The following is a 48,351-nucleotide window of genomic DNA, read 5'->3' as shown; positions in this document are numbered from 1 at the left end:
CGCTAGGAGCATAGTATGTCAGAATCGAATAACCTTTCTAACTTTAAAAACATAACAGTCGCAGGCAGTGGTGTTTTGGGCTATCAAATCGCCGTACAAGCGGCGTTTCATGGCTTTAAAGTCGTTGTGTATGATATCAATGACGAGGTGCTCAATAAAGCCAAAACCAAATTTGCCGATATCGCCAAACGTCATCAGGATGATTTGGGCGAGACAAGCGAACAAGCCAAACAGGCAGAGCAAAACTTGCGTTATAGCTCAGACTTAAGCGCCGCCTTAAAAGACGCAGACTTGTTGATTGAAGCGGTGCCCGAAGATGTCGCCATCAAAAAAGATTTTTATCAAAAAGCCTCAGCCGCCGCCCCCAAGAAAACCGTATTTGTCAGTAACTCATCTACCATGTTGCCCAGTGATTTGGTCAAATTTACCGACCGTCCTGCTAAGTTTTTGATGATGCATTTTGCCAATGAGATTTGGAAACGCAATCTTGCCGAAATTATGTCGCATGCTGATACTGACCCTAATGTATTTGATGCGGTGACCGCGTTTGCCAAACAAATCGGCATGGTGCCTATTATCGTCAACAAAGAAACCTCGGGCTATGTACTAAATTCACTACTCAATCCTTGGTTAAATGCAGGGATGCAGCTGTATATCCAAGGCATTGCTAACATTCAAACCATCGACAAAACTTGGATGCTTGGCACAGGCTCGCCGATGGGACCATTTGCTTTTTATGATATGCTTGGGCTGACTACCCCTTACAATATTTACAAACTTGCTGTGGCTAAGGGCAAACAACAAGACCAAGCGGTCGTTGATATGCTTAAAAAAGAGTATATCGAGCAACATAAACTGGGCGTACCAACGGGTGAAGGGTTTTATCAATACCCCAATCCCGCCTTTAAAAATCCTGATTTTTTAAAACCACCCAAAGCGGATTTATCCAAAGTACCCTATAAAAATATTACCGTGGCAGGCAGTGGCGTATTGGGCAACCAAATTGCGGTGCAATGTGCGTTTCATGGGTTTAACGTGACTATTTATGACATTAACGATGACGCGATTGCTAAGGCGAAAGCCCGCTTTACCGACCTTGCCAGTCAGCATCAGCATGACCTAGGTGAAACCGATACACAAGTGGCAGCAGCTAGCAAAAATTTAGCTTACACCACGGACTTGCATGAGGCGTTAAAAGATGCAGACCTATTGATTGAAGCGGTGCCAGAAAGCTTAGACATCAAAAAAGATTTTTATCAAAAAGCCTCAGCCGCCGCCCCTGCCAAAACCGTGTTTGCCAGTAACTCATCAACGCTATTGCCAAGCGTGTTATCGACCTTCACTAACCGTCCAGAAAAATTCTTGATGCTGCACTTTGCCAATCATATCCATATCCGTAATACGGTGGAGTTGATGGCGGCAGCAAGCTGTGACCCACAAGTCTATGCTGACGTCATCGAATTTGCCAAAGCCATTGCTATGTTACCGATAGCGGTGAAAAAAGAACAATCGGGCTATGTGCTTGATAGCTTATTGATTCCGTTATTGGTAGCGGGGTTAAAACTGTGGGCAAACGGGGTTGCCGATGCCGCAACCATTGATAAAACGTGGATGATAGCCACGGGTTCACCCTTTGGACCGATGGCGATTTTGGATAAAAATGGCATGAGAACCAACTACAACATCTTTAATGAACTGGCAAAAACGAACCCCTCCTTAAAGCAGCCCGCTGAAAAGCTCAAAGCAGAACTGGTCGATACCAACAAACTGGGTGAAGCCACGGGTGAGGGGTTCTATCAATATCCTAACCCAGCTTATTTAGCGAAAGATTTTTTAAGCTTATCTGACCAAACTGAGTTTGGTAGAGGAGAATAAACAAGGGTTAATTTGCTAACTTGATGTATCTACTGTTGCCACTACCGACATGCCTGGCATCAATTCATTCAGACGACTTTGGTTGCCATCGATGTCGATGCGTACAGAAATGCGCTGTACTACTTTGGTAAAATTCCCGGTGGCATTGTCGGTTTTAATGACACTAAATTCTGACCCTGTTGCGGGGGAGATGCTTTTGACTACCCCCGTAAATTTTTGTTTGCCTAGGGCATCCACAGTAAACCACGCTTTTTGCCCAATTTTCATTTTATCAATTTGGGTTTCTTTAAAATTGGCAATGACCCACATCGATTTTGGAATGAGGTAAACCAACTGCGTGCCTTGCGTCACCAGCTGACCGGTACGGATATTGATTTGCCCTAATTTACCCGAGATTGGGGCGGTGATTAAGCCATATTCTTGGTTGGTATTGGCTTGATTTAACTGTGCATTGGCGCTTTTAATCTGTGCCACCAAACCAATCTTTGCTACTTCTGCGGTCTTTTGACCTTCGCGGGCGACATCGACACTGGCTATTGCTTGGCTCATCAGTGCTTCATTGTTTTTAACCGCCGCTTTGGCAGTATCGACTTCATTTTGTGACACGGCGCCAACGCCGACCAAGGATTCTAGTCGTTTTAGCTGTTGGATAGACAATTCTAGCTGGGTTTTAACTTGTGCTACTTTTGCCTGCGCGGCTTTGACATCGGCTTTGCGCTGCTCGATGATTTGTTGCTGGTTGGCTAAATTAGTAGTCGCTTGTTCCAGTCCTGATTCGGCTTGTACCACTTGCTGTGAATAATTAGCACTGCTGACTTTAACTAACGGCTGACCTTGTTTGACGTCCTCAAAATCGGTAACGTAGACTTTTTCGATATAACCATTAATTTGTGCCGACAATAGGGTGATATTGCCTTTGACATAACTATTTTCAGTCTGTTGCAGTGGCGTATTAAACGGACCCAAATGCCATGCCCATAAAATCACCCCAACACCGAGCAAAAAAACCACCAACATGATAATTAAGGTAATCGGTCTAGGGTTGATAATCTTTTCAGGCGCCTGTGTGGGTTTATTATCGCTGTCATCAGCTGGCGCATCATTTTGGGTTTTTGCTTCACTACTCATAAGTTGGGTTTTCCGTAAGCATTTTATTGATGATTAAATTTTATTTATCATTAAACAGTTATCTAAAAACAGTTATCTAATTGGGTCGCCTTGTTATACCCATCTAGCGTATCCAGTCTATGTTTGCTTAATTGCTGCTTTTTGCCGATTTTCAATATATTTTTTGCGCGCAATATTAATCATACCCCAAGCAAATAAAAACGTGGCAATGTAACTGTTGACAGTAATGATATCGCCATACGCTTTAATCTGCGCTTCTCGCGTGACAATTTGGTTGAGGGATTGTTGGGCTTGTTGCTGCGACAAATTGCTGTCGGTGATGACGGGTTTAAACCCTGCTTGGTATTGTTGAAGCCGCTGGGTTACCGTGGCATCTGTCGATTGCATTTGCTGCAAAATACTTTGTTTATGATACTGGGTGCGCTGCTGTTGCAGGGTGCTATAAAAAGCCGAGCCTACCAGCCCGCCAAAGTTTTGGGTAGCCCCAAACAATATGATAAAGGTGATGACATGATTGACGCTTTGTCGTAGCGTCAGCCCAAATCCCATCAATACCAATGGACCCATAAACAGTGAGCCTGCAAACGCGACTGCAAATTGACTGAGATAAAAATTTTGGGGTCGTACTTCACTGGTGAGCATATTGGCATCATACACACTGGCAATCGCTACGAGCAAAGTCGCTACCACCATCGGCGGAATCAAATGATCACGTGAAAAGGTCAGTGCGCTGACTATCAAACCTGCCAACATACCAAAAAATATGACCGTATAAAAACCCACAAACTGGTCGGACATGAGACCTTGGGATTTTAAAAAATTCACCACCGCGTAGCTTTGCTCAGACATAATCAAACGCAGTAAAAAAGCGCCTATTACAAAACGCCATAACGCAAAACTCCCCAGCCAGCGGGTCATAATCAAAGGATTTTTGCGGTAATGCTCAAAGAAAAAGCCTGACATCAACAGCGCCAACGCGCCAATGAGCATATACGCCAATAAGGGTGAGTCCCACCATAAAATAGGCCCTTGTACCAACACCCCACACAGTAACCCAAAACCGGGCGCCAATAACAAAAAGGTGAGAATGTCTTTCTTTTCATACACTTCGATACGTAAACTTCGTGGCAACTTGACGGCGACCACCATCGCAAAACAACACAGCGCCAAACCAAACTCAAAGGTGTAAAGCCGAGTCCAGTCGTTCACATTGACCAAATAAGGCGACATTATCCAAGCCAACGGAATCGCCAGCGCACTGACCCCAAAACCAATATACAAACCTTGCAGGCGATACTGACTACTAAAGGCTTGCATCACATAATAAAGTCCAAGTGAGGATAACGGCGCGGCGACAAAGCCTCCTATCGCCCTGACCAATAAAGCCATCGGATAGTTTTGCACAAATATATGGATAAACATCACCAGCATGAACATCAGTAGGGATATTTCAGAAAACCAGCGTAATCCAAATTGTTGACGCGCTTTAAACAGCAGCAGGTTGGCGCTGACATTTGCCATCACATACACAGCAGGTATCCAAGCCACTTGTGAGGGTGTCAATGCATATTCGCCTTGGATTTGCGGTAGATTGGCGGTAATAATGCCGTTGCCCAAGCCACCACAAATTGCAATAAAAACGCCGATGACAAAGTACAATATGCTTTTTGATCGAGAGTGAGCAATACTCGGCGGGGAACCGGGTAACGCGGGTTTTTCATCCTCGGTCCAATTGGGTGGCGTTTCTAAGATTCTAGGTGATTTCAAAGGATAGCTCGATTTTGATACTGTTAAGACAAGAGATGTTGGCTATAGTGTAATCAAAAATAGGCTTAGCGTCAGCGACAAAATAGTTCTATAAATGTGAAATTATACATATTACATGGACTAGCGCTATGCTAGTCATCATTACCCAACCCGTCATTATCCAACCAAGCATTATCCCACAGGTCATTGAAGCCCATCAGGCAAGCTACGGTCAAATCCATCTAGTAAATACACTCAGTCGCTTAAGGTCTAACATTTTTAAACAAAAAAATTCGATTTTTTTGGCGCATAAGTGTTTTTTAGTTGCCAAAATGCGCTAGGCTATCCATTCATTCATCACTGATTTATCACTGCTATGAACCCGCTTTATCAAACCGATTTGCCAACATTGGGGCGCAATACTGACATTGACCACCATGCTGATTTACAAGTGTTGCAGCGTATCAAACGATTTTTATTGCCCCGTGATTTTGAGGTGTCAAAGGATTTATTGCAACAGATGCAGCAGGGGTATGGTGTCGCAGATCAGCCTGTCGATGCGCTGTTATCCAGCGGTATCAAATTTGCCAAACCCCTGCAGCAATTGATTTTGCATGAGCAAGGGATAGCGCAAACAAGTAATGTATCGGCAGCCAAAGCGTTATTGCAACAGCCAGCGTTTGAGACGCTGTATCAGCAGTTTTGCCAATATCCAAGTTGGTATGATGCCAAGCTTGCCGAGATTGGCGCAATTGCCTATCGGCGCTATCCGTTGATGCTGATTTGGTTACTGCGTAATGTCGCGCTAATGGCAGGGTATAGTATCCCTGCGCTGTCATTGCCACTTATCAAAACAGGGGCGTTAGTGCATGATGCATTGCCGAGGCTCATGCGAACCTATGCCTATATTTTGGCAGTGTCTGAGTACCCAGCGATTAGCCGCAACCAGCAACCCCCATTGGCAATTGGCACAGAAGGCTGGCGACAAAGTCTACAAGTGCGTCAGATACACGGTCTGGTACGACAACAATTATGCCGCCATGATTGGGACAGTGGCTACTGGGGGTTACCCATCAACCAAACTGACATGGTGGCTACCCACTTGCAGTTTTCGCTACTCATTATGCGCGGACTAAAATTACTGGGGGCAAGAATCAGCGCTGAAGAATCACAAGGCATCATGCACTTATGGCAACTGGCAAGTTGGTGGATGGGAATTGAGCTGGCACGCATTCCTGAAGATGAAACCGAGGCGTGGGCATGGCTTTATAGCTATTTGGCAACCCAGCAATTAGATTTTGAATTTGGTAAACCTCTCGCCAAAGCGCTGCATGATTTACCCTCGCAAATTATGGGTGAAGATAACAGACGTGGACAGCTGGTTGAGCGGGTCAATGCCAGTGTCACACGTACTTTAGTGGGTGATGATATTGGCGATGGCTTGGGACTGCCTAGCCCAAAATGGCGCTATGGCGTGCTTGTCAGTGTGCCGATTCTGTTTGGGCTTGATACCGCACGAGCGCACAATGCGGCTATTGCCAAAAGATTGGAGCAATTTCGCGCCAAACGCCAAGATAACATGAACTGGTGGCTCAAAAAGCACGACAACTATTACCAATGAGCTAGCACATACCAATCAACTAGCACATACCAATCAACTAGCACATACGACGTTACTAATTTACAAGAGCGACAGTAAAGGTTATCTAGGCAAGGTCGTCTATGCTGGGTTATCTAGGCAATGTTATCCATACAAGCTTCTCTAAGCATTGCAAACACTAGGCTTTTAATATCACCTTCATCATGTTCCAAAAGGTCTTGCCATACGGTGGTTGAAGCAAATGCGCGAAATTAAGGTGACTTTGTTTAAACACCGCTTTTGGATGAGAGAAGGTGTCAAAGCTATATTTGCCGTGGTAACGCCCCATCCCTGATGCCCCAACACCGCCAAACGGCAGATTTTGCTGAGCAATGTGAAAAATCGTTTCGTTAATACACGCGCCGCCACTCACTGTATGCGCGAGCACGTAGTCGGTGTCGGCTTTGTCCTCGCCAAACACATATAGCGCCAGTGGGCGGTCACGCTCATTCACATACGCCACTGCCTGCGTCAAGTCTTGGTAGGACACCAGTGGCAATACAGGGGCAAAAATCTCCTCTGTCAGCAGTTTAGCATCGCTGGGTAAATCGGTGACAATCATCGGCGGGAAAAATCCAGTCTCGATATTCACTTCATAATCGGTCAGTGGAATGAGGGTGGCACCGCGCTGTTTGGCTTCATCAAGATAACCTTGCACGCGGCTGGCTTGTTTAGGGTTGATGACAAAGCTATAGTCAGGGTTGTCTGCAAGATTGGGGTAGTGGGCGTCAAGCCATGCGGTTGATTGTTCAATAAAGGCGTTTTTCTTATCCGCCTGCATCAACACATAATCAGGCGCAATACAGGTTTGCCCTGCGTTCATGGTTTTGCCTGTCCATACGCGGTTGACAGTTTTTGCCACATCAGCGCTCGGTGTCATCACGACAGGGGATTTGCCGCCCAGCTCAAGGGTGACAGGGGTCAAATTCTGGGCAGCGGCTTTCATGATATGTTTGCCCACTGCGGTAGAGCCGGTAAAAAACAAATGGTCAAACGGTAATTGGCTAAAGGCTTGCGCGACTTCGACACCCCCTGTAATCAAAGTCACTTCGTCTGCGGCAAAATACTTGGGTAACGCATTAGCCAGCCACTGCTCAAAATTCGGTGACGCTTCTGAGACTTTGAGCATCGCACGATTGCCTGCCACCAATGCGGCAGCCAGTGGCGCAATTACCAAATACAACGGATAATTCCAAGGTGCGATAATGCCTACGAGCCCTAACGGCTGTGGCTGGATATAGCTACGAGCGGGCAAAAACCAAATCCCAGTTTTGACCGGCTGTTTGGCAGACCAAGCCTTGCCATGTTTTTGTGTATAACGAATGGCTTCAAGCGTTGGGAACAGTTCAAGCATAGTGGTTTCAGCCGCTGGGCGTTGTCCAAAGTCGGCATGAATAGCGGTGATAATCTCGCTTTGGTTATCCATCACCAGCTGTTCTAGCTTTTTTAGCCACGCACTACGAATTGACCAATCAACATATTGGTCTTGGCGGCTAGCTGTCCGCATGATGTCGAACTGCTGCTGCATGGTATTGATAGTTGCATCCGAATTAGTTGAATCTGAGTTGTCTTGAGGTGTCATGTGTATTATCCCAATCATTTAGTTAAATTTTAACTCAACATAGCAGTTAAGCCGGTATCTTGCTAGCATCTTTTTGCACGAGCGTCACGTTTTGCCTGGTGGTATCCGCAGCATGCAGTAACTGGGTTGCTTTGGGCGGAATATGGCTCATAGCATGCTCTGTCAACGCCGTTATGGTGAGGCTTGGGTTGACGCCCAAGTTGGTCGAGATATTGCCGCCATCGCAGACATAAAACCCTTGATAATTAAACAATCGGTGGTACTTATCGACCACGCCATCTGCTGCTGAGTTACCCAGCGAAATCCCACCCATACAATGCGCGGTGGTTGGGATGTTCAAAAATACTTCCGACAACACGCCATAACCAATTCCTCCCATTTGGGTTGCCGTCTGCTCGGCAAACGCGCTCGCTTCTGGGATAAAGGCAGGGATGGCAGGCCCATAGGTTTGCATCTGGTAGCGACTACCCAACCAAGCCCGCCACCACGGGCTTTTTTGATAGCGCATTTCAAGCGCATACGGCGTGCTTTGCATACATAGCAAGATAAGGCTTTGTTTTGCCATATTATGCGGTCGAAATGCACGCCACGCCTGACGGGGCTTGACGATAAACTGCACTATAAAACACCATAACCAAGCCAATAGCGAGATTTTTTTGCCGTTTTTATAATTACTTAACGTCGCCAAAAAGGAGGCAATATTAAAACCTTCAGGATAACGTGTCGCCTCAATGTGTGTGCCATCGCCCAAATAAATCCCAGAGCCAATAGCCACGCCATCGCTCATGGCGCCATGTTGGTCATCCAAAAATCGCACGCCTAGCAAAGATTCAGCATTGGTATAGATACGCTTGCCAAGATAAGGGGAAATATGGGGCATATTGCCTTTATGGCGCTGCTCAAACAGCAGTTTCTGGCTACCGAGGCTGGAGGCTGACAGCACAATTTGTTGGGTAGTAATTTGATACTTGCCTTTATCCGCTGATTGCAGCGTCACCCGATAGCCTTGTGAACCGTTTTGATAGGCAGGGTCGCTTGGCGATTTGCTAGCATCGGCTATCGGTACTATATCCGTGACTTTGGTTTCAGCGAGCAGGGTAGCGCCATTTTTTTGGGCAAAATACAGGTAGTTTTTATCTAGGGTGTTTTTGGCGCCATAACGGCAGCCTACCATACAGCCACCACAGCCTATACAAGGACTGCGCTTAGGACCTGCGCCGCCAAAATACGGGTCACCATTGACAGAGGGGTGAGCATACTTGTCATGTTCACTAAAGTAGGCGCCCACATCGGTGAGATAAAAACTATCGCCCACGCCACTCAGGTTTGCCATTTTTTGTAGCATCAAATCTGCATTGCCGATTTTTTTGTTTTGGCTCACGCCTAGCATCCGTTTGGCGGTCTCATAATGTTGTGGCATCACCGCTTGCCAGTCGTGAAGTCCTGCCCAGCTACCTTGTTGCCAGATTTTGTCTTCTGGTTGTAATAAGGTGTTGGCATAAGTGATTGAGCCACCGCCCACCGCATTACCGTGCAACACCATAACATGCTTAAATAGCTGAAGCGAAAAAAAACCTTTGTACTTGAGCGCAGGCAACCACAAAAATTGCTTGATATCGCGCACGGTTTTGGGCATGGTTTCAGGAGAAATATGCTTGCCTTGCTCCGCGATAATCACGCGATAGCCTTTTTCGGTCAGTCGCATCGCTGAGACGCTACCGCCAAAGCCTGAGCCGATGATCAAAAAATCCGTATCAAATGATTGACCTTCCATGTATCGCTTTCCCCTTATTTTCCTTAATAGTTGTCCTTAATAGTTATCTTGAATAGTTGTCCTTATAGCTGACCTGCCGCGGGCTACTTTGCAGTGACTTTTTGGCTGTATCTGTCTTTGTATAACAGCGGTTTACCGCTAAACTGTTCAACCCGCTACCTGATTAGGGTATACTAATTTTTCAGCAGGTTGCTGCAACTGTGACATTTGGGTTTGTTTTGTTTTGATAAATTAAGTAAAGGATTGAGTTGAAAGGATTAACGCGTGCCAAAGCCAACCTTCACACCGCTTCCATCGCCCACGGGTACGAGTATTGAGTCGAGTTTGAGTGATTTTGGACAGCAGGCGCATATCATGGGCAATGCCAACACCGTGGTCAGACGTTCGCTCGCCATAGCGCTGCTCAAATTCATGGAATCCACCCCATTTGCTGATATCAGCGTCACCGAGCTGACCCAAAAGGCGGGCGTGAGTCGCATGGGCTATTACCGCAATTACGATAGCAAACTTGCGCTACTCAAAGACTATTTGGCGCAGATTGAGCATGATTTTCCTTTTATCGACTTGACGGCGGCAAGCGAGTCCGAGTTTTATGCATTTTTGGTACGCGTGTTTGACTATCTGAGCAAGTTTGAGTTATCAACCAAGATTTTGCTCAATCAAGGCTTTGAAGGGCTGATTTTAGACACCCTCCTTAATAGCAAAATTTTTGTCGAATACCGCAAAAAGCAGGCATTGACTTGCCAAGCTATGACAGCGCCACAGGATAAAAGCGGGGAGTACAATCTGGTATTTGCCTCAGGAATGCTGTATCACACCTATATTCATTGGGTGCGGCAAGGGCAAACAGAAACGCCACAGCAACTAGCAAGCTGGCTCATGGCGGGTGGGTTTTATCGGTTATTTCACCCTACTGATGACTGAACTGATGACTAAGCAGATTGGGTTTTATCAAACGCTATCACCATCCCCATACCCACTAGCATGGCGACAAAAAACACCACCCCTTGCCAGATGCCCATGCCCATGAGCACCACCGCAGGGGCAGGGCAGATACCAGCGATGCCCCAACCGACACCAAATATCATCGACCCAATCGCCAAGCGCTTATCAATACCGCGGCGAATCGGTGGGAATGGCGCACCCGATAGACTGGTCTTTTTTAAGCGACTTAAGTTAAAACCGATGGTCGCGACAATGAGCGCGCCAACCATCACAAACATCAATGCAGGATTCCAATCGCCTGCAAGATCAAGAAAGCTTTGCACGGTTTTTGGGTTTGCCATATCACTGACAATCAAGCCTGTACCAAAAACCAACCCACAGATAGCACTGATCAATAACACAATTTCTTTTCGCATGATAGATGTCCCTAACGTCTCAATTAAATCAATGACAACAAATGACGACCGATAAACACCGTCACAAACCCTGCGGACATAAAGACAATGGTTGCCACCAATGAGCGGGGTGAAAAGCGCGCATTGCCACAGATACCATGACCACTGGTACACCCTGAGCCCATCCGCGTACCCACACCGACCAATAACCCTGCGATGACATAAAGCCAAGGCGATGATGACACCGTGATGGTTGGCAAACCAAATAACCGACCAACAACCCAAGGCGATACCAGCAAGCCCACAAAAAACGCCAATTGCCAAGCAAAATCGGGTGAGTTTGGCTGCCAAAGACTGGCGACAATGCCACTGATGCCAGCAATCTTGGCAATACTCCACCAAAGCATAACCGCAGAGAGCCCAATCAACATGCCACCCACCAATGGATGACTATAATCTGCAATAGAAAATAACAACATACGCCACCTGAATAAGACACTTGAGATTTTCGTAATAATATACATTATAAAATATTATATAATGTATAGCTAGTTTAAGGGATAATTTTTTTGGTAAGCGGATTTAACGATAGGGGGACAAAACGGATTACTAAATGGCTTTTTGCAAAAAAAATATGCTAGATTAAGGCAAGTACCTAATAATGACAGGGATGAAAAAACCAATCATGTATAAACTCACCACATACATACCGACCGATTATCTAGAGGCTGTAAAGCAAGCCTTGTTTGACGCAGGGGCAGGGCAGATTGGCAATTATCAGTATTGCTGTTGGCAGGTGTTGGGTACAGGACAGTTTATGCCATTGGCAGGCAATCAAGCCTTTATTGGTACCACCAATCAATTACAAACAATCGAAGAATGGCGAGTCGAGATGGTGGTTGCAGATGAGCGCATCAAAGCGGTGGTGCAAGCCTTAAAACAGGCACACCCGTATGAAACCCCCGCTTATGATGTGCTAAAGCTTGAAGATATTTAGTCATCCAGTTTATCCTCACCCGATGACTAATTCCCTTATATACCTAATGCTATTAAACGCCTTTTTTGACTCGACTACAAGTGAAAAGTATGACCAGAATATAGGGCAAAAAGCGATTGTGGCTTGGTTTTAAATGGTCTATAGTCAATAGTAAATAATTTGTTACACTTTACTTCAACCCATCAGCCGACCATTGAATTTAAGGAGTGAGACATGGCAAATCCCCCCCAATAGCACAGCGACAAATAGCGCCAAAACTGACAATGCCAAAACGGATAAAGCGAAGCCCCAAAAGTCGCAGCCTGCCAAGACCCTAGCTGTAAAGACCCCAGCGCGCCGCAGCACTAAAACACCAGCGACCGAGCGTATTGACCAACCTTATGAGACCGACCCCACAGTGTTGCTTGAGCAGTCGCAGCAAGCAGGGGTGAGTGAAAAAGCCAATGCCAAAAAACGCGCCATCGAAAGCATCATGAATAAAGACCTAACCACAGGCAATGTCGAGAAAATGGCAGAGCACTTGCAAGCGCTGATCAATGGTATGTCCAATGATGAAATCAACGAAGTCAAAAAACTATTTGGCAGCCAAACCACCACCGTGCAAAGCAAAATCAACAAAGACGATGAATTGGCGGACAACTGGCGTGAAGGCGGTTATCCCTACAAAAACCGTATGTCACGCAAAAACTATGAAGCCCAAAAATATGAGTTACAAGTTGAACTATTAAAACTGCAAAAATGGGTCAAAGATAGCGGGCAGAAAATTGTCATTATCTTTGAAGGTCGTGATGCCGCAGGTAAGGGCGGTACCATCAAACGCTTTATGGAACACTTAAACCCGCGCGGTGCCAAAGTCGTCGCCCTTGAAAAACCCACCGAGCAAGAAGCGGGTCAATGGTACTTTCAGCGTTATGTCCAGCATCTACCGACCAAGGGCGAAATCGTGCTATTTGACCGTTCATGGTATAACCGTGCTGGCGTCGAGCGTGTCATGGGTTTTTGTACCGAAGAACAATACAATGACTTTATGCGCCAAGTCCCAGAATTTGAAAAACATCTGATTAGCTCAGGTATTCATTTAATCAAATTCTGGTTCTCAGTCAGTCGTGAAGAGCAGCGCCGCCGTTTTGCCGAGCGTGAAGCGCATCCGCTCAAGCAATGGAAACTGTCACCCATTGATAAAGCGTCACTCGACAAATGGGATGATTACACCCTTGCCAAAGAAACCATGTTCTTTAACACGGACAGTGCAGAATCGCCTTGGATTGTCATCAAGTCCACCGATAAAAAACGCGCGCGTTTGAATGCCATGCGCTATGTATTAAGCAAACTACCTTACGACAATAAAGACCCTAAAGTCGTGGGAACAGTTGACCCATTGATTGTGGGTCGTGCCGGGGCTTTATATGAAAAAGGTGAATATAACGAATTGGCAGTACCCAATATCTCATTCAATCACCACAAATAATTGCTCAGCAAACTGATGCGATAAACAACACAACAACCCCAGTGTATGGCATTGGGGTTTTTTAGCGTTAAAGATAGCAGCAAGTAGTTCGCTACCATTGCTGCCAAACCATTACTGCCAAAAGGTAGGAACATATCAAAAAAGCCAAAACCACATTTTTTTATCAACGAGCCCTTATTTTTCGCCAACCAAAGTCAAGCCAGCCAAATTCAAGATAGACGGCAAGCGTATTCAATACCCCCGAATTTTGTTAAAATAGGCAAAAATTTATCTAGCTGAGAGCCCCATGAATTCAAATAACTCACATAACACGACAACCAACCAATTACTGTTTAAACAAGCCAAAGCCCATATCCCTGGTGGCGTGAATTCACCTGTGCGGGCATTTGCAGGCGTGGGGGGTACGCCTGTCTTTATCAGCCGCGCCCGTGGCAGTAAAATGTATGATACCGAAGGCAAACCCTACATAGATTATGTAGGCTCATGGGGACCGATGATTTTGGGTCATGCGCACCCCCATATTATTGAAGCGGTCAAAAATGCGGCAGATGATGGGTTAAGCTTTGGTGCGCCCACCACGTTTGAGACCACGGTGGCGGACAAAATCTGCGAATTGATTCCCAGTGTTGAATTAATCCGTATGACCAGCTCAGGCACTGAAGCCACCATGTCCGCCATTCGTCTAGCACGTGGCTATACAGGGCGCGACAAAATTGTCAAATTTGAAGGCTGTTATCACGGTCATAGCGACAGTCTACTGGTCAAAGCGGGTTCGGGCATGCTAGATATCGGTGAACCAAGCTCAAAAGGCGTCCCTGCCGATTTTGCCAAACATACCATCACCATTCGTTACAACGACCCACAAGCCATCAAGGACTGCTTTGCGCAATTTGGCAATGACATTGCTTGTGTGATTGTCGAGCCTATCGCCGGCAACATGAACATGATTGTACCCACGCAAGAATTTCACGATACCTTGCGTGCTGAGTGTACCGCGCATGGCGCTGTGCTAATTTTTGATGAAGTGATGACTGGGTTTAGGGTTGGCTTACAGTCAGCGCAAGCCCATTTTGGTATCACACCAGACTTGACCACGTTTGGTAAAATCATCGGTGCAGGTCTGCCAGTCGGGGCGTTTGGTGGTAAACGTGAGATTATGGAATGTATCGCGCCGTTAGGCGGCGTGTATCAAGCAGGCACCTTATCAGGCAATCCACTAGCGATGCGTGCCGGTATTGCCATGTTTGATTTGCTCACGGCTGAGGGTTTTTATGACGCATTAAGCGAAAAAGTCGTTTATTTGACGGATAATCTTGAACAGTTGGCGAAGGATGCGGGTATTGGCTTTAAAACCACGCGCTGTGGCGGTATGTTTGGGATGTTCTTTACTGATAGCGGTACATTGCCACAAAACTTTGAAGAGGTGTGTCAATGCGATGCGCAAAAATTTGCGACCTTCTTTCACGGTATGCTCGATCGCGGTGTGTATCTTGCGCCATCCGCCTTTGAGGCAGCCTTTATAAGTAGTGAGCATTCACAAGAAGACTTGGACGCGACCTTGCAAGCGGCAAAAGAAGTCTTTGCGATAATGGCGAAAGCGTAACAGTTGTACATAAAAAATCTGCCAAAGGATTTTCAATTGCGTTTGGACAGTTGCCTTTGGCAAAGTTTGCCAAAGGTCAAAGCGCAAATAGTGATTTAAATACTATCAATTTTCGATCAAATAGATTTTAGAGAATAAAAACCACCCATGCGACAACTCCCCCAAGCGTTAACCCCAGAATCCATTGCACAGCGTAATCTTGAAGAAAGTCAGCAGCCGCAGTCATTCTTTGACGACTTTGCCAAATCAGTTACCTTGTATCGTGATGACGATATTTGGGTCATCGACAAACCGCACGGGCTGTTATCGGTGGATGGTAAAGAACTCAAAGTAAGCTTGCAATCGCGTTTGCTCAAAGCCGACCCCAACGTCAAACTTATTCACAGACTTGATATGGACACCTCAGGCATTATTATTTTTGCGCGCCATAGCGAGGCACAAACCCATATCAGCAAACAATTTATCGAGCGTATTCCGAGCAAAGAATACCAAGCGCTGGTCTGGGGAACGCCGCCGCAGCAAGGCGAGATCGATGTGCCGGTGCGTTACGATCCATCACAAAAACCCAAGCATATCGTCGATATGAATTGGGATAAACGCGCTTATACGAAATATGAAACCTTGCACCACGAACTGCGTGAGAGTAAGGCGGTTAGCCGTGTCGCCTTGTATCCTGTAACAGGGCGCAGTCATCAACTACGCGTGCATATGCTGCATATCGGACATGTGATGCTTGGCGACCCCATCTACGCGCAAGATGTATTAGACGGTCAAGCGTTTGATTTATCGCCTAGGCTTTGCTTACATGCACGCAAATTACGTTTAAAACATCCCAACACGGGTATGTGGATGGAATGGGAAAGCCCCGTGCCGTTTTAACTGCGTGGGTTATTAGCAATCTATCTTTTAAAATTATAGGGTTTAGAGTAATGTTTTCATCCTACTGTTAGCAGCAAAAAAGGGGCATAATCACCATGCCCTTTGTTTAATTACCCATGTTGGTGCAACCAATCAAGGGTTTGCTGCCAGAGCAGTTGGTTTTGTCGGCTAAAAAACTTCATGTGCCCGATATGCTGTAAGCCATAATCTTTGGGTTTTAGCGTTTTGGTGGTGGCTTGCATGTTGGGAAACACCCGAATCATATCGGCGACATTCTTATCATTGGCGATATCATCATCGGGCGCATTGAGCCACAGTGCCGGTAATTTGACGTCATCATAGTAGTGTTTTTTTACGGTTTTACCGAAGGCGGTTTTGATATAGCCTGCGCCATTGCACCAATCTCGCCACTGTTTGGCGACATTTTTGGGCAAATCTTCGCCCATGCCAATTTTGCTTGATTGGGTATAGCCAAACAACACATTGGACACGGGAATAAATACATCCATAAACCACATGGCTTTGGCACGATACGGCATCGCCATATTGCGGATTTGCCCAGACGAACAGGCAACGTTAAACACGGATGTGAGCTTGTGATGATTGGGCATCAAACCAAATAATTGACCGCCCGCGCTATGACCGACCAGATGATAGGTGGTGTTGGGAAACTCTTGAATCAGCCTATCAAGCACCGCAGTCATATCGTAGCGCCCCCAACTAATCAGTGACGCATTAGAATGCTTGAGGTCGCCTTGCATCGACTCGCCAATATCTTCATTGTCATAGCTAATGACGCCATAGCCATGCTCCATTAAATACTGCGCAAAATTTTGATAAAACTGGCGTTTTATACCTGTTGCGGGCGCAATCATCACGGCGGCTTTAACCGTATCGGGTCGAAACACAGTCGCCGCAAGTGTGGCAGGGTGTTTGGTGGCTATTTGAATGGTTTGCTGCGTAGGGTGTGAGGCTAATGCTGACGGTGTTTTTAGATTTAGGTTCGACATGACTGTTATCTTCCTTGGCAATCAACTTTTTATACAAGCTTATACGAGCGCTTTTTATACGAGCAGTAAGCCAAATTTTGACAAATGATGATAAGACTCGTTTAAAAGCGACTATAGCAAACAATTTATGGGTGCAAAAAAGTTATCATGAACATAACAGTCATAAAAAAAGCAATCAGCGGCGGCCAATTGCTTGCTTAAATCGTTGACGAAAAAACTAAGGGGTTTTAACGACAACTTTTTGGTTGGTGTTGATTAAAATCTCAGAAGGTCCATCAACGGTGACGCGCACTTGGTTATTATTAGGGCGCTGTGAGCGAAAATATTGGTCTTCAGCAGGGGTACAGCCCAAGCAGCGATCGAGTGCCGCCAGTGGCTCAAGAATCAGCTTACGTTCTACCTGATCGATTTCATCGTTATAGATGGTAAATGGCATACTGGCAATCGCCGTCACCACGCCGCCCACCACTGCCAATGCGCCCAATGGCTTACCCACAATGGTATCAGCGACCATGGAGCCATAGGTTGGACCAAAATCTTTTTCATCAATTTCGGTAGCGGCAAAGCTGCAAGTCGTCGTTGCAACCATCAAGGCTACGGCTGACGCAATCGTATTTAATAGTTTCATAGCAGGTTCCTAACTGGCAGCAAGCCACTATTAATGAGATAACTAGCTAACTAAATAAATAATTAGGCAACTAGATAACCAAATAACTGGGGTTGACTGACAGGTTGTACCTAACAAGTTTTGCTAGGTTGTTGCTGAATAGTTCAGGGACATTACATCAATTTTGCCAAGAATTATCAAGTAAAATTGTCTTTGCCGCAGGTTTTTTTACGTTAAGGGAGAGCCGCTATTTCTTGAGCAGTTTTTTGAGCGGTTTTTTGAGCAGTTTTTTGAGTGGTTTTTTCACTGATTTTTTCACGGTTTTTTTGTGGGTTATCAGCGGCTGGCAAGTGGGACAGAACGTGCTCGCCCGCTGATTGATTTTGACGTTTTCGATGGTAGTGCCACAGCTAGGGCAATCAGCGCCTTTATGCCCATATACCAGTAACGTTTGCTGAAAATACCCCGTTTTTCCATCCGCTACGGTAAAATCTTTTAACGTTGAGCCGCCTTTTTCAATCGATGTTTGTAGAACTTGTCGAATATGGGCGACCAAGGTAGTCAGCTGTTCATGGCTGATGAGATGGGCAGGGGTCAACGGATGAATTTTTGATAAAAATAGGCTTTCGGTTGCATAAATATTGCCCACACCGACCACAATCTCTTGCGCCATAATCACCGATTTGATGGGGCGTTCAATCGGTTTTTTGCGATTGTGGATATGGTGATATAGATAGTCAGCGCTAAAATCTTCTGATAGCGGCTCTACACCCAAATGGGTAATCAGCTTGTCTTCATAGTCCTCTAACCACAGTAACATACCAAACCGCCGTGGGTCATGATAATGTAGCTGGGTGAGTTTTTTGCCATTATTAAACGTCAAAATCACGTGATCGTGTTTACGCTTGTCAAACCCCACAGGATGCTGCTGTAAGCTACCCGACATCCCCAAGTGGATGAGCAGTTTTTTTTGCGCCGCAGCGCCTTTAAAGGTGAGAATCAGATATTTAGCTCGGCGCTCAATGTCGATAAGTTGATAATCTACCAAACTCACCAAGTCATCAGGCACCGCCCAGCGCAATTTGGGCTGAAAGACGCTAACTTTTTCAACGGTTTGATTGAGCAAAGGTTGCAGACTCGTCGCTGTGGTCTGCACTTCGGGCAATTCTGGCATATGCCGTGTGACTCCTATTTAAAGCATTAAGACTTGTTGTTATTGACGATACGACGCGCCAAGATGATACCATGTTGCTGCTCTAGTTTTGCTAGCAGCTTGGACAACTGACTTAACCCCGTCACTTCTATGGTAAAATTCAACCGCGCGATATCATCATCCCCGCTTAGGGTATCGACTTGGCGGATATTGACATTTTCTTGGTCGATAATTTGGGTAAGATCTTTGAGTAAGCCACGTCTGTCATACGATTCAAGGTATATTTGTACCAATTGGCTTTTGCCTTTATTGCCATACCAAGCAGCACTAATAGCGCGTTCAGGCTCACGCTCTACTAGTCGCTCATATTCGACGCAATCACTGCGGTGGACGGATACGCCATTGGACTGGGTGATATAACCCGCAATTGGCTCACCTTGCACAGGCGAGCAGCAATTTGCCAAGTGAATAGCAATGTTATCTAAGCCATCGACTTCGATTTTATACGCATCTAGCTTGCCTGTGGCTTTGGGGTGAATGCTGGGGATAAGCTCAGTATCAGTGACTTCGGGTTCTAAATCTAAATGACGACTGATATGACCGGTCAAATTATGCAATTCAACGTTGCCATTGACTAGCCCTACCAAAATATCATCACTGTTTTTGGCATTAAAAAATTTGACGTAATCATTTAAATCGATACTGTTAGGGTGTACCGACATGCGCGCCAATTCTTTGGTTAATATGTGCTTACCTGTTTCGATATTTTTATCACGGTCTTGCTTATTAAACCATTGGCGCAGTTTGCTGCGAGCGCGACTGGTATTGATATAACCTAAGGATGCCACTAGCCAATCACGGTTTGGCTCGCGTGATTGCTTGGTAATAATCTCAACTTGTTCGCCTGTTTTGAGCTGATAGGTCAGCGGCACATAGCGTTTGTTGACGCGAGCGGCTTGGGCGCGATTGCCGACATGGGTATGCACATGATAGGCAAAATCAAGCACGGTTGAGCCTTTGGGTAATTCGATGATGTCACCATCACGACTAAACACATAAATCCGCTCAAATTCCCCAAAATCAACGACTTGTTCTTCTTCATCGAGCTCGCCTTGCTCATGCTCAACATGTTTATCTAATACAAATTTTAACGGGTCATGATTGTCAGCATTTTCTTGATTGAGTAATAACTGACGCAGTGAGCTGATTTTTTTGGTCAGATAGTCGTCTTTTTTGTTTTTGGTGCCTTCTTTGTAGTTGACGTGTGCACACATGCCAAGTTCAGCTTCATAGTGCATGTCAAAGGTACGAATTTGTACTTCCAGCGATTTGTTCTCGGCAATCACCGCGGTATGTAGCGAGCGATAGCCATTGGTTTTTGGGTTGGTGATATAGTCATCAAACTGTTCGGGGATATAACGCCACAAACCATGCACCAGCCCCAATACGTGATAACAATCGGCATTGTTATGCACCAGTACCCGCAGTGCGCGGATATCATATAACTGGTCAAACGACAGTGATTTGAGTTTCATCTTACGATAAATCGAATAGATGTGTTTGACACGACCGGTGATTTCCCCGTCAATCCCTTGTGCAGCTAACGCCTCGCGCAGTTGTTGGGCAACCCGGTCGATATAGGTTTCGCGCTCGCTACGTTTTTCAGAGAGTAATTTGGCGATTTCTTTGTAGCGGTCAGGCGCAAGATAACGAAACGATAAGTCCTCAAGCTCCCATTTAAGCTGTGCAATACCCATACGATGCGCTAGCGGCGCGTAGATTGTCATGACTTCACGCGCGACCCGTTGCTGACGCTCAGGACTGGCATACGACAGCTCTCGCATCGCAAAAGTACGCTCAGCCAATTTGATGAGTACCACACGCACATCGTTGGTCATCGAGATGAGCATATTATAAATGCCCGATAACTGCTCGCGCTGGTTGTTGTTAAAGTGGTCTTCTAAGCGCTTGTTGTTTTCTATCAAATCCGACAGTCGACCCAGCGCTAGGGTTTCTTGCACCAGCTCTGCGACTTCATCGCCAAAGGTGGCTTGAATTTGTTTGGGGGTAAAAATTTGGATACGCGCGGCACGATATAACATCGCAGCAACGAGCGTGGCTTCATCTTGGTACAGATAACCCAAAATATCGGCAATCCCAATCCCAGTCAAAAACGCATTAGAGCGGTTGCTTTCGGTACTTAAATCTTGATTTTTGAGTAGTTGACAGGCTTTGGTCAGCTCAGGCAGCTCGGTGAGATGGGCGCGTTTTGCCATCGATACCAGCCAAGCTTCGGTATCAATGGTATGCTCATCGATGATGTGGCTGGCAGGCTCAGAGACAATGGGCAAGTCAGTATGGGTGAAATGACGCTGGCTGGCAGTAATACTCGCAATCATTGTGGTACTATCATGATCAACGTCTTTTCCATCCAATAGCGGCAAACTTTCTCGTATTTTTACCATGTCAATTCTACACCTTACTTACCAGATTTCCTCAAAGAGCAAAAAAACTAACCTTGTTCATTTAAAATTATCAACTCACTTTCCCTGTGAATTTTTGTGTGATTAAGTTTGATTTGATACTGCGCTAGCAATAATAAAATATGACAGAGTAGTCGCTATAGCAGCGCGTTTTAGCTATGATAGTGCGTTGGTTTTGGGCGTGTTAAGCCTTAAAATAAATGTTAAACGTTAAAATAAAGCAAATGCCATAGTCACTTTATATATCTTAACCGTTTTAGGGTTGCCCATGTTTAGCCATTTAACACTAACTTTATTACGCTTACTCATGTGTTAATTTTATTAAGATGTGTCTATTCGCAAACAATTGCAAGTCAACCCGTCGATAAAATTTTTGTATCACTCAAATGAGTGTTAGGCAACGACCCAATCAGCGATTTGCCCGAACTTCAATCCAAATTAAGATAAAACTATCTTGTTCAGTATAGGTAAGTTTAATGAAATTACCATCTCATTTTGTTACAAATGCGACTACTGCAGCGTCAGATTTTACCATGACCCGCTCAAAAAGCCTTGCTAACTTTGGTAAAACCCTGTCGATGTTGGCGATAACGCTGACTTTATCGCTTGGGTTGACAGGGTGTGATTATTTTCAAACGCAAACCGATGCTAACTCGCCCATTGGTGCCAAACAAATTGCCAAACTGATTCCCAAACGTGGACAAGATAGCAAAAGCTGGGCACAAGACATCAACCAAATATTTGATACGCTAAAAATAGAAAAAAATGCGCAAAATATTTGTACCGCGGTCGCCATTATCGACCAAGAGTCTAATTTTAAAGCCAATCCGCCCGTCGCGAATTTGGGGCAATCAAGCCTAAAAGCGATGAATGAGGAGTTGGAAGAAAAATTAGGCTCAACGCTAGCCCCATATTTTCGCACCATGTTAAAAACTGAGCCCACGCCTGACAACAGCTTTGAAAAACAAATCGCTAAAGTCAAAACCGAAGAAGAACTTGACGACATTTATCACCAGATGTTTGCGTATTTTTCAAGCAAATATTATGCCAGCAAGCTGAACAGCGTCACCAAATTGGTGGGCGGGGATATCGAAGAAAAATTAGACCCGATTACCACGTTAGGCTCAATGCAGGTGCAAGTAAGTTATGCGCGTGACCATCGCCGTATGAATGGCAATAACCTTGAACTGCGTAAAGACCTATATAGCCAATATGGCGGATTGTACTATGGTATCCATCGCTTACTACTGTACAAAGCCAATTATCAAGACCCGATTTATCGCTTTGCTGACTACAATTCAGGGATGTATTCTAGCCGTAATGCCGCTTTTCAAAAAATGCTAAAAGAGTTATCCAAAGCCGAAATAGACTATGATGGCGATTTATTGATTTATGAAAAAGGCAATAAAATCAGTGCCAATATCAGCCAAAGTGAGCAGGCGCTGATATCAATGATACAACAAGGCATGATTAGCCTAACAGAACGGCAAATACGTATGGATTTGGCAAAAGAAAAAAGCCAAGATTTTGAAAATACCGAAACCTACCGCACCATCGGTAGTCTTTACAAAATGAAAACTGGCAAAAACGCACCTACCGCCATCATGCCACAAGTGGTCATCTCTGGCGCAAAACTTAGCCGTGACTACAATACCAAATGGTACGCCGACAAAGTCAACGTACGCTATTTAAATTGTATGAATAAAGCCAAATTTTAGCGTTTCTCAAACCGTGCAATACTTTCCACATGTCCTGTGTGCGGGAACATATCCATCACGCCAGCATGGGTAAGTTTATAGCCTTTTTCAAGCAGCACGGCGGTATCACGGGCAAGGGTAATCGGATTGCACGACACATAGACGATGCGTTTGGCATTGAATTTATCCAAATACTGCATGACTTCCAAAGCGCCTGAGCGGGGTGGGTCAATCAGCAGTGCATCGACTTGGCCAACCCAAGGCTCAGCAGAAAAATCTTTGGTCAAATCTTGGGCAAAAAAGTCGGTATGGTGCAAGCCGTTGGCGGTGGCATTCATTTTGGCACGCTGTGTCATCTCACTGCTACCTTCCACCCCAATCACAAAGCCTGTATCACCCACTTGACGCGCCAGTGGCAGACTAAAATTGCCCAAACCGCAAAACAAATCAAGCACTTGCTCGCCTGGCTGCAAATCTAACAAATCAATCGCCAGCTTGGTCATTTTACGATTGACTGACAAATTGACTTGGGTAAAATCCAGTGGCGAGAATTCAAAGGTGACATCAAACTCGGGTAATCTATAAAACAAACCGCCCGTCGGTGGCACAGTCAGGCTTGATGGGCGAGCATGGGCATTATTTTCATACAATGGGTCAATACGATGTACCGTGTCGCTACCTTTGGGCTGTAAAAATAACTGCCAGTTACGCTCGGCAAAAAAGGCTTGCAGTTTTGCGATATCATGCTCACCTAAATCCACCATGTGACGGACAATGACGGCGATGGATTTTTTGCTATCGATAACATCATCAAGCGTTTCACCCATCGCTAACTCAAGCTGTGGAATATGGTCACGGGCGTCAAGCGAGCTGATAAGCGCTTTTAGGGGTTCAATTTCAAAGCCGACACGCGGGTCAAGCACATGGCATTCATTTAAATTTGCCAAAAAATTGCTGGCGCGCTCACGAAAACCGACCAATGCCGTGCCTTTTTTCTCGACATAGCGCACGCCCATACGTGCCTTGGTTCGGTAGCCCAAACGGTCAGCCACCAATGGGGGAAGCCAGTGTTCAGGCTGGATATGGGCTTGGTGTTCGAGCAGCTCTGCCAGTACCGATTGCTTAAATTGAATCTGCCCATCGGGTTGCCAGTGCTGTAAGCTACAGCCACCACACACCCCAAAATGCGGGCAAGGCGGGGTCGTGCGTTCAGGGTTTGGGTTTGCCAGTACGAGAGCCGCGTCACCTTCTTCCATACTTTTACGTGAGCCTGTGATTTTGACGCTCACGGTCTCGTTGGGCAGCGCAAAGCTGACGAATACTTTTTTGCCATGCTTATCGAGGTGATGGTCGGGCTGGTCACCGTAACTTGCCACGCCACGTCCGTCATGGGCAAGGTTGGTCACTGTGAGGGTAACGGGTGGGGCGTCTTGCAAACGTTTACGCACCCGCGCGGTGGGTTTGATTTTTTTGCTTGGGTTCTTGGTGAGTTGGGAAGACGGAGTTTGGTCAGCGGTAGCGTTTGACATTTATTAAAAAACCTATTTAATCGAGGGTCGGTGTAAATATTTATTACAAAATTCATCAAAATTTTGCGGTTATGATAGCTTAAAATGGATTTTTTTTATATCAATACCTGACTTTACATCGCTCAAAGAAGAAGGTTTGGATGTGATTGCATAACTGGTCATCATTTATCATAGGGCGTTATGTAAATGCTTTAAAATTTTACCAACAACAAATGAGCCAAGTGGTTATTTTTAAAAAGCAAAGTTGTGCTATGATGGTGTTTTATCCGTTAGCTATATAGGTTAATCGACACCATTATGCACGAACTAGAACTCAAGTTTGCTGTCCCAAGCTATCAACAAAGCGTCTTAAGAAAAAACATCGACACCAAAACTGCGCAGCAACAGCGCCTATCTGCGTATTACTTTGATACCCCCAATCAAGACCTTGCCAAAAAAGGCATTGCGCTGCGTATTCGTTTCGAAGACAGCCAATGGGTGCAAACCCTCAAAACAGCCGGTGATGGCGTTGCCAAACGCGTTGAGCTCAATACCGTGCTGAGCCTGACGGGTACGCCAGATACCCTTGATGTTAGTAGCCTTGTGCCTGATGTTTCACTGATTACAGAGCCAACAGTCATAGCGCAGCTGACTAACATCATGCCGCTTGACCAGCTCGCTCAAGCGTTAACCGTGCAATATTTCACCGATGTGCAGCGCACTTCTCGCCAAATTAAGAAAAATAACATCCGCATCGAAATCGCTTATGATATCGGCAAGGTTGGCATAGGTCGCCTAGATTCACAAAAATCCGCCAATAATCATGGGTTAACCCAATCGGATATTCATGAAATTGAATTTGAGCTGCTTGAAGGTGACCCAAGTGATTTGATTGACATTGCAAAAACTTGGTGCAAAAAATACAAATTATATTTATCAACCGTTACCAAAGCCCAGCGGGGTAGTCTGCTACTCGCGAATAAGCAATTTGCCGAGCCTGTCAAAGCGGATTTGGGTGTGCTGCAATTACACAAAGGTATCAGCCAATTTGCGTTTTTGCAGGCAGTGGTCAATAACTGCCTCGTGCAGATTTTGCCCAACGCCTCTGCAATTGCTGAAGGCAGTCCCGATGGCAACTTAGTGCACCAACTGCGTGTCGGCATTCGGCGTTTACGTACTGCCCTCAAACATTTCAAATTTGCCCAAGATTATATTGACCCAAATTGGCTGATGGTACTCAAACAAACCTTTAGCCTGCTAGGGGAGTATCGTGATAAAGAAATCTTGCAAATAAAAACCCAGCCTCTGCTAGAGTCAGTCGGTGCACCGCATGTCGAGTGGTCAACGGCAGTCGATATCATGCCGATTGATGCCGTCAGAGCCAATGACTTTCAAATTCTGTTGTTAGAGCTGATTGGTTTTACCCATTTGCCCGTACCTGCGGATAATCCAAAAGCCAAAGCCCCAGTTGCCAAAAAGTTGGAAAAACTATTTACCGCGATTGCCGTGGCAAGTGATAAATTTGCCAGTCTTGATACAGAAAGCCAGCATGGTGTCCGTAAAGACCTAAAAAGCCTGCGTTATGTCAGTGAGTTTGCTGCGCCGCTTTTTGCCAGCCAAACCAATGGCAAAAAAGGGAAAAAAGCAGCTGAGCTCAATGCTTTCTTGCAATACTTAGAGCCTGCACAAGACGTACTCGGTGAGTATAATGACAATGTGGTCGGTCATGCTAACTATCTTGAGAAATCCAAAACCGACCCAAATGCACTATTTGCGGTGGGTTGGTTTAGCGGGCGTGAGCAAGCGAGTGCCGAGCAATGCGCGGTGAGTCTAAAAACGGTTAAAAATGCACCAAAGTTTTGGTAGTAGTTTGGCTTGATTGTAGACATGTGAATTAAAGAAAATTGCCTCTGCAGAAAGCACTAATCAGTCAATCACTGTATGACTAGTTAGGTCAGTCATGGATGACAGCATTTAGCCGCTAATTTCGATACCGACAGTAGATAATATGCGGTATATTGTCGGGTTTTTACTGAGCTAATTTTCTAGTTAATGGCAATCAAATTTATATAAAAAAGCCAATACCGTCAGATATTGGCTTTTTGCTGTCACTATCACTAGCACTGCCACGTGCATTGTGGTACACATTAAAAAATTATTTTCCGTAAACTTTTAAGCGTTTTTCGATAGGTTCAAAGGTTTTTTCACCTGCTGGGGCGGCGATACCACCAAATACCATCTGTGCAATGAGTTTCCAGTTGCTATCGATGTTCCATGTTTCTGCCACTTTTTCATCAATCACGCCATTGTAATGCTGTAAGTTTGCACCGATGTTGAGCGCGGCTAAGGCATTCCAAATTGCATATTGGTGCATCGCACTGGTGTGTTCAGCCCATACTGGGAAATTATGCGCATAAAGTGGGAATTGTTCTTGTAAGCCTTTGACCACTGATTGGTCTTCAAAATACAAGATAGTCCCTGCACCGGCTTTAAACATGGCCATTTTATCGGCAGTTGATTTGAATTTTTCATCATCATTCACCATCGCGCGTAGCAAATCTTCGGTGATTTGCCAAAGTTTTTGATGGTCTTCACCAAACAATACCACCAAGCGGCTTGATTGTGAGTTGAATGAAGAGGGGGTATGTAACACGGCATGTTCAACCAGTTTAACTACCTCATCTTTTGAGACAGGCAATTGGTCATTGAGCATATAGATAGAACGGCGAGTTTCTGCGATATTGTGTAATATTTCGACTGACATAATCAGCTCCTTTTCATTGTTATTTGATAATCAATCTACCTTATTAATATTAATTAAAGTTAAAGCCGATTGATGTGACACGGCTATTATATGCCTAAAATACTAATAAATAAAAACTATTTTGTAATTTTTTTTAACCAATGATTGTATTTATTAATTTTTTCTAATATGTTATTAAGATTAATTTTGATAAATTTAAGGCAAAATTTCGACCGCTGTACCAATATCCACTTGGTCATACAGTGTGATAATGTCTTGATTGCGCATACGGATACAGCCATGAGAAAGCGGAATGCCCATCGGCTCGGTATTGGGCGTGCCATGAATGTAAATGTAACGCGCCTTGGTATCACACACTCCTTGCTCATTGGCGCCTTTATTAAAGCCCGTTTCATTTCCCTCTAACCACAAAATCCGTGTCAAAATCCAGTCTCGATTGGGAAATGTAGTTGCCAAATTATCGTCATAAATTTCGCCGGTAAATTGTCGTGCCACAAATACACTGTTGATAGGTAAATTATCACCAAATTTTTCGCTAATCACGTGCGCACCGAGCGGTGTGCAGCCAGTATCCTGCAGTTGTCCAATACCATTTTTGGCAGTAGAGATGGGGTAAGTTTGTGATTGAGTAGGGCTCAGACATAAAGTAAGTTGTTGTTTTTCAATTGAAATAATGATTTTTGGGTAAGGCATAATCGACTCGTTCAACATTAAGCTTAGACTATCATAACAAAAAAGCCCATCATATTCATGACAGGCTTTTTAAGAAAAATTTGAAAACATACAATCATTTATTTGATGTCAGCAGTGGATACCCACAAGGTAGAATCGGCAATGTTCACAAAGCCATTTTTGGCTAATACCCAGCTAAACTTGATGCCTTTGGGCAGGGTCTGCACCACGGGGCATAAACGATTGGGACAAGAACGTACAATCGCATCTTTGTTAGTTTGTGCTTGATGACCGCTATCGGCTTGCGCAGTGAGTGGTAAAACGACCCATACCAAAGCCGTAGCCAAATTTGTCAGTTTATAGTTAGCAAGGAATGATTTAATGATCGCGCTCATGATTTTTCAAAAAATACAGTCAAATAAATACAGCCAAATAGTGAGAAAATTTTATCAATAAATTATCTATCAAAACAAAAAAACTATTGTCATATTCACGTAAAAATACTGTGACAATAGATATAACGAAAAACTCAAAAAAGAAAAAGGCCTACGTAACACGTAAGCCTTTTTAATTTGGTCGGAACGGCGGGATTCGAACTCGCGACCCCTTGCACCCCATGCAAGTGCGCTACCAGACTGCGCTACGCCCCGAAAGGTGTACTATTCTACCAAAAATGACAGAATTTGCAATACCAACTTATCCAATTAGTTCTTTTAACAGCTGATTAACTTGAGCCGGGTTGGCTTTACCTTTGGAGGCTTTCATCACTTGACCGACAAGACCGTTAAAGGCTTTTTCTTTACCTGACTTGTACTCATCGACCATCGCTTGGTTGTTTTTCAACACGTCTTCGACAATCGCTTTAATCGCGCCTGTATCGGTTTCTTGTTTTAAACCTTTATCGGCAATGATTTTATCCACGGCTGTTTCATCGTCACCGCCTTCGCCAGCGAATAGGGCGATAAAGGCTTGCTTAGCAAGCTTGCCTGATAGCGTATTGTCTTTGATACGCTCTAGCAGTTTGGCAAATTGGCTCACTGAAATCGGGCTTTGCTCAATGGTTTTTTCATCTTTATTGAGCGCGCCGAGCAGGTCACCCATTATCCAGTTGGCAGCCAGTTTGGCGTTATCATGACCGATTTTTGCCACTACTTGCTCAAAGTAATCAGCGAGCGAACGGCTAGCGGTTAAAATACGACTATCATATTCAGGTAAGCCAAGCGCCGATTGAAAACGCTCACGACGTGCCACTGGCAATTCTGGCATGGCGTTTTTGATTTGTTCAAAAGTTGCGGTATCAATATGCACAGGTAAAAGGTCAGGGTCTGGGAAGTAGCGGTAGTCGTTGGCTTCTTCCTTGGTACGCATTGAGCGCGTTTCGTCTTTGTCTGGATCATATAGGCGAGTGGCTTGTATGACTTTGCCGCCGTCTTCAATCAAGTCAATTTGACGCTCGATTTCAACCGTGATGGCACGCTCGATAAAGCGAAACGAGTTAAGGTTCTTAATCTCACAGCGAGTACCCAAGTCGGCACCGGGTTTTCGCACGGAGACGTTACAGTCGGCACGGAATGAGCCTTCCGCCATAATGGCATCAGAAATACCGAGCCAAGTGACCAACTGGTGAATGGCTTTGACATAGGCAACCGCCTCAGCAGCTGAGCGCATATCAGGCTCTGAGACGATTTCAATCAGCGGCGTACCGGCACGGTTTAAATCCACGCCTGTCATTTGTGGCACCGCATCATGCACCGATTTGCCCGCATCTTCTTCTAAGTGAGCACGGGTGATGTGAATACGTTTGGGGTATTCGTTTTTTTCACCTTCATTGACCACAATGTCGATATAGCCTGTACCGACAATCGGGTGCGCCATTTGGCTGATTTGGTAGCCTTTTGGCAAATCGGGATAAAAATAATTTTTACGGTCAAAGGCGTTCATCATGCCAATTTCAGCATTGACGCCAAGCCCAAACATCACCGCTTTTTCTACCACATCTTTGTTAAGTACAGGCAGCGCCCCTGGCATGGCTAGGTCAACAATATTGGCTTGGGTGTTGGGCTCTTGCCCAAATAGGGTGGAAGCCGATGAGAAAATTTTGGTGTTGGTGTTTAATTGGCAGTGGATTTCGATACCGATAACCACTTCATAGCCATCCACTAAAGGCGCTTGCGGTTTATTTTCGTTTGTCATAACAAGGCTCCTTAGGCTTTGGCGATGGGTGATAGTTGTTGGTGAAAATCAGTGACTTGCTGATACGCATCGGCAGTTTGCAGTAGTGTCTCTTCATCCCATGCTTTTGCAATCAGCTGTAAGCCGACAGGCAGATTGTCACCATCAAAACCCACCGGATGGCTTAATGAAGGTAAACCGGCTAAATTCACGCCAATGGTATAAACATCCCCCATATAAATTTCGGCAGGGCTAAGGCTTGCGCCGATTTTATAAGCCGTCGTTGGCGCAGTTGGGGTGGCAATGACATCACAACTTTCAAAGGCTTTGGCAAAATCTTGGCTGATGAGGCGGCGCACTTTTTGCGCTTTGACATAGTAGGCATCAAAATAACCCGCTGATAGCGCATAGGTACCCATCAAAATACGGCGCTGTACTTCGGCACCAAAGCCTTCAGAACGTGAGCGGGTGTATAAATCTTCCAAGTTTTTTGGGCTATCACAGCGGTAGCCATAACGCACCCCATCATAACGCGATAAGTTAGATGAAGCTTCGGCTGGGGCGAGCAAATAATAAGTGGCAAGGGTGATTTCAGGTTTGGTCAAATTTACATCCACTAAGCTTGCACCCAAGGCTTGGTATTGTTTTAATGCCGCTTCTACACTGGCTTTAACCTCGCTATTTAAGCCATCGGCAAAATATTCGGTTGGGATACCGATGCGTAACCCTTGAAGCGGTTTATCATGGCTGGCATTGGCTTGGCGTTTGCTGGTCAAACTAGCGACAAAATCGGGCACATCTTTGTTGGCGGATGTCGAGTCTTTGCTGTCATGACCTGATAGCACATTGAGCAAATAAGCACAATCTTCTGCGGTTTTACCAAAGCTGCCAGCTTGGTCAAAACTTGACGCATACGCCACCATGCCATAACGTGAGACACGTCCGTAAGTTGGCTTAATCCCTGTTAAGCCACAAAATGACGCAGGTTGGCGAATCGAGCCGCCGGTATCCGAGCCTGTGGCAAAGGGTGCAAAACCTGCCGCAACCGCAGCTGCGCTCCCACCCGATGAACCGCCTGGTACGCGGCTGACATCCCAAGGGTTGTGCACGGCACCAAAGTAAGATGACTCATTGTCCGAGCCCATGGCGAACTCATCCATGCTGGTTTTGCCAAGCATAACCAAGCCTGCATTTTGGCAGTTTTCAACGATGGTAGCGTTGTAAGGCGCTACAAAGTTTTCTAGCATTTTTGAGCCACAAGTGGTTAAAACGCCTTGGGTACAAAAAATGTCTTTATGAGCCAGTGGCACGCCCGTCAAGTCTGCGCCTTTGCCTTCTGCCAATAATTTATCAGCGGCGGCGGCTTGCGCTAACGCTTGTTCAGGCGTGACCGTGATAAAGCTGTTGATGGCTTTATCATGCTGGGTAATCCGATTGAGAAAGTGCTGGGTAAGTTCGGTACTGCTAAAGTCTTTATTTTTTAGACCTGCCGCCAATTGGGCAACCGAAAACGTATGTAGTTCAGACATAATTTTCACTTATAATTAATTAACAAAAATTTGACAAGTTATTCGATGAGCTGTGGTTTATTCAATGACCTGTGGTACAAGGTATAGACCATCAGCGACACTTGGCGCAATGGACTGATTTAGCTCACGATTGACTTCGACCCCATTACCGCCAATAACATCTTCACGCAGTGGCTGGGTCATATCATGGACATTGGTAAGCGGGGCGATATTGTCAGTATTGACCTCTGCCAAAATATCCATCATTGATAGGATTTTGCTTAGGTCATTGGCATAACTATCTGCCTGCTCAGCGGTCACGCCAAGTCGAGCAAGTTTGGCGATGTTCATAATTTCATCAGTTGAAAGCGTCTGCGACATGATGAGTTCCTTAAGTACAAACAAAAATAAAAAATGGACAAACAAGGCAAATGTTCGATGCGATTTTAAACCAGTCAATTATAGCAACAGGCTATAATAAAAGAGGATAAAACCTGATAAAAAACAGTTGCATAAGTTTAGTTGCTTTTAATAACAAATTTGAAAAAATAGAGTGATGTGACCTAAATAATTTGTCACAAAAAATTCGTGAATAAAGATAGAATGTGATTAAATCACTATATTTTGCGATATTTTACCGCTATAATCTAGCACTATTCTTACTAAACGCAAATTAATCGCATTAAAGTCACTATCGCCTAAACCGCTTTAAAATCATCGTCACCTTTTTTATCTAAAAAGATAGCCTTTTAACTATTAATCGTTAAGAGTTTCTTGCTATTTTTTATGTAAAATATAGCGGCTGTAAGCAGCTTGCTTCAGATTTTTTGTTAGTGGTCGCAATAGGGTAGTTTTAAAACATCGGCATTAAAAGCTTTTAAATAAATGCTTTTAAAAAATGCGTCGTTGACTCGATATGCGATTAGACACCCCGCTAATTTCTGCTTTGCTTGCAGTGTAGTTTTGTTATCACTGGGAAATGATACATGAGCCTTTTCGGATTTTTATCAAGTAATATCGCCATCGACCTTGGCACTGCCAACACGTTAATTTTCACCCCAGGTAAAGGTGTGGTCCTCAATGAACCAACGGTTGTTGCGCTTCGTAGTAACCGTACCCAAAATCCTACCGTTGCAGCAGTCGGTATTGATGCCAAACAGATGCTAGGTCGTACCCCAGATAATATCACTGCGATTCGTCCACTCAAAGACGGTGTGATTGCCGATTTTGAAGTCACCCAAAAAATGCTCAAGCATTTTATCAACAAAGTGAAAGTGAAACGCTTTTTGGCCAATCCAAACGTGATTGTTTGTGTGCCTTGTAAATCAACCTTGGTAGAACGTCGTGCGATTCGTGAAGCGGTTGAATCAGCAGGCGCAAACAAAGCCTTATTACTTGAAGAGCCTATGGCAGCTGCGATTGGCGCCGGGTTACCCGTGCATGAAGCCAGCGGTTCGATGGTGGTGGATATCGGGGGTGGTACCACAGAGATTGCGGTGATTGCGCTATCAGGCTGCGTGTATGCCGACTCCATCCGTATCGGCGGTGATGTGTTCGATGAAGCGATTATTACTCATGTCCGCCGTACCCATGGCTGTGTGATTGGTGAAACCACGGCTGAACGCATCAAAACTGAAGTAGGGACGGCAATTGAAGATCCTGAAAACCCCTTGGAGGTGGAAGTGCGTGGTCGTAGTATGGCAGAAGGCGTGCCTAAATCATTTGTGGTGACATCCGCCGAAATCCAAAAAGCCTTAAGCGACCCTATTGCGGGTATCATCTCAGGTGTCAAAGCGGCGCTTGAGCAAACCCCGCCTGAATTATCAGCCGATATCGCGGAGCGTGGTATTGTATTAACGGGTGGTGGTGCACTATTACGCAATCTTGATGAGCTGATTTCACGCGAGACAGGCTTACCCGTCACGGTAGCCGAAGACCCACTGACTTGTGTCAGCCGTGGTGGTGGTAAAGCGTTAGAGTTTATCAATAACAAAGCATTGAATATGATTTTTGTCTGATGTTAACTGATGTGTTACCGTTAACCGCTATTTTTTAATAGCGGTTTTATTGCTTTATTGACAAGATGATTTTACGATAGCTTTGTTTAAAAGATTTTTGCTATCCTGATGGCTTGTTATCGCGCGCTGTATTGACCGTCACGGATTTTGCTTGGATGTTACTTATGTCACTTACTATTTTTACCCAACAACCGCTCGCCATTCGCAAGACCCTTATTGTGGTGTTTGCGGCGATTGTGCTGATGTTATTGGATAGTAAAAATAGCAGTTGGTTTCAGCCAGTACGTACCGCGACCCATGCCGCCATGCAGCCCATCTATCAAGTATCGGCTTATCCAAGTTTTTTTGCAGGCTGGCTTGATAGTACCATGACCGAAAAAGAAGCGTTACGCCGTGAGAATGTCCAGTTAAAAGCTGAGCTTGTGCATGCCAAAGCGCAATTGCAGCAGCAAGACTATCTTGTTGCGCAAAATGCCCGACTGCAAGGGATTTTATCTGCCACCACGCCAGACCAGTTTAATTTGCTGTTGTCGCACGTGATTGGTACCGATAGCAATCCACTGCGGCAAATGGTGGTCATCAATAAAGGCAGCAAAGACGGGGTAATTGTCGGGCAAACGGTGATCGATGAAAACGGCATTCTTGGACAAGTCGTCAATGTTTATCCCGATACCTGCCGTGTGGTGTTAATCAGCGATGACCAACAATCCGTTGCAGTGACTATCAAACGTACCGGGCAAAAAGCCATCGTATCGGGCAAAGGTAATCCGCAGTATTTGGTGCTAGACTATATCTTTAAGGCGTCGGATGTACGCATTGGCGATGAGCTGATTTCATCGGGGCTTGGCGGTCGTATTCCTGCCGGATTTCCTGTTGGGCGCGTGGCAAAAGTAGAAGCTGAGCAAGCGGGCGGCTATGCCAAGATTATGGTGAAACCCGCTGCCAATTTTATCAATACGTCTTATGTTTTACTGCTTCAGCAAAAGGTTTAAAATCACTGATTATGGTCGTCGTTCAGCGCAAAAAAACCAAACAGCATTTATATATTGTGATGGCAATCAGTTTTATCATCGCATCGGTACTCAGTGTGTATCCGCTGTCGGCAGAGATTGCGCTATTTCGTCCGATGTGGATGATCATGATGCTGATTTTTTGGCTGATATTTCAACCGACTTTAATTGGGATGGGATTGGCGTTTGTGGTTGGTTTGTTTGCTGATTTACTCACAGATAGCCGAATCGGTCAGCAAGCCTTATGTGCAGTGTTGGTGGCGTTTTTTATTAAGTTTGTCAGTGGTTATTTACGCCAACTGTCCTCAAACTTGGTATGGCTACTTGCGGGCGCCTGTTTGCTGATTTATCAACTTGCGTTAATTTTTCTGCATTTATTTACCCAAGGGGTGTTTGCACCCCAATTACTTTATACTGTTGCCGTCAGTACCTTAATTTGGCCACTGTTAGTCGCTGTTATGCTGCGTTATACGCGATAAGCGTATTGAGAAGTTATTATGTATCAATTTAATGCCACTATACCGATTATCTTGGCGTCCACCTCACCGAGGAGGCGTGAGTTGTTAGACCAAGTCGCGGTGCCATATACTTGCGCGGCAGTCAACATTGATGAAACACCACTAGTAGAGGAATCGGCGATAGACTATATTGGGCGTATGGTTAGTCAAAAAGCGCAAGCCGCTTTACAAGTTTTGCCAACCGCTATGACCGAGTGTGTGGTGATTACCGCCGATACTATTGGGGTATTGCGTGATGGGGCAGTGCTACAAAAACCTAGCGATTTTGCCGATGCTTGTGCGATGTGGCGGCAAATGAGCAATGCCTCGCACCAAGTATGGACTGCAGTGCAAGTGAGCCGAATGGCGCAGCGTGGCGGTCAATGGCAGATGGATTATGCTGAGCGTACTGTGGTGAAAACTGATGTCAAATTTATTGCGCTCACTGACAGCATGATGGCACATTATTGGCATACGGGCGAACCACAAGACAAAGCTGGCGGTTATGCCATTCAAGGGCTGGGCGCTGCGTGGGTCAAAGCGATTGACGGTAGCTATAGCAATGTGGTTGGACTGCCACTGGTAGAAACTTTAGACTTGCTTTCTCAGGTGATGCAAGCCCATTAGTAAAAATAAACTTAAAAAAAGCCATAAGTGCAAATCTTATGGCTTTTTTATCATGTTTTAAAGGGTTAACCCAATGTCGCTTTGACCAACTTTGAGATCAAAGCGGGGTCAGCGCGACCTGCGGTTTTGACTTTTAACGCATTCATCACAGCGCCCATTTGCTGCATTGAAGTGGCACCTTGCTCAGCAATTTCAGCAGCTACCAGATTGGCAATTTCTGCTTCACTCATGGGTTGTGGCAAGAATTGACTAATCACATCAATCTCGAATTGTTCTTTTTGTGCCAAGTCTTCCCGACCATTGGCGGCAAAAATCGCGAGCGACTCTTGGCGCTGCTTGGTTTGCTTTTGTAAGATGTCTAGTACACCTGGATCATCGAGCGTTATTTGGCGGTCAATTTCGATTTGTTTTATCACCGCTTGTACGTTGCGTAGCACTTTAACTTTTTCAAGCTCACGCGCTTTCATGGCGGTTTTGACCACATCGGTCAGGGTGTCTTTTATGGTAGTCATGGTTTTAACGCTCCCTAATGTTAGCTAATGGCGTTTTTAAAATTGTGGTTAGCAACATAGCATAAAAAAATCCACTTAACAAAGTGGATTTTATCATTTACTGGTATTGGGTTGTCTGTCGACAAATTACCTTAGTAAAGACGAGTCGTGCGTACTGATTCACGTGACATTTTCTTTTTGTAACGTTTTACCGCAGCTGCTTTTTTGCGTTTACGTTCTTGAGTTGGTTTTTCATAGAACTCATGTTTACGTACATCTGCTAAAATACCGGCTTTTTCACAAGCACGTTTAAAGCGGCGAATTGCGATATCTACAGGTTCGTTCTCTTTTACCTTTACTGCTGGCATGTAGACTCCTTAAGTCTAGGCTTATTGATAGACAGTTACCGTGCTATCAACAAAGCGGGGTTAGTGGGTCAGGAACATTAATCCGGCTGTATAGGTGATTATTAGCCAACCTACCCATGGTTTGGCATCAGCTCAGATTAGGATAAAAATAGGTGCGAATTTTAACTAAATATTGCATGTAAGTCAATGTAAATTTTAGCTTTTTCATAACCTGTTAAATTAAAAAATCCTCCTCCTAGCCAATTGCCCTATTTTATCTAGCCAGTAAAAAAATTTTGCCGGTTAGCGTAACAAAATACACAATGATAGTAATGATTTAGCAAGGTGGCTTTAAAATGTTATTTTATTCATACCGCAGTAATGCTAATATAGTCACTAATTCTCATGTGATAACAACATACTGCTAAATGTCGTACTAGCCATTTGCCAGTCGACATTACCACGTAAAACATTACCATGCAAAAACAGTTTGTAGGGCTATTAAAAATTTATACATTGATGTGAAATTAGATTTCACCTTATTTGAAAGGAAAAGGTTATGCTACCGATATCAACACGCAATGCCACGCTAGCCAGTCTTATGCTTGCCTTAGGTCTTACCATGAGCGCATGTAGTAAGCATGAGTCAGCTGAAAGCAAACCAACCGAAGAAATTGCCGCACAGCAAGGTGAAATCGCTCGTGCAAACCATCCCATGCCAGTGGCTTCACAGCCTGCTTCATTTGTACCACCAACAGCCGCCTCAGCCGCTGCCACCACGACGACAGCAACCGCTACCCCAGTTTCTGCTGATGCTGGTGAAAAATTGTTTGGTAGTGTGTGTACCACTTGTCACACAGCAGGCTTGATGGGCGCACCAAAACTTGCTGATAAAGCCGCTTGGGCACCTCGCATTGCGCAAGGTAAAGACACGCTTTATAAACACGCCATCGGCGGCTATCAAGGAAAATCCGGTGTAATGCCAGCCAAAGGCGGTAGTCAAGCCTCTGATGATGAAGTAAAAGCTGCCGTCGATTATATGGTCTCAAAAGCAAGCTAATGGGTAATGCGCCATTTATAAAATAAAGGCTATACATTAAAGCCTATGCAACAACTAGTATCTAGCACTTTACTAAATCCAGTCACTAGTAAACCAGTCACTAGCAAAATAGTTGGCTGGTTTTTTTATACGTTTTTTATACCCAATGTGCTTTGTTTTAACCCGCAGTTTGGTTATGATGAATGACTATGTTCAATCACCAAACCCTGTTAAGAAACCGCTATGACACCTGCCGTTAATCTTGCCAAAAAACTAAAAATCAACTTCCAATTACATGAATACCATCATGACGCTCATAGTGAAAGCTATGGGCTTGAAGCAGCAGAAAAACTACAAGTTGAGCCAAAGCGGGTATTTAAAACTTTGGTGGTGCAAGATGACAACGACAAACTCGCTGTTGCGATACTGCCTGTTGAGCATTTATTAAACCTAAAAAAAATCGCCAAGGCCATTGGCAGTAAAAAAGCACAAATGGCAGACCCTAAATTGGTAGAACGTACCACAGGCTATGTGCTAGGTGGGGTAAGCCCGCTCGGTCAAAAAAAACGCCTGCCCACGGTCATCGATCAGTCGGCACAACACTTTGCGACCATTTATTGTAGTGGCGGTAGACGCGGCTTGGAGATTGAGTTGTCACCGTCGGATTTAGCAGGCGCAGTAAACGCCAAGTTTGCAGATTTAATTCAAGAGTAAAGGATAACACCATGCCCAATGTCATTATTGAAGTGAGTCACGACCACATTATTAGTCAGCCCGATAACCTATTAGCGCGGGTCAATGATACGCTATGGCAGTCTGGCAACTTTAAGCTACAAAGTGATATCAAATCACGTATCTACTACCCAAACCACGTATTGGTGGGACTGAGCGATAGCGGAGATGAAGCCTTTGTTATGGCGCATTTTTATCTGATGCCAGGGCGTGATGACGCTACCATTCAATCATTAGCGCAGCGCATTGCCGATGCTATCAAAGCGCATCTGCAGGAATTCGAAAGTGAGGTACCTGTTGGTAGTTTACAGATTTGCGTCAATTCCACCATTCTAAGCACCAATTATGTCAAGCAGTATGTCGAATTCAAATAAAGAATTTAGTGATAAAAATTGGCTACTTTAAGCACATTTTTGCTGACTTTTGCCAACTGGTAAGATAGTAAGTTTAGCAACAAAACCTGCAGCGGCGCCGTTGCTGGCCATCAAATTGCGTGCGATGCGGATGGTGTAGTTGCCTGATTGTGGCAAGCAGCCTTGATAGACAATACCGCCTTTGCCCCCATCAAAGTTTCCCGTAGGAGATATGATAACACCGACCATTGGCAAATTCAGCATAGCCCCTACGAGGCATCAATACTAAGCTTGCATATTGATTTTTGCTAGCGTTGAATTGGTAAAGCAGGCTGTCTTGTTTGGGCGATAATTGACCAACCCACATTTTACTGGTTTGGTTTTTGCCAAAATGGATAACGGTCTGTACGGGTGTGGCATTGAGCGGGTGGGTCATCCCCAATAAAGATAAGACAGTGACCAACCGATAAGGTTTTAAAAATTTTGCCATGTTTTTAGCTTACTATGAGAAATCTGCAAGATACAAATAAGGATACACAACGGCTAGCCAATGACTAAACAGTCATTTGCGTTATTCTCAACTTATCGCAAACATAGTAAACTAGTCAAGATTTTGTTTTGTCTGCGGTATGTAAAAATTTTAACAAGCATCTTTTAAAGACATCGTGCAAAACATCATTTTTTCGGTTTTCCCCGTTGATTTCAACATAACTCAAGGAGTTAGCAATGATTTATCAAGGAAATAGCATCTCGGTATCGCTACTCGAAGACGGTATTGCTAAATTAAACTACGATAATCAAACTGAGAGCGTTAATAAATTTGACCAAGCCACCATCAAAGAATTTGGCGAAGCAGTCACGGCATTAGAACAATCTTCAGACGTTAAAGGTCTCATCGTTACTTCAGGAAAAAAAGTTTTCATCGCTGGTGCAGACATCACTGAATTTGTTGGTAACTTCAAAAAACCAGAAGGCGAGATTGCTTCTTGGGTATTTGACATCAACAAAACATTCAACCGTTTTGAAGATTTGCCTTTTCCAAAAGTTGCGGCAATCAATGGCGCATCCATGGGCGGTGGTACAGAGATGACGTTGGTGTGTGACTACCGTGTCATGAGTGACAAAGCTAGCATCGGTTTACCCGAAGTTAAATTGGGCATCTTCCCAGGCTTTGGTGGTTCAGTGCGCTTGCCACGTATCATCGGTATCGATAACGCTTTAGAAATCATCGCAACTGGCGAAGCACAAAAACCAGCCGCTGCATTGAAAGTCGGTATGGTGGATGCGGTTGTTGCCGCTGACCAGTTAGAGGCCTCAGCGATTGATTTAGTCAAAAAATGTATCGCAGGCGATCTAGATTGGAAAGCTCGCCATGACGAAAAAATCAATCCAGTAAAACTCAACGCCCTAGAACAAACCATGGCATTTAACTCAGCCAAAGGTGTATTGTTCTCAAAAGCCAATCCAGCCCAGTACCCAGCGCCAAAAATCGCCTTAGAGTCCATCGAAAGACACGTGAACCTACCACGTGACAAAGCGTTAGAAATTGAATCTGCAGGTTTTGCAAAAGCAGCAAAAACCCCACAAGCAGAAAGCCTAGTCGGTCTATTCTTAAACGACCAAGCGGTTCGTAAACTTGCTAAAACTCACAGCGCCAAAGCGCATGATATTAAAGAAGCTGCTGTATTGGGCGCAGGTATCATGGGTGGTGGTATCGCTTACCAAGCCGCCTCAAAAGGCTTGCCAATCATCATGAAAGACATCAAGGCAGAGCAACTTGACTTAGGTATGCGCGAGGCCAGCAAACACCTATCAAGCGGTATGGCACGCGGTAAAGTAACCCCAGCACAAATGGGCGAAACCTTAAGCCGTATCCGTCCTACGCTCAACTACGGTGATTTTGGTGAGACTGACATCGTGATTGAAGCGGTTGTTGAAAATCCAAAAGTTAAACACGCGGTATTAAAAGAAGTTGAAGGGCTAGTTAAAGACAACTGTATCCTAGCATCTAACACTTCGACCATCTCTATCACCTATTTAGCTTCGGTACTAGAGCGCCCAGAAAACTTCGTCGGCATGCACTTCTTTAACCCAGTCCATCGTATGCCCCTAGTTGAAGTAATTCGTGGTGAAAAATCAAGCGAAGAAGCGGTAGCGACTACGGTAGCGTTAGCAGAAAAAATGGGTAAAGTGCCCGTGGTGGTAAATGACTGCCCAGGCTTCTTAGTTAACCGCGTATTATTTCCTTACTTCGGTGCGTTTGACTTATTGATCAAACAAGGTGCTGACTTTGTTCAAATCGACAAAGTCATGGAAAAATTTGGTTGGCCAATGGGTCCTGCTTACTTGATGGACGTTGTGGGTATTGACACAGGCGTTCATGGGGCAGAAGTCATGGCGGAAGGCTTCCCAGACCGTATGAAACCAGACTACAAAGTGAGCGGTCAGATATTGTTTGAAGCCAATCGCTTAGGTCAAAAAAATGGCGTTGGTTTCTACAAATATGAAACGGATAAAAAAGGCAAGCCAGTTAAAACTGCCGATCCACAAACCGTTGAATTATTAAAACCCTTTATCGATGCGCCAAAACAGTTTGAAGACCAAGAAATCATCGATCGTTTGATGATTGCATTATGTAATGAAACGGTTCGCTGCTTAGAGGACAACATCGTATCGACGCCTGCAGAAGCAGACATGGCGATGATTATGGGTATTGGTTTCCCGCCATTCCGTGGTGGCCCATGCCGTTACATCGACCAAATCGGTCTACAAAATTACCTAGCCCTTTGCGACAAATACGCAAGCTTAGGTAAAGCCTATGAAGCGCCACAAATGATTCGTGATATGGCGGCAAATGGTAAAACTTTTTACCCACAAGCGTAATCGACGATTATAAATTTTAAGGAGAATAAAATGACTACATTAAGTCCAAAAGATGTCGTGATTGTCGATGGCGTTCGTACCGCAATGGGCAAATCAAAAAATGGTATGTTCCGCAATGTACGCGCTGACAGCATGTCTGCGGAGCTTGTTAAAGCCTTGGTAGCGCGTAACCCGTTTGATACCAAACTTGTAGAAGATGTCATCTGGGGCTGTGTCAACCAGACCCTAGAACAAGGCATGAACATCGGCCGCAACATCGGTTTATTGGCTGAATTACCACGTACTACGGCAGGTCAAACGGTCAACCGTTTATGCGGTTCATCCATGCAAGCGCTTCACACCGCAGCGGCACAAATCATGACCGGTCAAGGTGATGTGTTCATTATCGGCGGTGTTGAGCATATGGGTCACGTGGGTATGATGCACGGTATTGACATCAATCCAGAGGCTTCAAAATACTATGCAAAAGCCTCTAACATGATGGGTTTAACCGCTGAAATGCTTGGACGTATGAATAACATCAGCCGTCAAGAACAAGATGCGTTTGGTGTAGAATCACATCGCCGTGCCTGGGAAGCGACACAGCAAGGTCGTTTCAAAAACGAAATCATCGGCATTGAAGGTCATGACGAAAACGGTAACCTACAACTTTGCACCATCGATGAAGTGATTCGTCCCGATGCCAATATGCAATCATTTGCGGCATTACGCCCCGTATTTGATCCTAAAGGCGGTACCGTAACAGCTGCCACCTCATCAGCCTTATCTGATGGTGCATCTGCGATGCTTATCATGTCTGCGCAAAAAGCCAAAGATTTAGGTCTAACACCGCGCGCCCGTATTCGCGGTATGGCAGTTGCAGGCTGTGATGCCGCTATCATGGGTTATGGGCCAGTGCCTGCCACCAAAAAAGCCTTAAAACGCGCTGGCATGAGCATCGACGATATGCAAACCATCGAGCTAAACGAAGCATTTGCCGCACAAGGCTTATCAGTTCTTAAGGGCTTAAACCTACAAGACAAACTAGACATCGTTAACCTAAATGGTGGCGCTATTGCGTTAGGTCACCCACTAGGCTGTTCTGGTGCGCGTATCACCACCACACTTCTAAATGTGATGGAGCAACAAGACACCCAACTCGGTCTTGCCACTATGTGTATTGGTCTGGGTCAAGGGATTGCCACCATTATTGAACGTGTATAAGCAGTTTGTTGTAACAAAAACCCTTGATTTCAATCAAGGGTTTTTTTACGCGGCCAGTTTTCTTCACCCATGTTTTTTACTAATATTGCTTTACCATAAAGTCTAAGAAATTTTTTGCCAAATCTGTTATGTTGTCTAGATAAAATAGATAAATATAGGTGTATTGTGAGTTTATTCCAAAATCTACTAATTATTTGTATATTAGTGTTGATTTCCAGTTTTTTCTCCATCTCCGAAATTGCCTTGGCAGGTGCTAGGCGCATCAAGCTAAAGCTGTTGGCAGAATCGGGTGACAATCGCGCCAATAAAATTTTACATTTACAAGAAAATTCTGCCGAATTTTTTGCTACCTCACAAATAGGGCTAAATGCCGTGGCAATTTTGGGCGGTATTGTCGGTGAGTCTGCGCTTCGTCCCTACTTTATTGACCTTATTTCGCCATTTTATCAAGGCAAAATGCTTGATAATATCGGTTTTATAATGTCATTTTTGCTAGTCACTTTGTTGTTTATTTTGTTTGCTGATTTGATTCCCAAACGCATTGGCATGATTAACCCAGAACGCGTGGCGTTAGCGGTGATTGAGCCTGTCTTGTTGTCAATCAAAGTATTTAAGCCGCTGGCATGGATTATCAACGGGCTGGCAAATCTGATTTTTAGAATTTTCAAAATCAACATGGTAAGAGAAGAAAATATCACCTTTGATGATGTTTCTGCCGTGGTGGATGCAGGAGCGCAAGCGGGGGTATTGCTCAAGCAAGAACATCACTTTATCGAAAACGTTTTTGAGCTTGAAGAACGTAATGTGCCCTCTAGCATGACCACCCGTGAGGATGTGGTGTATTTCACCCTTGGCGAGTCTGAGCAAAGTATTCGCCAAAAAATCGCCAATTACCCGTATTCAAAATTTTTGGTATGTAAAGACCATATTGATGAAGTGATTGGGTATGTCGATACCAAAGATATTTTGGTAAAACTTCTTAGTAACCAGTCGCAAATTTTGCTCAATGAAACTACGATTCGTAATGTATTAATCATCCCCGATACCTTAACCTTATCCGAGCTGCTAGATCGTTTTCGCTCCAGTAAAGAAAAGTTTGCCGTGGTGATGAACGAGTATGCGCTCATTGTCGGTGTCATTACGCTATCTGATATCATGATGACAGTGATGGGAGATTGGGTCGCACCGATTGAAGATGAGCAGCAGATTATCCAGCGTGATGAATTCTCATGGCTGATTGAAGGTACCACGCCGATTGAAAACGTCAAACATGCGCTCGGTATCGAAGATTTTCCCGATTGGGACAATTATGAAACTTTAGCGGGTTTTATGATGTACAAACTGCGCAAAATTCCTCGCCCTGCGGATTTTGTTGAATATCAAGGTTATAAATTTGAAGTAGTCGATATTGATCATCATAAAATTGACCAGTTACTTGTGACGCGTAATTTCAAAGATGAAGAAGAGCACATTATCAGTGATAGTTAGTCAAAGTGATTGAGTAATACGGCCGCTTTGACTTGAAATTGATTAACTTTTTTCACGTTTCTTGTTAAAGTAGTTCATGGTTTCACCAAATCGTGAACTTTTTTCTTTTGGGCTTGGCAAACGGTAAAATTATTTTATGCTTGAAATCCGCCACCTTCAATTATTGACCGCACTACGTGAGCAAGGCTCGCTTGCTGCCGCGGCTGAGGACTTGTATGTCACGGCATCAGCGGTGTCCCATCAGCTCAAAGAAATCGAAAATTATTATGGTGTTAGCCTCGTCAATCGCCGCTCAAGACCGCTAAGCTTTACCCCAGCAGGCAAAGAAGTACTCAAACTTGCGGACAGTGTGCTACCGCAATTTAATCGTACCACCGCCAACCTTAAAAGACTGGGTCGTGGTCAAACGGGACAATTGCGTTTGGCCTCGGAATGTCATAGCTGTTTTGATTGGTTGATGCCTATCCTTAATCGTTATCGCAGGGAATGGCAAGATGTTGAGCTGGACTTTAGCTCAGGCTTTGAACCTGAGCCGCACCAAATGCTACTCGATGAAGAAATTGATGTGCTTATCACAGCCAGTCGCTTACCCTTGGAGGGAATCAGCTATCTGCCGTTATTCCAATATGAAAGTCGCTTGGTGTTGTCACCAACGCACCCATTAGTCGATAAAAAATTGCCGATTTTGCCAGAAGATTTGATTGATGAAACGCTCATCGTCTATCCTGTGGAAGCCAAGCGCCTTGATATCATCGCGCATTTTTTTGCCCCTGCAGGACTTGCGCCCAAGAAACTAAGAACCACAGAATTGACTGCCATGTTAATTCAGCTGGTTGCGAGTGAACGAGGGGTTGCCTCGTTACCAAATTGGGTGGTCAATGAATACGAAAAAAAAGGCTGGGTAATATCAAGAGCATTGGGGGAAGGCGTGTTTTGCCAGCTTTATGCGGCGACCCGTACCACAAGTAAAGAGGTGGCTTATATCCAAGGGTTTTTGGATTTACTGCCAGAGATTAGCCATAAATCTACAATACCCGCCCATCATCGAGCCTAATTGATTAAACCTAATCAATTAAAAATGCTGGGTGTGACATTTTGACCTTACTTTTATGTTGATGTATGCCACACCCAAATTACATACCAACACACGCCAACAAAAGACACACCAACAGAAGCTAAGGCGAGCTCATCCAAACAAAGTAGAAAGGAATTACTTTGAAGCTAGGTTAACCTCTTCAGGGGCGATATGCGTTGTCGCTAATACTGTTGGCTCATCGTATTCAACTTTTTCAGTGACCAATTCTTCATGACGCAATGTCACAGGAATTTGCGTTTCATGACTGACATTTTGGGTCATTAACTGTACTTTTTCCGCCACAATGGTTTCAATATTCACTTTCGCTGTTTGTTGAAGTAGAGGAATCTCAATCGGGGTATCGCCTAAAGTAATCGCTTGCCCATTCACCATCAACTGTGGCACATTGACGTTATTAGTAACCACACTAACTAAATTATCATGAGAGGCACTAGGCTGCGTAAACACATGTTCAATCACTAACACCTCTTGATTGAGTGTCACAGGAACATTAACTGTTTGGCTGATGATTTTTTTTGATAATTTAATATTGTCTTTGATAAATCGCTCAATTTGCACTTGGGGGCGTTCAGCCAATAGTTCTAAGGTGTTAGTGGTATCTTCACGAAGATCAACAGTTTTAACAATGTTATCATGAATAGGGGTGTCATGAGTGTTTAGTTCGGTAGTATTTGTCATCGGGTTTTTCATAAAGTGTTTTCCATTGCAAAGTTATTGTTCCAAAATCCTGTAATAATATATAACAACCACAAAAAAGGCAGATGAAATCATCTGCCTTTTTCAAGCCAATGGCAACACCGTTGGCAGAAGTTAAACTTTATAGTAATCAATTATCTAATGATATTAATTATTAAAGTTTACGGGGCGCATTTGGATCAATTGCAGGTGATACATTACCATCGACGGTATCAACACCCGTTACACGCTCAACGCCATCTTTTTGTACATCTAACTCTTCACGACGAACGGTTTCATTAAATGTCTCAGTGCGAGTTTGTGCCACTTTATCTACGTTAACTTCTTCAGTGACGTAAGTTTGTTTGTTGACATTTGCACGTTCTGCTTCCAGTTCGACCTGAATAGTAGCATTGTCATTATCACCAATGCTGCGGTCAGTAGGTCTGTTAACTGGCGTACGCTGGATATGCGCTTGTTCTTCAGTTAACTCAACGTTGACAGTGCGTGGCTCAGACACAACGTGTTTACCAACTTTTAGTAAACCCGCTACGATTTTGTCTTTATTGACTGAAATGCGTTCTTCAAGTAACTGCAATGTATTAGGTGATTGGTAGTCGTTATCAGTAAGCTTAACAGGTGTAGCAGCACGGTCAAATACGTGACGGTCACGAACCGTTTGTTCTTCAATACTGTAGTTGTAGTCAGGATCGTAGCTATCCATTGTCTCAACAGTATCTCGGCTGAGCGAATCAAAGTATACATTGTCGTCTTGAATACGAGCTAGACCCGCTGGTACTAAAACTTCTTTCGAGCTAAACCAGCCACCTACATCAACAATGAAATAGCGAATACGGCCTGTGCTCTCATCAACTAAAGCACCTTGAATACTACCCACTTTGTCGCCATTGGCGCCATAAGCGGTTTTACCAGTTGGATCAAAATAATCGTTACCTAAAAGGTCAACGTGGGTGTCTTGGATATCGCGTAAACGTATTAAACTTGCCATGGAAAAATCTCCTTTAGATATCTTATTGTTTATTTTTTATTAAGGTAGTTAAGTTAAAAACTAAATAAATATAAGATAGTTTTTTATAGTTAAATGAAAATTGTTATAATAAAATTTTTAAAATTCAACAAATTAGATGTTTCACAGCTACTTGGCTGTTGAAACAGATGCTTAATTGTTGAAATCGCCGATGAGAAAAACGATGAAAAATGCCATACGCTTAATCGTTCGACTTGCAAACAAGATTACTGAAAAAAGCTCCCATTAAGTAGTAGGATTTGATAAATTTTTGTTTAGAGGGTGTAATTGGCAGTTGTCTTAAGTAACTTTTGCAACCAAGCGTAAAAAAAATTGGCTTTTAGCAATAAATTAAAAACATATAAAAAAGTCGGGTAGAGCACTTAGCGCGAAACACCATTGCCCACCCAATAAGGCGTTATAAAAGATAAGTAATAAAAAATAATGAGTTATCAACATATATATTAGGTGATTTTTAATGACAAAGTATCAGGGCAAAATAACCCGCTGGCAAGATGACAAAGGCTTTGGGTTTATTGAGCGGACGGATAACAATTTACAAAACTCAGCCATCTTTTTTCATATCAGTGAATACCGAGCAAACCAACGTCCTGTGCTTAATGAAGCGGTAGTTTTTGAAATAGGGCAAGGCAGAGATGGCAAACCCTGCGCTGTCAACGTGCAGCAACAGACGTTTGTCAGACAAAAAGTTGCGCAACAAAATGCCCGCCAAGTTCGTCAAGCTCAAAACGATCTTAAAAATAAAACATTACTCACGTGGGTGGCTATTGGGGTGCTGTTTTTTGTGTTACTGACCGCTGTTGTGCTGGTTAAGCACTTACCCTTATGGATTATAGGTTGGTATTTTGCGATGAGCTTGGCGACCTATCTGCTGTACACGCATGATAAAAAAGCTGCGCAAAATGGTGATTGGCGCGTGCAAGAAGCGTCACTCCATAAGTTAGCTTTTGCTGGGGGTTGGGTAGGGGCGGCGTTTGCCCATTGGTTATTGCGCCATAAATCAACCAAGCCAGAATTTCGTAGGGCTTTTTACTTGACAGTAATGGGGAATCTCTTAGCTTTAGCAATCATAAGTTATATCAACATGAAAATTAGATGATTGCTTGATAGATTGATTGTTATAGGTCGATTGTTAAGCAAAAAAAATCCCTAATATAGATTAGGGATTTTTTTAGCATGAGACGATTAGATTAACTCAATGGCTAAGGCAACCGCTTCACCGCCACCGATACATAGGCT

43 protein-coding genes and 1 tRNA gene are annotated in these 48,351 nt (G+C 44.4%); 21 read left to right on the top strand and 23 right to left on the bottom strand.

Translation table 11 applies throughout. The annotated features are described in order from the left end of the window. Positions 1-15: 15 nt before the first annotated feature. A complete protein-coding gene (locus RT143_RS03135; RefSeq protein WP_313091089.1) occupies positions 16-1,875 on the top strand; it encodes a 3-hydroxyacyl-CoA dehydrogenase in 1,860 nt (619 codons plus the stop codon). A 15-nt stretch (positions 1,876-1,890) separates the two neighbouring features. Here RT143_RS03135 and RT143_RS03130 read toward each other — a convergent pair whose 3' ends face one another. Further along, the gene (locus tag RT143_RS03130; protein ID WP_313091086.1) at positions 1,891-3,003 is read right to left on the bottom strand and encodes an HlyD family secretion protein; all 1,113 of its coding nucleotides are present in this window, start codon (positions 3,001-3,003) and stop codon (positions 1,891-1,893) included. A 117-nt stretch (positions 3,004-3,120) separates the two neighbouring features. Then, on the bottom strand, positions 3,121-4,770 hold the full coding sequence (locus RT143_RS03125) for an MFS transporter (protein WP_313091084.1): 1,650 nt from the start codon (positions 4,768-4,770) through the stop codon (positions 3,121-3,123). Between the two features lie 355 nt (positions 4,771-5,125). Here RT143_RS03125 and RT143_RS03120 point away from each other — a divergent pair, with 355 nt between their 5' ends. Further along, the gene (locus RT143_RS03120) at positions 5,126-6,370 is read left to right on the top strand and encodes an oxygenase MpaB family protein (protein ID WP_313091083.1); all 1,245 of its coding nucleotides are present in this window, start codon (positions 5,126-5,128) and stop codon (positions 6,368-6,370) included. Positions 6,371-6,527: 157 nt separating this feature from the next. On the opposite strand, the gene RT143_RS03115 is transcribed toward RT143_RS03120, so the two are convergent. Next, positions 6,528-7,970: a coniferyl aldehyde dehydrogenase gene (locus RT143_RS03115; protein WP_313091081.1), complete on the bottom strand. Its 1,443-nt coding sequence runs from the start codon at positions 7,968-7,970 to the stop codon at positions 6,528-6,530. A gap of 46 nt (positions 7,971-8,016) precedes the next feature. After that, the gene (locus RT143_RS03110) at positions 8,017-9,744 is read right to left on the bottom strand and encodes a GMC oxidoreductase (RefSeq protein ID WP_313091079.1); all 1,728 of its coding nucleotides are present in this window, start codon (positions 9,742-9,744) and stop codon (positions 8,017-8,019) included. Positions 9,745-10,008: 264 nt separating this feature from the next. Between RT143_RS03110 and RT143_RS03105 the strand changes: the two genes are divergently transcribed. After that, positions 10,009-10,668, top strand: coding sequence for a TetR/AcrR family transcriptional regulator (locus tag RT143_RS03105; protein ID WP_313091078.1), 660 nt, complete (start codon positions 10,009-10,011; stop codon positions 10,666-10,668). An 8-nt stretch (positions 10,669-10,676) separates the two neighbouring features. Here RT143_RS03105 and RT143_RS03100 read toward each other — a convergent pair whose 3' ends face one another. Both RT143_RS03100 and RT143_RS03095 read right to left on the bottom strand, forming a co-directional pair. Then, positions 10,677-11,105 (bottom strand): DUF6691 family protein, encoded by a 429-nt coding sequence (locus tag RT143_RS03100; RefSeq protein ID WP_313091076.1) that lies wholly within the window; start codon positions 11,103-11,105, stop codon positions 10,677-10,679. 23 nt (positions 11,106-11,128) lie between these two features. Further along, a complete protein-coding gene (locus RT143_RS03095) occupies positions 11,129-11,563 on the bottom strand; it encodes a YeeE/YedE family protein (RefSeq protein WP_313091073.1) in 435 nt (144 codons plus the stop codon). Positions 11,564-11,769: 206 nt separating this feature from the next. Here RT143_RS03095 and RT143_RS03090 point away from each other — a divergent pair, with 206 nt between their 5' ends. The 4 genes from RT143_RS03090 to RT143_RS03075 all read left to right on the top strand — a co-directional run bounded on the left by RT143_RS03090 (position 11,770) and on the right by RT143_RS03075 (position 16,031). Next, positions 11,770-12,081: a YqfO family protein gene (locus tag RT143_RS03090; RefSeq protein ID WP_138018521.1), complete on the top strand. Its 312-nt coding sequence runs from the start codon at positions 11,770-11,772 to the stop codon at positions 12,079-12,081. Positions 12,082-12,274: 193 nt separating this feature from the next. Then, positions 12,275-13,549, top strand: a complete 1,275-nt coding sequence (ppk2, locus tag RT143_RS03085; protein ID WP_409519681.1) for a polyphosphate kinase 2 — start codon at positions 12,275-12,277, stop codon at positions 13,547-13,549. A gap of 286 nt (positions 13,550-13,835) precedes the next feature. Further along, complete coding sequence (gene hemL / locus RT143_RS03080; RefSeq protein WP_313091071.1) at positions 13,836-15,152, top strand: glutamate-1-semialdehyde 2,1-aminomutase; 1,317 nt, start codon at positions 13,836-13,838, stop codon at positions 15,150-15,152. 147 nt (positions 15,153-15,299) lie between these two features. Beyond that, positions 15,300-16,031, top strand: coding sequence for an RluA family pseudouridine synthase (locus RT143_RS03075; protein WP_313091069.1), 732 nt, complete (start codon positions 15,300-15,302; stop codon positions 16,029-16,031). 110 nt (positions 16,032-16,141) lie between these two features. Here the strand turns inward: RT143_RS03075 and RT143_RS03070 are convergent, their stop codons facing one another. The 4 genes from RT143_RS03070 to RT143_RS03055 all read right to left on the bottom strand — a co-directional run bounded on the left by RT143_RS03070 (position 16,142) and on the right by RT143_RS03055 (position 21,266). After that, on the bottom strand, positions 16,142-17,041 hold the full coding sequence (locus RT143_RS03070; protein ID WP_313091067.1) for an alpha/beta hydrolase family protein: 900 nt from the start codon (positions 17,039-17,041) through the stop codon (positions 16,142-16,144). A 217-nt stretch (positions 17,042-17,258) separates the two neighbouring features. Further along, positions 17,259-17,669, bottom strand: a complete 411-nt coding sequence (locus tag RT143_RS03065; RefSeq protein ID WP_065262556.1) for a hypothetical protein — start codon at positions 17,667-17,669, stop codon at positions 17,259-17,261. A gap of 226 nt (positions 17,670-17,895) precedes the next feature. Continuing rightward, positions 17,896-18,822 carry a bifunctional DNA-formamidopyrimidine glycosylase/DNA-(apurinic or apyrimidinic site) lyase gene (gene mutM, locus RT143_RS03060; protein WP_313091066.1) on the bottom strand — a complete coding sequence of 309 codons (927 nt, stop codon included), beginning with the start codon at positions 18,820-18,822 and terminating at the stop codon, positions 17,896-17,898. A gap of 26 nt (positions 18,823-18,848) precedes the next feature. After that, positions 18,849-21,266, bottom strand: coding sequence for a RelA/SpoT family protein (locus RT143_RS03055; RefSeq protein WP_313091064.1), 2,418 nt, complete (start codon positions 21,264-21,266; stop codon positions 18,849-18,851). Positions 21,267-21,817: 551 nt separating this feature from the next. On the opposite strand from RT143_RS03055, the gene RT143_RS03050 reads away from it, so the two are divergent. Next, positions 21,818-23,002, top strand: coding sequence for a DUF1615 family protein (locus RT143_RS03050; protein ID WP_313091095.1), 1,185 nt, complete (start codon positions 21,818-21,820; stop codon positions 23,000-23,002). Here RT143_RS03050 and rlmD read toward each other — a convergent pair. Further along, on the bottom strand, positions 22,999-24,510 hold the full coding sequence (gene rlmD / locus RT143_RS03045) for a 23S rRNA (uracil(1939)-C(5))-methyltransferase RlmD (protein WP_313091062.1): 1,512 nt from the start codon (positions 24,508-24,510) through the stop codon (positions 22,999-23,001). The genes RT143_RS03050 and rlmD overlap by 4 nt on opposite strands. A gap of 297 nt (positions 24,511-24,807) precedes the next feature. On the opposite strand from rlmD, the gene RT143_RS03040 reads away from it, so the two are divergent. Further along, positions 24,808-26,355, top strand: coding sequence for a CYTH and CHAD domain-containing protein (locus RT143_RS03040; RefSeq protein ID WP_313091061.1), 1,548 nt, complete (start codon positions 24,808-24,810; stop codon positions 26,353-26,355). Positions 26,356-26,644: 289 nt separating this feature from the next. On the opposite strand, the gene RT143_RS03035 is transcribed toward RT143_RS03040, so the two are convergent. The 7 genes from RT143_RS03035 to gatC all read right to left on the bottom strand — a co-directional run bounded on the left by RT143_RS03035 (position 26,645) and on the right by gatC (position 31,986). Further along, positions 26,645-27,253: a nitroreductase family protein gene (locus tag RT143_RS03035; protein ID WP_313091059.1), complete on the bottom strand. Its 609-nt coding sequence runs from the start codon at positions 27,251-27,253 to the stop codon at positions 26,645-26,647. Between the two features lie 195 nt (positions 27,254-27,448). Then, a complete protein-coding gene (locus tag RT143_RS03030; protein WP_313091057.1) occupies positions 27,449-27,946 on the bottom strand; it encodes a L,D-transpeptidase family protein in 498 nt (165 codons plus the stop codon). A 98-nt stretch (positions 27,947-28,044) separates the two neighbouring features. Continuing rightward, on the bottom strand, positions 28,045-28,320 hold the full coding sequence (locus tag RT143_RS03025) for a hypothetical protein (protein ID WP_313091054.1): 276 nt from the start codon (positions 28,318-28,320) through the stop codon (positions 28,045-28,047). A gap of 178 nt (positions 28,321-28,498) precedes the next feature. After that, a tRNA-Pro gene (locus tag RT143_RS03020) sits at positions 28,499-28,575 on the bottom strand. A 46-nt stretch (positions 28,576-28,621) separates the two neighbouring features. Next, the gene (gene gatB / locus RT143_RS03015; protein ID WP_313091052.1) at positions 28,622-30,118 is read right to left on the bottom strand and encodes an Asp-tRNA(Asn)/Glu-tRNA(Gln) amidotransferase subunit GatB; all 1,497 of its coding nucleotides are present in this window, start codon (positions 30,116-30,118) and stop codon (positions 28,622-28,624) included. Positions 30,119-30,129: 11 nt separating this feature from the next. Next, the gene (gatA, locus tag RT143_RS03010; protein ID WP_313091049.1) at positions 30,130-31,626 is read right to left on the bottom strand and encodes an Asp-tRNA(Asn)/Glu-tRNA(Gln) amidotransferase subunit GatA; all 1,497 of its coding nucleotides are present in this window, start codon (positions 31,624-31,626) and stop codon (positions 30,130-30,132) included. Between the two features lie 57 nt (positions 31,627-31,683). Further along, a complete protein-coding gene (gene gatC / locus RT143_RS03005) occupies positions 31,684-31,986 on the bottom strand; it encodes an Asp-tRNA(Asn)/Glu-tRNA(Gln) amidotransferase subunit GatC (RefSeq protein ID WP_060995645.1) in 303 nt (100 codons plus the stop codon). Between the two features lie 605 nt (positions 31,987-32,591). On the opposite strand from gatC, the gene RT143_RS03000 reads away from it, so the two are divergent. The 4 genes from RT143_RS03000 to RT143_RS02985 all read left to right on the top strand — a co-directional run bounded on the left by RT143_RS03000 (position 32,592) and on the right by RT143_RS02985 (position 35,757). After that, a complete protein-coding gene (locus RT143_RS03000; protein WP_062331933.1) occupies positions 32,592-33,623 on the top strand; it encodes a rod shape-determining protein in 1,032 nt (343 codons plus the stop codon). A gap of 164 nt (positions 33,624-33,787) precedes the next feature. Next, positions 33,788-34,615 (top strand): rod shape-determining protein MreC, encoded by an 828-nt coding sequence (gene mreC, locus RT143_RS02995; RefSeq protein WP_065253382.1) that lies wholly within the window; start codon positions 33,788-33,790, stop codon positions 34,613-34,615. Positions 34,616-34,626: 11 nt separating this feature from the next. Beyond that, complete coding sequence (gene mreD / locus RT143_RS02990) at positions 34,627-35,112, top strand: rod shape-determining protein MreD (protein ID WP_159676651.1); 486 nt, start codon at positions 34,627-34,629, stop codon at positions 35,110-35,112. A gap of 18 nt (positions 35,113-35,130) precedes the next feature. Then, positions 35,131-35,757 carry a Maf family protein gene (locus RT143_RS02985; RefSeq protein ID WP_313091045.1) on the top strand — a complete coding sequence of 209 codons (627 nt, stop codon included), beginning with the start codon at positions 35,131-35,133 and terminating at the stop codon, positions 35,755-35,757. Positions 35,758-35,822: 65 nt separating this feature from the next. Here RT143_RS02985 and RT143_RS02980 read toward each other — a convergent pair whose 3' ends face one another. Both RT143_RS02980 and rpsU read right to left on the bottom strand, forming a co-directional pair. Then, complete coding sequence (locus RT143_RS02980) at positions 35,823-36,269, bottom strand: GatB/YqeY domain-containing protein (RefSeq protein WP_138018538.1); 447 nt, start codon at positions 36,267-36,269, stop codon at positions 35,823-35,825. 131 nt (positions 36,270-36,400) lie between these two features. Continuing rightward, complete coding sequence (gene rpsU / locus RT143_RS02975) at positions 36,401-36,616, bottom strand: 30S ribosomal protein S21 (RefSeq protein ID WP_007115522.1); 216 nt, start codon at positions 36,614-36,616, stop codon at positions 36,401-36,403. Between the two features lie 538 nt (positions 36,617-37,154). Here rpsU and RT143_RS02970 point away from each other — a divergent pair. The 3 genes from RT143_RS02970 (at position 37,155) to RT143_RS02960 (ending at position 38,740) form a co-directional block, all read left to right on the top strand. Beyond that, a complete protein-coding gene (locus RT143_RS02970; RefSeq protein WP_313091041.1) occupies positions 37,155-37,655 on the top strand; it encodes a c-type cytochrome in 501 nt (166 codons plus the stop codon). A 222-nt stretch (positions 37,656-37,877) separates the two neighbouring features. Beyond that, positions 37,878-38,348: a Cys-tRNA(Pro) deacylase gene (ybaK, locus tag RT143_RS02965; RefSeq protein ID WP_007115525.1), complete on the top strand. Its 471-nt coding sequence runs from the start codon at positions 37,878-37,880 to the stop codon at positions 38,346-38,348. Between the two features lie 11 nt (positions 38,349-38,359). Next, entirely contained in the window at positions 38,360-38,740 is a 381-nt protein-coding gene (locus RT143_RS02960) for a 5-carboxymethyl-2-hydroxymuconate Delta-isomerase (protein ID WP_313091039.1), read from the top strand. A 190-nt stretch (positions 38,741-38,930) separates the two neighbouring features. On the opposite strand, the gene RT143_RS02955 is transcribed toward RT143_RS02960, so the two are convergent. Further along, positions 38,931-39,209 (bottom strand): hypothetical protein, encoded by a 279-nt coding sequence (locus RT143_RS02955; protein WP_313091037.1) that lies wholly within the window; start codon positions 39,207-39,209, stop codon positions 38,931-38,933. Positions 39,210-39,445: 236 nt separating this feature from the next. On the opposite strand from RT143_RS02955, the gene fadB reads away from it, so the two are divergent. The 4 genes from fadB (at position 39,446) to RT143_RS02935 (ending at position 45,347) form a co-directional block, all read left to right on the top strand. Then, positions 39,446-41,602: a fatty acid oxidation complex subunit alpha FadB gene (gene fadB / locus RT143_RS02950; protein ID WP_313091035.1), complete on the top strand. Its 2,157-nt coding sequence runs from the start codon at positions 39,446-39,448 to the stop codon at positions 41,600-41,602. 30 nt (positions 41,603-41,632) lie between these two features. Continuing rightward, the gene (gene fadA, locus RT143_RS02945) at positions 41,633-42,805 is read left to right on the top strand and encodes an acetyl-CoA C-acyltransferase FadA (RefSeq protein ID WP_007115528.1); all 1,173 of its coding nucleotides are present in this window, start codon (positions 41,633-41,635) and stop codon (positions 42,803-42,805) included. Between the two features lie 165 nt (positions 42,806-42,970). Then, positions 42,971-44,293 carry a polyamine export protein PaeA gene (gene paeA / locus RT143_RS02940; protein WP_050324660.1) on the top strand — a complete coding sequence of 441 codons (1,323 nt, stop codon included), beginning with the start codon at positions 42,971-42,973 and terminating at the stop codon, positions 44,291-44,293. A gap of 136 nt (positions 44,294-44,429) precedes the next feature. Then, positions 44,430-45,347: a LysR family transcriptional regulator gene (locus RT143_RS02935; protein ID WP_313091033.1), complete on the top strand. Its 918-nt coding sequence runs from the start codon at positions 44,430-44,432 to the stop codon at positions 45,345-45,347. 156 nt (positions 45,348-45,503) lie between these two features. Here RT143_RS02935 and RT143_RS02930 read toward each other — a convergent pair whose 3' ends face one another. Further along, on the bottom strand, positions 45,504-46,067 hold the full coding sequence (locus tag RT143_RS02930; RefSeq protein ID WP_313091031.1) for a DUF2382 domain-containing protein: 564 nt from the start codon (positions 46,065-46,067) through the stop codon (positions 45,504-45,506). 172 nt (positions 46,068-46,239) lie between these two features. Beyond that, positions 46,240-47,073 (bottom strand): DUF2382 domain-containing protein, encoded by an 834-nt coding sequence (locus RT143_RS02925; protein ID WP_313091029.1) that lies wholly within the window; start codon positions 47,071-47,073, stop codon positions 46,240-46,242. Between the two features lie 496 nt (positions 47,074-47,569). On the opposite strand from RT143_RS02925, the gene RT143_RS02920 reads away from it, so the two are divergent. Next, entirely contained in the window at positions 47,570-48,211 is a 642-nt protein-coding gene (locus tag RT143_RS02920) for a DUF1294 domain-containing protein (protein ID WP_313091028.1), read from the top strand. Positions 48,212-48,351: the final 140 nt, after the last annotated feature.

The sequence above is a fragment of the Moraxella sp. CTOTU48268 genome (assembly GCF_032069585.1).
GTDB lineage: Bacteria > Pseudomonadota > Gammaproteobacteria > Pseudomonadales > Moraxellaceae > Faucicola > Faucicola cinerea.
This window is presented reverse-complemented; position numbering and strand designations above follow the sequence as displayed.

What these genes read in the sequence shown, in the direction of transcription:
- gatC (WP_060995645.1), bottom strand. Translation starts at nt 31,986, where the DNA reads ATGTCGCAGACGCTTTCAACTGATGAAATTATGAACATCGCCAAACTT.
- RT143_RS03090 (WP_138018521.1), top strand. Translation starts at nt 11,770, where the DNA reads ATGTATAAACTCACCACATACATACCGACCGATTATCTAGAGGCTGTA.
- fadA (WP_007115528.1), top strand. Translation starts at nt 41,633, where the DNA reads ATGACTACATTAAGTCCAAAAGATGTCGTGATTGTCGATGGCGTTCGT.
- RT143_RS03050 (WP_313091095.1), top strand. Translation starts at nt 21,818, where the DNA reads ATGACCCGCTCAAAAAGCCTTGCTAACTTTGGTAAAACCCTGTCGATG.
- RT143_RS02930 (WP_313091031.1), bottom strand. Translation starts at nt 46,067, where the DNA reads ATGACAAATACTACCGAACTAAACACTCATGACACCCCTATTCATGAT.
- RT143_RS03130 (WP_313091086.1), bottom strand. Translation starts at nt 3,003, where the DNA reads ATGAGTAGTGAAGCAAAAACCCAAAATGATGCGCCAGCTGATGACAGC.
- RT143_RS03095 (WP_313091073.1), bottom strand. Translation starts at nt 11,563, where the DNA reads ATGTTGTTATTTTCTATTGCAGATTATAGTCATCCATTGGTGGGTGGC.
- RT143_RS03030 (WP_313091057.1), bottom strand. Translation starts at nt 27,946, where the DNA reads ATGCCTTACCCAAAAATCATTATTTCAATTGAAAAACAACAACTTACT.
- mreC (WP_065253382.1), top strand. Translation starts at nt 33,788, where the DNA reads ATGTCACTTACTATTTTTACCCAACAACCGCTCGCCATTCGCAAGACC.
- rlmD (WP_313091062.1), bottom strand. Translation starts at nt 24,510, where the DNA reads ATGTCAAACGCTACCGCTGACCAAACTCCGTCTTCCCAACTCACCAAG.
- RT143_RS02980 (WP_138018538.1), bottom strand. Translation starts at nt 36,269, where the DNA reads ATGACTACCATAAAAGACACCCTGACCGATGTGGTCAAAACCGCCATG.
- RT143_RS02925 (WP_313091029.1), bottom strand. Translation starts at nt 47,073, where the DNA reads ATGGCAAGTTTAATACGTTTACGCGATATCCAAGACACCCACGTTGAC.
- RT143_RS03070 (WP_313091067.1), bottom strand. Translation starts at nt 17,041, where the DNA reads ATGTCGAACCTAAATCTAAAAACACCGTCAGCATTAGCCTCACACCCT.
- RT143_RS03135 (WP_313091089.1), top strand. Translation starts at nt 16, where the DNA reads ATGTCAGAATCGAATAACCTTTCTAACTTTAAAAACATAACAGTCGCA.
- RT143_RS03040 (WP_313091061.1), top strand. Translation starts at nt 24,808, where the DNA reads ATGCACGAACTAGAACTCAAGTTTGCTGTCCCAAGCTATCAACAAAGC.
- RT143_RS03110 (WP_313091079.1), bottom strand. Translation starts at nt 9,744, where the DNA reads ATGGAAGGTCAATCATTTGATACGGATTTTTTGATCATCGGCTCAGGC.
- gatB (WP_313091052.1), bottom strand. Translation starts at nt 30,118, where the DNA reads ATGACAAACGAAAATAAACCGCAAGCGCCTTTAGTGGATGGCTATGAA.
- RT143_RS02920 (WP_313091028.1), top strand. Translation starts at nt 47,570, where the DNA reads ATGACAAAGTATCAGGGCAAAATAACCCGCTGGCAAGATGACAAAGGC.
- RT143_RS03115 (WP_313091081.1), bottom strand. Translation starts at nt 7,970, where the DNA reads ATGACACCTCAAGACAACTCAGATTCAACTAATTCGGATGCAACTATC.
- RT143_RS03120 (WP_313091083.1), top strand. Translation starts at nt 5,126, where the DNA reads ATGAACCCGCTTTATCAAACCGATTTGCCAACATTGGGGCGCAATACT.
- RT143_RS03065 (WP_065262556.1), bottom strand. Translation starts at nt 17,669, where the DNA reads ATGAAACTATTAAATACGATTGCGTCAGCCGTAGCCTTGATGGTTGCA.
- RT143_RS03075 (WP_313091069.1), top strand. Translation starts at nt 15,300, where the DNA reads ATGCGACAACTCCCCCAAGCGTTAACCCCAGAATCCATTGCACAGCGT.
- RT143_RS03100 (WP_313091076.1), bottom strand. Translation starts at nt 11,105, where the DNA reads ATGCGAAAAGAAATTGTGTTATTGATCAGTGCTATCTGTGGGTTGGTT.
- RT143_RS02970 (WP_313091041.1), top strand. Translation starts at nt 37,155, where the DNA reads ATGCTACCGATATCAACACGCAATGCCACGCTAGCCAGTCTTATGCTT.
- RT143_RS02935 (WP_313091033.1), top strand. Translation starts at nt 44,430, where the DNA reads ATGCTTGAAATCCGCCACCTTCAATTATTGACCGCACTACGTGAGCAA.
- RT143_RS03055 (WP_313091064.1), bottom strand. Translation starts at nt 21,266, where the DNA reads ATGGTAAAAATACGAGAAAGTTTGCCGCTATTGGATGGAAAAGACGTT.
- mreD (WP_159676651.1), top strand. Translation starts at nt 34,627, where the DNA reads ATGGTCGTCGTTCAGCGCAAAAAAACCAAACAGCATTTATATATTGTG.
- ybaK (WP_007115525.1), top strand. Translation starts at nt 37,878, where the DNA reads ATGACACCTGCCGTTAATCTTGCCAAAAAACTAAAAATCAACTTCCAA.
- hemL (WP_313091071.1), top strand. Translation starts at nt 13,836, where the DNA reads ATGAATTCAAATAACTCACATAACACGACAACCAACCAATTACTGTTT.
- RT143_RS03035 (WP_313091059.1), bottom strand. Translation starts at nt 27,253, where the DNA reads ATGTCAGTCGAAATATTACACAATATCGCAGAAACTCGCCGTTCTATC.
- RT143_RS02960 (WP_313091039.1), top strand. Translation starts at nt 38,360, where the DNA reads ATGCCCAATGTCATTATTGAAGTGAGTCACGACCACATTATTAGTCAG.
- gatA (WP_313091049.1), bottom strand. Translation starts at nt 31,626, where the DNA reads ATGTCTGAACTACATACGTTTTCGGTTGCCCAATTGGCGGCAGGTCTA.
- rpsU (WP_007115522.1), bottom strand. Translation starts at nt 36,616, where the DNA reads ATGCCAGCAGTAAAGGTAAAAGAGAACGAACCTGTAGATATCGCAATT.
- RT143_RS03025 (WP_313091054.1), bottom strand. Translation starts at nt 28,320, where the DNA reads ATGAGCGCGATCATTAAATCATTCCTTGCTAACTATAAACTGACAAAT.
- RT143_RS03000 (WP_062331933.1), top strand. Translation starts at nt 32,592, where the DNA reads ATGAGCCTTTTCGGATTTTTATCAAGTAATATCGCCATCGACCTTGGC.
- RT143_RS02985 (WP_313091045.1), top strand. Translation starts at nt 35,131, where the DNA reads ATGTATCAATTTAATGCCACTATACCGATTATCTTGGCGTCCACCTCA.
- fadB (WP_313091035.1), top strand. Translation starts at nt 39,446, where the DNA reads ATGATTTATCAAGGAAATAGCATCTCGGTATCGCTACTCGAAGACGGT.
- RT143_RS02955 (WP_313091037.1), bottom strand. Translation starts at nt 39,209, where the DNA reads ATGGCAAAATTTTTAAAACCTTATCGGTTGGTCACTGTCTTATCTTTA.
- mutM (WP_313091066.1), bottom strand. Translation starts at nt 18,822, where the DNA reads ATGCCAGAATTGCCCGAAGTGCAGACCACAGCGACGAGTCTGCAACCT.